Below are 56,835 nucleotides of genomic sequence, written 5' to 3' on the forward strand. Positions count from 1 at the left end.
ATGCTGACCCACGGCAACATGGTGGCGAACATGTTGCAGGCCAGCGCGTGGATCGGCACCGAGCTGGTCACGCCGGGTGAGGAAGTCATCATCACTGCGCTGCCGCTGTACCACATCTTTTCGCTGACGGCGAACGGACTGGTGTTCATGAGCCTGGGCGGGTTGAACTGGCTGATCACCAACCCGCGCGACATGCCCGGCTTCGTCAAGGAGCTGAAAAAATCCCGGCCCACCGCGATCACCGGCGTCAACACACTGTTCAACGGCCTGCTCAACACGCCCGGTTTTGCCGAACTGGATTTCTCGCGCCTGCACCTGACCCTGGGCGGCGGCATGGCGGTGCAGCGGTCGGTGGCGGAGCGCTGGAAAAAAACCACCGGCTGCACCCTGGCCGAAGCCTACGGCCTCACGGAGACCTCGCCGGCGGTGTGCATCAACCCGCTGGACCTGGCCGCTTACAACGGCTCGATCGGCCTGCCGATCCCCTCCACCGACGTGGCGATATGGTCGGAAGACGGCCAGCCCCTGCCCATCGGCGAGATCGGCGAATTGATGGTGCGTGGCCCGCAGGTGATGAAGGGTTACTGGAACCGCCCCAACGAAACCGCCAATGTGCTGGATGCCGAAGGCTGGTTGCACACCGGCGACATCGCACGGATGGACGAAAGCGGCTACGTCTATATCGTCGACCGCAAGAAGGACATGATCCTGGTGTCCGGCTTCAACGTTTATCCAAACGAGGTCGAGGACGCCGTGATGCAGCATCCCGGCGTGGCCGAGGTGGCGGCTGTTGGCCTGCCCGACGAGCATTCCGGCGAGGTGGTGAAACTGTTCGTGGTGCGCAAGGACCCGAACCTGACCATCGAGGCACTGAAGGCCTTCTGCCGCGAAAACCTCACCGGCTACAAGCGGCCCAAGCTGATCGAATTCCGCGATGCGTTGCCCAAGAGCAATGTGGGCAAGATCCTTCGCCGCGAGCTGCGCGACGAGCACAAGCCAACGCCGGCAAGTGCCAGCTGATCGGGTTCAGCGCCTGCGGACACGCAGGCGCGACCTCGTGGGTCGAACGGACCTTCTACTTCCAGTTCTCCAGGATGTCGGCATAGCCGCCCAGCAGATTCCATAGCGGTACCTGCTTGTCTTCGGGAATGTGGGTATAGGAAAAACCGATGTGGTGCTCGGATATACGCGCCACCTCCGCCTGCAGATGGATGTGCAGGTTATGCCCGAAAATCATGTCGAGCACCCAACTCTGCCCCGGTTCGCCGACCCAGCCCAGCGGTCGGCGCAACAACGCCCCCGTCGCGGAGATATCAACCAGTTCGGTGGGGTGGGATTTGTCGCCGCGACACATCAACACGGTGGTCTCGATCTGCATTCGAGCCGGTCGCAATTGTTCGTATGCCGCGCCGGCGTCGTCTCGTTCGTTTTCGTCGATCATCAAAGATTCCTTCCACCCACGATGGCGTCTGGCACCACAAAGCATGTTCATTCGTTGCCACCCCGCATCCTTGACCAGGCAGCGCCAATGACATCCGGGGCTGCCGATATGCACCCCGCAACGGCAGCAGACAACCGTTTGCAGTGGGGCTCATGCGTGGTCAAGCAATCAACATGCCACGCCACGAAGCCACTGCGCCAGTGGTAGCGGTTGCAACGGACGGGTCGCCTGATGATCCATTCCCGCTGGCGTACCCGTCCTGTCGGCAAGTGTGCACCCATTCCCGACCGTGATGCGCCCTGTCCCGTCGATGGATGCGGGGTTACCAGGAGCGTCACAGCGACCAATTGGGTCACATCACGCCCGGCTGCCGACATCCGGTACTGAGCGAATCGCCCTGCCGCCGGAACGCGCCGGCATGAACGAAACCCGGCACGCGTATCCGATATAAGGCTGGACTTGTCCTGTGGCAGCCGTTACGCTTCGACCACGCGTGGTTCCCCGGCAACAGGCTTGCAGCGCATTGCGCTGGCGGGACAGTCAACCGGTGCTCGGGCAGACCGATAACGACCACCGACAAGCAACCAGCGAAACCGGGGCTCCACCATCTCTGGCTGACGTCATTGCCGCTGTGACGGCGGATTGCGACGCATCGCGGAGACGGTCAACCCACATGACCGAACCGCCATCGAGTGGCTTCGTCATGTCGGCAACGGCGCCAGGCAATCTTGCCGTTCGCCATTGACAGCTGAACCAGATGTAGCCGGGAATGACGCATTGAGGCGCGCTCCAAGTACGGACATTGCCGCGGGGCATCCCGGTAAATGGACGGGTTCCAATCACGTTGAACGCACTGCCAGCCGCTGAAGGCGGCCTTTACGACATGCATTGATGAGCACTGAGCCGGTCGAGCCCCAGAGCCTGGTAACCGCACCGCAGGATGCGTTCGCGTCGGTGCCGCAGCAGCAGGAAATGCCGCTGGCGATCGTGCGCGGCGAACCGATGCTGCAGATGCCGCAGGATCTGTACATCCCGCCGGACGCGCTCGAGGTGATCCTGGAGTCATTCGAGGGGCCGCTGGATCTGCTGCTGTACCTGATCCGCCGGCAGAACCTGGATATCCTGGACATCCCGGTGGCCGAGATCACCCGGCAGTACATGAGCTACATCGAGCTGATGCGCGATGTGATGCGACTGGAACTGGCGGCGGAATACCTGCTGATGGCCGCGATCCTGGCCGAGATCAAGTCGCGGCTGCTGCTGCCGCGACCGCCGCTGGAAGAAGGGCTGGAAGAGGATCCGCGCGCCGAACTGGTGCGGCGCCTGCAGGAGTACGAACGGTTCAAGCGGGCCGCGGAAGACATCGAGGCGTTGCCGCGGGTCGAGCGTGACACCGTGGTGGTACATGCCGAAACGGGCGAGCGCAACGTGATCAGGTTGCCGCCGCCGCTGGAGCTGACCGAACTGCTGCTGGCCCTGAAAGACGTGATGCACCGGGCCGAACTGTTCGGGCACCACGCGATCAAGCGCGAGGCGCTCAGCGTAAGGCAGCGCATGGGCGAGTTGCTGAGCCGGCTGGACGACAACAGCTTCCATCGCTTCGAAAGCCTGTTCGACCCCGCCGAGGGGCGCCTGGGCATCGTGGTGACCTTCCTGTCGATGCTGGAGCTGGCCAAGGAAATGCTGGTGGAAATCGTGCAGGAGGCGCCGCTGGCACCGATCTACGTCAAGGCAAAGATCAGCCACGGGGAAGCGGAACGCGACCTGGCGGACGACTCGGCCCAGGCCGACCCATCGGCCCGCAACGACGCGTTCGGCGAATGAAACACATTTATTGAATCGGCATCCGACCCAAGGTTATGCAGATCGAGCAAATCAAACCCATCATCGAGGCCGCGCTGCTGGCCTCCAGCCAGCCGATGACCACCCATCAGCTCGGCGACCTGTTCAGTGAAACCGACGAGGTCGGCCACGAGCAGATCGCCCGCGCGCTGGAAGCACTGGCCGGCGATTGCGAAGGCCGTGGCGTCGAGTTGAAGGAGGTCGCCTCCGGCTTCCGCTACCAGGTGCGCCAGGACGTGCATCCATGGATCTCGCGGATGTGGACCGAACGGCCCAGCCGCTACTCCCGCGCGATGCTGGAGACATTGGCCCTGATCGCCTACCGCCAGCCGATCACCCGCCCCGAGATCGAGCAGATCCGTGGCGTGGTGGTTTCCTCCAACATCATCAAGACGATGGAGGAGCGCGAGTGGATCCGCGTGGTCGGTTACCGCGACGTGCCCGGCAAGCCGGCGCTGTTCGGCACCACCCGCGCGTTCCTCGATTACTTCAACCTGAAATCGCTGGACCAGTTGCCGCCGCTGTCGGAAATCCGCGACATGGAAGACCCGCAGCTGCGCTTCGAACCCGAACCCCTGCCCGCCCGCGTCGAACGCGACCTGCCCATCGATCCGGACGAAGCCGTGCCGGAAGCCGCGGAAACGGAAGGCGACGCAAGCACCACCGACATCCAGGCAGCCGCCGACGACGCGGATGCCGATCACCACGAAACCGACAACGCGACCAGTGCTGACATGCCGGCCGCTTCACCCGAGTCCGACGAGACCGGCTCCGACACGAGCCCCGCCGTCGCCAACCCGATTGCCACTGCCGATGAGGCAGCGAACCCCGCCGCGGACGTCGAACCCGACGCCGCAAGCCAAGATTCCGAGGAGTACCGCGCATGACTGCGCCGCAAAAATCCGTCCTGTCCCTGAAGCGCGAACCGCGCGACGAAGCCGCCGCCCAACTGGAAGAGCGCCTGCACAAGGTGCTGGCCAACGCGGGCCTGGGCTCGCGCCGCACGCTCGAAGTGCGCATCCAGTCTGGCGAAGTCGAGCTCAACGGCACGCGTGCCGAAATCGGCACCAGCGTGCATGCCGGCGATCGCGTCACGCTCGACGGCAAGCAGTTCGTGGTGGCTACCGACAGCCGCGACGACACCGAAGTGCTGATCTACCACAAGCCCGAAGGCGTGCTGACCACGCGCGACGACCCCGAAGGCCGCCCCACCGTGTTCGAACAGCTGCCGCGCCTGAAGGGTGCGCGCTGGGTCGCCGTGGGCCGCCTGGACATCAACACCACCGGCCTGCTGCTGCTGACCACCGATGGCGAACTGGCCAACGCCCTGATGCATCCCAAGAGCGGCCTCGAGCGCGAATACCTGTGCCGCGTGCATGGCGAAGTGCCCGACGAGATCATCGAGCGGTTGAAGGCCGGCGTGGAGCTGGACGATGGCCCCGCCCGTTTCGACGAAATCGCCGTGATCAGCCGTGGCGGCAGCCACAGCTGGTTCCGCGTGGTGATCCGCGAGGGTCGCAACCGCGAAGTGCGCCGCCTGTGGGATTCGCAGGGCTTCCTGGTCAGCCGCCTCAAGCGCATCCGCTACGGCCAGATCGAACTGCCGCGCAACCTGCGCCGCGGCGACTGCGAGCCACTCGATGCCGAAGCGGTAAAAAAATTGCGCCAGACCACTGGCCTGGGCGCGCCGCAACCGGTGCTGACCCTGAGCCCGGTGCTGCACCAGCGCCGCGCCAACCGCAGCGTCACCGAATACCGCCCCGAGCGCGGCGCCGGCACCGCCTGGACCGGCGGCCAGGACGAAGCCCGCGAGATACGCGCGTTTGACCGCATCCGCGAAGAGCCCACCCGTGGCCGCAAGCCGCCGCGGCGCGACGGCAAGGAAGTCAACGGTAACGTGGCCCGCCCCGAGCGTGCCGGCGGCGCACGCAGCGGTGGCGCCGGCCGCGGCCGGCGCGTGGCGCCGGGCCAGGAACTGCCCTCGGTACGCACCTGGTTCGCCGGTGAAAGCCGCGACGGCGCGAACCGCGCTGGCGGCGCACCGCGCGGCAACACCGCCGGTGGTGCTGGCAATCGTCGCCCCGCGGGCGGCAAGCCGTTCGGCGCACGCGCCGGTGGCGAGAACCGCAGCGGCGGCAACCCGTATAGCGGCTTCGGCGGCGAATCGCGCGGCACCGGCGGTGGCAACGGCAATCGCGCCCCGGGCGCACGGCCGCAGGGTCAGGGCAATCGCGCGCACGGCAATCAGGCTGGCGGCGGTCGTCCGCAAGGCCAGGGTGGCAACCGTCCCCAAGGCGCCGGCCGACCGCAGGGTCAGGGTGGCAACCGTTCGCAGGGAGCCGGTCGTCCGCATGGACACGGCGGCGCCGCCGGTGGACGCCCGCCGGGTGGCCGTGGCGGCAATCGCTCGGGCAACCGCTGAGCCGGTCGCAAACTGATCGGAGCCACTAACGATGGTGCGTATCTACCACAACAACCGCTGCACCAAATCCCGCGCCACACTGGCCTTGCTGGAAGCGCGTGGCGACGACATCGAGGTCATCAACTACCTCGACAACCCGCCCACCGCGGCCGAGCTGGCCGTGTTGCTGAAGCAGTTGGGGATGACCGCCCGTGCGCTGTTGCGCACGGGTGAAGCGGAATACCAGACGCTGGGGCTGGCGGACGAATCACTCGACGAACCTGCCCTGATCGCGGCGATGGTGGCGCACCCGAAACTGATCGAGCGCCCGATCGTCGTCGCCAACGGCAAGGCCGCCATCGGCCGCCCGCCGGAGACGGTGCTCGCGATACTCTGAGCGCGCTCCTGTAGGAGCGACTTCAGTCGCGACCCGGGGTAACGGCAAGGCCAGGTCGCGGCTGAAGCCGCTCCTACAGGGGGTTATCCCCGTGCGGGGAACCCGGTATCAGTCGAGGTCCAGCGAAAACGCATCCGCATCCATCCATGCGGGAAAGCGCTCGCGATGCGCCAGCAGCACCGCCGGGTCCAGCGTCACGGTGGCCACCTGTTCCTGCGCACCGAGCTCGATCAACGCCTCACCTACCGGATCAACCGCCACGCTGTCGCCGGCATACGGCAACTCGTTGCCGTCCACGCCGACGCGGTTCACGCCGATCACGTAGCTGAGGTTTTCGATCGCCCTGGCGCGCAGCAGCGTGCGCCACGGATGGCGTCGCGGTGCGGGCCAGTTCGCGACGAACAGCGCCAGGTCGTAATCCATGCCGCCCTCCGCAACGGCCAGCCGGCGATTGCGCAGCCACACCGGAAAACGCAGGTCGTAGCAAACCTGCGGCAGGATGCGCCAGCCTTTCAGCGTCACGATCAGACGCGCATTGCCGCCGCCGTAGCGGGTGTGTTCGCCAGCCATGCGGAACAGGTGGCGTTTGTCGTATTGCTGGAAACTGCCGTCGGGCTGCATCCACAGCAAACGGTTGTAAACCACGCCATCTTCCAGGATCGCCAGGCTGCCGCAGATCACCGCGCCTACCTCGGCCGCCAGCGCACGCAGCCAGGCCAGGCCTTCGCCCTGCATGGTTTCCGCGCTGGCGCGGGTGTCGTTGCTGAAGCCGGACAGGAAGGTTTCCGGCAGCACGATGAGGTCGCTGCCTTTGGCCTGGCGCACCAGCGCGCCGTAGTAGTCGCGATTGGCCGGTGCGTCGTGCCAGCGGGTGGCGCCCTGCACCAGCGAGACCTTCAACGGCTGCATGCTCACAGCCGGCACAGGCGTTCGGCGCCCGCCTCCATGGTGGCGTCGCTCTTGGCGAAACACAGCCGCAACAATCGCGTGCCGGGCGCGGTCTCGTAAAACGGCGTCAACGGAATCCCTGCCACGCCGCCCTGCTCCACCAGCCAGCGGCTGAAGGCCACATCGTCTTCATCGCGGATCGCCGAATAGTCGACCAGCTGGAAATAACCGCCCGGCACATCCAGCAGCTTGAAGCGCGACGGTGCCAGCAAGGCGCGGAACCGATCGCGCTTGGCCTGATAGAACGCCGGCAACTCCAGGTAATGCTCGGGCGTGCTGGCCATGAATTCGGCAAATGCCACCTGCGCCGGATGGAACGTGCAGAACGTGAGGTACTGATGCACCTTGCGGAACTCGGCCGACAACGCCGGCGGCGTGATCGCGTAACCGACCTTCCAGCCCGTGCAGTGGTAGGTCTTGCCGAACGAGGAGATCACGAAGCTGCGCTCGGCCAGCTCCGGATGGCGCAGCACGCTTTGGTGCTGCGCGCCGTCGTACACGATGTGCTCGTAGACCTCGTCGGACAACACCACGATGGACGTGTCGCGCACGATCGCCGCCAGCTCGTCCAGGTCGCCCGCCGACAGCACGGCGCCCGATGGGTTGTGCGGGCTGTTGACCAGGATCATGCGGGTTTTCGGCGTAATCGCGTCGCGCACGCGCTGCCAGTCGATCGAGAACGCCGGCACGGTCAACGGGATGTGCACCGCGCGGGCGCCCTGCAAGTCGATCGCCGGCTCGTAGCTGTCGTAGGCCGGGTCAAACACGATCACCTCGTCGCCCGCGCGAACCACCGCCGCCATCGCCGCGAACAGGGCTTCGGTGGCGCCGGAGGTCACCGTGATCTCGCGGTCGACGTCGACCTTGCGGCCATACAACCGCTCGGTCTTCAGCGCGATCTGCTCGCGCAGGCCGGCGGTGCCGTGCATCGGCGCGTACTGGTTGCGGCCTTCATCCATGGCGCGCGCAAGCGCATCGCGCAGCGGCTGCGGTGGTTCGAAATCCGGAAAGCCCTGCCCCAGGTTCACCGCCTTGTGTTCCAGCGCCAGCTGGCTCATCACGGTAAAGATGGTGGTGCCGACTTTCGGAAGCTTGGTTTCGATCATGATGATTTGGCCGTCTGGATGCCTGAATCGGGAATGGGACATTATATCGACGCTGCCCTGCGCATTGGCGTGATCAGCGGCAGGCAGGCAGATCATCCAGCGGACGTTTCTTGCATTGCTCGTGCCTCAGCGAGGTGGTGGCCGGCAGTCGCTCGGCCAGGAAATCCACCAGTGCGCGCACGCCCGGCAGCATGCCGCGCCGGCTGGGATAGACAAAGTGCATGGTGCCGCCGGGAACGCTCCAGTCCGGCAGCACCACTTCCAGCTCGCCGCTGGCGATGGCCGGCGCGCAGACGGACTCCGGCAACAGCGCCACCCCCATGCCGCGGCGGGCGGCTTCCAGCAGCACGGCGAAATCGCCGGTGATCAGCCGCGCCTGCACTTCAACGACAGACTGCTTGCCGTCGGCATCGATCAGCTCCCACACCTGCGCGCCCTCGTGCTCGCGCATCGACAGCGCCGGCAAGCGGGCCAGCTCATCGGGTTGCGATGGGCGCCCCTGCGCGTCGAGCAGCGTGGGGCTGGCCACCAGCTTGGTCTGCGCCTGGCCGAAACTGCGCATGACCAGGTTGGCGTCGGTATCCAGCTTGGTGCGTACACGGATGGCCAGGTCGTAGCCCTCGCCGATCACGTCGACGCGGCGATCGCTGGACAACAGCCGTACCTGCATTTTCGGATACAGCGCCAGGAAATCCGGCAGCAGATACGCCAGCACCGTCTGCGTCAGCGATATCGGACAGCTCAGCCGCACCACGCCGCGCGGCTCCGCGCGCAACTCGTCCACGGCATCCTGCGCGGCCTGCGCTTCTTCCAGCACGGCGCGGCAATGCGCGTAGAAGCGCTCGCCCACCTCGGTGACCATGAAGCGGCGCGTGGTCCGCTGCAGCAGGCGCACGCCCAGCCGCTCCTCGAGCTGGGCCACGCGCTTGCTGAGGCGGGATTTCGGCACGCCCAGCGCCCGCCCGGCAGCGGAAAAGCCGCCGTGTTCGACCACGGCCGCAAAGAAGTACAGGTCGTTGAGATCCTGCAGCGCACCCGTCAATACCGTCATGACTGTTTCCTTTTCAGAACGATAAGTCCGATAACTGCGGACTTATCGCCACATTGTTTCGAATATATCCTGATTTCGTCGCCGGTCTTCCGGCCCAAACAGGAAACCAGCCATGAAAATCGTCCATATCGATTCCAGCGCCCTCGGCAGCTACTCGGTGTCGCGCCAGCTCACCGCCGACATCGTAGCGGAGCTGAAGCAGGGCACGCCCGACGCCACCGTCAACTATCGCGACCTCGCGGCGCAACCGCTGACGCACTGGTCGCCGGTCGCCGACGCCAATGACCCCGCTGCCGTGGCGGGGAACGCGATGCTGGAAGAGTTTCTCGCCGCCGACGTGGTGGTGATTGGTGCGCCGATGTACAACTTCGGCATCCCCAGCCAGCTCAAGGCATGGCTCGACCGCGTGCTGGTCGCCGGCAAGACCTTCCGCTACACCGCGAACGGCCCCGAGGGCCTGGCCGGTGGCAAGCGGGTGATCGTGGCCTCCAGCCGCGGCGGCTTCTACGGCGAGGGGACCGGACGCACCGCCGTGGATTTCCAGGAACCCTACCTGCGGGCGGTATTCGGCTTCATCGGCATCGGCGAGATCGAAATCGTGCGGGCCGAAGGCGTGGCGGTGGGCGACGAACAGAAATCGGCAGCGCTGAAATCGGCGCAGGACGCGATCCACATGCTGGTGGCCGAAGCCGCCTGACGCGCCACACGACGCCAGCGGCAGCGGTCCGTGCGTCGATAACAACCACCGGTCGCGGCACGTCGCTCCCCACGGCGGCCGCACCGGAACCGCCAAGCAAAGGCCAGCCTCACAAGCTGGCCTTTTGCGTGGCTGAAAGGCCATCCCCAGCGCTCCGGCCACCCCTGCCATCAGTCATATCCCGATTTCAGGCTCCGCCCATTGACGGCTCAAAACATGGTGTTATAGTTCACTACAACACCGGTCAACGAGTTCACTGAGGAGCACGCCATGAAATCGCAAAACCTCATCGCCAGTATCGCCGCCGCCCTGTTCACCTTCGCCACGCTGGGCGCGGTCACCTACAACGTCGATGTCCCGCCGGCACCTGCCGCCGCGACCCATCGGACCGTCACCGACCTGCCCATGATCGTGGTCCACCCCACCGCCGCCGAGCGGCGCGAGGCCGCGCTGATCGACAGCGGCGACTTCATCGGCGCCGCCGCCGGCCATGGCGGCGGGCCGCACCTGAGCCTGGTCAGCTCGCAATTGGCCATGCCCTACTATTCGTTCGCCAATCAATTCGGCGGCATCAGCAAGGAATAAGCATGACCATCACCTGGAACGACAACGCGCCGATCTACCGCCAGCTGCAGCAACGCGTGGTGGCGATGATCCTGGACGGCGCCTTGAACGAGGGCGACCCGTTGCCGTCGGTACGCCAGGTGGCAGCGGATTACCAGATCAACCCGCTGACCGTCTCCAAGGCCTATCAGGAACTGGTCGATCAACAATTGGTGGAAAAACGGAGGGGCTTGGGCATGTTCGTCATCGAAGGCGCTCGCGAGGCGCTGCTGAAATCCGAGCGCGAGCGGTTTCTTCGCGAGGAGTGGCCCGTACTGTTCGCCCGGCTGCAGCGGCTGGGGCTGGATCTGAAGACTTTGCTGCGCGAAGCGAGCACCCACACGGAGCAACAGTCATGAGTGCGGTCATCACGGCCAGCAGGCTGGGCAAGCGGTACAAATCCTCGGTGGCGCTGGATGATGTCAGCTTCCAGATCGAGCCCGGCCGCATCGTCGGCCTGATCGGCCCCAACGGCGCGGGCAAGACCACTGCGTTGAAGGCCATCCTCGGCCTCACCGATTTCACCGGCGAGTTGAACGTGCTGGGCTACGACCCGCGCAAGCAGCGCGACAAGTTGATGGGTGACGTGTGCTTCATCGCCGACGTGGCCGTGTTGCCACGCTGGATCAAGGTCAGCCAGGCGGTGGATTTCGTCGCCAACGTGCACCCGCGTTTCAACCGCAAGAAGTGCGAGGCCTTCCTGGCGCGCACCAAGCTGCAACCGAATCAGCGCGTGCGGCAGATGTCCAAGGGCATGATCGTGCAGTTGCACCTGGCGCTGGTGATGGCGATCGACGCACGCCTGCTGATCCTGGACGAACCCACCCTCGGCCTGGACATCCTCTATCGCAAGCAGTTCTACCAGAACCTGCTGGAGGACTATTTCGACGAGAACAAGACGATTATCGTAACGACCCATCAGGTGGAGGAAGTCGAGCACATCCTCACCGACCTGATGTTCATCCGTGACGGCAGGATCGTGCTGGACGCCGACATGGATGCGGTCGGCGAACGCTTCATCGAGGTGATGGTCAACGCCGACCAGGCCGACGCCGCCCGGGCCCTGAAACCCATCGACGAGCGCCAGGTTTTCGGCAAGAGCATTTTTCTGTTCGACGGCGCGAGCCGCGCGACGCTGGAGCCGCTGGGCGAAACCCGCCGCCCCTCCGTCAGCGACTTGTTCGTGGCCACCATGAAGGGAACCTACGCATGAACAACCAGACGTTGAAAGACCTGTACTGGCTGGTGAAACGCGAATTCTGGGAGCACCGTGGCGGGTTCTTCTGGGCACCGGTCATCACCGGCGGCATCTTTCTGCTGCTCAACATCATGGGCATCATCACCGCCGAAGTCCTGGGCGCCCGCAACGGCATCAACTTCGGCGCCAGCGGCGGCCTGCAGCAGGTCATCGCCGAAATGGATGCCGGCGACCTGAGCAAGGTCGGGTTTGCGCTGGACATCGCGATGTATTCGGCCATGGGCCTGCTGGTGGTAGTGCTGGGTTTCGTGGTGTTTTTCTACTGCCTCGGCGCGCTGTACGACGACCGCCGTGACCGCAGCATCCTGTTCTGGAAATCACTGCCGGTGTCAGACACCAGCACCGTGCTATCCAAGGTCATCAGCGCCACCGTGCTGGCACCGGTCATCGCCGTGGTCGTGGGCATCATCGTGGGCATGCTGCAGCTGCTGATACTTGCGGTCACCCTGTCCTTCCACGGCGTCAACGTGTGGCAGTTGCTGCTGCTGGCCCATCCATTCCGGGTGATGTTCAACCTGATCGGCTACATCCCGCTGTATGCGCTGTGGGCGGCACCGGCCGTCGGCTGGCTGCTGATCTGCTCCGCCTGGTCCCGCAGCAAGCCCTTCCTGTGGGCGGTGGCACTGCCGGTGGGCGTGGGTCTGCTGGTGACCTGGTTCGGCATCATGGGGCTTTTCAACCTGCCCACCGCCTGGTTCTGGAAAAACATCGTGCAGCGCGCCCTGCTGAGCGTGTTCCCCGGCACCGGCAGCATGTTCGGCGACAGCATGATCCATATCTCGGGCAACACGGGAACGGACGTCCTGGACTTGGCGCAGACCTGGCACCTGGCCGCCTCACCCAGCCTGTGGATCGGCGTGGTTGCCGGCGTGGCCCTGCTGGCCGGCGCCATCTGGTTCCGCCGCTGGCGCGACGACGCCTGAGCTCGGTGACGGACGGGTCGCCCGGCCCGTCCGTTACACAAACATTCGCCCGGTCCATTCTCGGACATTGGCCAACAGCACGACTTGCCCTGCCGAATTCGCTTTGCGATTTCGCCGGCCCACTGCGCCCCAAGGATCACCATGAAATCGCTCCAAGCCACCCTGTTCGCGCTCTTCACGCTCGTCGCCATACCGCTCGCATCGTCGGCGCATGGTGTCGGCGCAGCCACGCCGCCGACACGCACCGTATTGCTGGTTGGCGACAGCCTGAGTTCCGCGCATCGCATCCCCGCCGAGGCGGGCTGGGTCAATCTGCTGCAGCAACGCGTCAGCGCCGCCAGCACCACGGCGCCGAAGATCATCAACGCCAGCCGCGGCGGCAAGACACTGACCGATGCCCTGAAGGAACTCCCCGGGTTGATCGCCGCCCACCACCCGCGGCTGGTCATCCTGGAGCTTGGTGCCAACGACGCCATCCTCGGTGCAAGCCGGCAGCAACTGGAAACCGACATGACACGCCTTATCGATATGGCGCAGGCGTCGGGGGCAAAGGTTGCCGTGCTGGGCTTCCGGATTCCGCCCAAGCTGGACAAGGACCATTGCGCGGACATGCTGGCCGGCGTCTATCAGCGGATACAGCACGACAAGCAGATCGTGCTGCTGCCCTCGTTGATGGCCGGCATTTCCGACCAGCCCGCCCTGCTGCTGGACGACGGCGTGCATCCCGGCGTCGACGCGCAGAAACTGCTGCTCGACAACACATGGGCCACGCTGCGCCCGTTGCTGCTCAACTGATCCCGTGATCGACTTCGACCAAGGAGCACATCCATGAAACCGTTCTCTTACCGCGCCCTCGCACTGGTTCTGCTGCTGCCGCTGGCCGCATGCAGTCAGGCCCCTGATTCCCAGCCCGCGTCGACCGGGCAAACAACACCAGCGAGCAAGAACGGTGAAACTGCGCCGCGCTCGTTGCTCGCCAGAGGGATCGACAAGGCCATGCAGGAAGCCAAGAAGGATCTTGTCACCAAGAACATCGAACTGGACCATGTCCACTTCGGCAACGACGACAGCAACGACGACAACGACAAGCGACCAAAAGCCGAGATCACCCCGCAGGGCGATCTGCTGATCGCCGGCAAGAAGGTCGACGCCACACCGGCACAGCGCGCCTTGCTGCTGGACTACCGCCAGCAGATCGTGGGCATCGCCTCCGCCGGCATGGACATCGGTACGCAGGGCGCGGACCTGGGCATGCAGGCCGCCAAGACCGCGATGATGGGCGCCTTCAGCGGCAAGAGCGACAAGCAGATCGAGGCCGCCATCAAGCCGCAGACCGACAAGATCGAGGCCGCCGCCCGCCAGCTTTGCCAGCAGCGCATGCCGGCCCTGCTGGCCAGCCAGCAGAAACTGGCCGCCGCCATGCCGCAGTTCCAGCCTTACGCCACGATGGAACAGAAGGACATCGACGACTGCGCCAAGGACATGACCGACGAGGATGGCAAGCACGGCTTTGCCGTGTTCTCCGACTGACGAGCAACACGACACCCTCATCGGAATCCATGATTTCGGAACAAGGTGATCCAGCCTGCGCAAGCACACTACGACGTAGCCAACTTGGTGGCGCGGCTGGCCCGACAATTCATTAAAAGGCGGATGGCTGCTCCGCCGGTCACCCCATGTGCTGGAGGTGGCAACCGGAGGTAACGTCAATGTCGCGTCGTGGATTGTTTCTATCGATTCTTGCCATACCGGGCCTTGCCATGGCCCAGCAGACACTTCCCTTCCACCTTCACGACAACCTGGTCAGCGTCCAGGCGACGATCAACGGGAAGACTGTCAATGCGGTCCTGGACAGCGGCTCCGGGGCCATGATCGTCAGTAAATCGCTCGCCACCGAGCTCGGGCTGCAACTGGGGCATTCACCGCTGCAGGCATCCGGTGGGGGCACAGGTAACCAAAGCCTTTTTCCCGTGAAGCTGAAGAGCGTCGAATTCGGTTCGCTGGCCCTGCACGACGTACCGGGCTACGCCATCGACCTCGGCTCAATATCGTCTTCATCGGGCCTCAGGATCGACGCCCTTCTGGGATACCCGTTTTTCGAAAATCACGTCGTTCGCGTGAATTACGCTGAGTCAACCGTATCCATCTACCCCAAAAACGATCCCCCGGGCTGCCCCAACCCGATTTCCTTCGAGCTCATACACAACGTCCCTGTTGTGACCGCGACGGTCAAGAGCCAGGCGACGTCAGCACCAGAGACTGTGCATCTCGTCATCGATCTGGGAAGCCGGAATCACAACTACCTTGGAACCGCTTTCCTGCAATCCAACGCCGGCAAGGCGCTTTACACCAATGGCCACAAGCAAGCGGTCGGCGAAGGCACGGGCGGACGCGCCATGGGTGTGGTTTCTGAATTCGCAGAGCTGAGTGTCGGCACACAGCACTTTCACAACGTCAAATTTGCCCTGACCGAACAAGTAAAAGCCTTCAACCTGGAAGAGGTGGATGGGTCTCTGGGAGTCCCTCTGTGGGCGGGTGGGATAATCACGTTCAATTATCCCAAACAGCAGATCTGCATCCAGGCACCGCGCAAGTCATCGTGAGCATTCGCTCAGGGAGCCACCCATGAAAACAACCATCCACCTGCTTCTTGCCGCCACGATGGCGGCCTCACTCACCGCCTGCCACGCGCCCCAGACCGCCATCGCCACGGGAAACGGCGCTATCTTGCTGTACGGGGACACGATTACCCTGCGCGTCATCGATACGCCGAAAGCCACGATCAGTGCCGATGGTGCGTTCGCGATCGACGGCAAGACGGTGACGGTCACGCCTGCCGAACGCAGCCTGCTGGTCAACTACAACCGCAACGTGCGGAACGTGCACGAAACCGGCCTTGCCATGGGCAAGACCGGTTTCAAGATGACGACCAAGGCAATCGAGAACAAACTCTCAGCCACACCGGATCTGGCGGACAAGGCCGCCGAGGCCAGCAACCTGAAGACATTGAGCTTGGGCATCTGCAAAGCAGAGGTCGCGATCAAGGTCGCGCAGGACCAGCTTGCCGCACAAATGGCGGCCTTCAAGCCCTACGCCGCCATCATCAGCACTTCCGATGTGAAGAGCTGCGACAACGGCACCAAGGATTGATGCACCCGCCTTGGCCACACGCTGGATGGCTCATCCCTCGTGGATACCACCACGGGTCAGCGTCATCGGATCGAGCAATTTCTTCAACTCGTCCTTCGACAAACCGGTGGTTTCCAGCGCCACGTCCATGATCGGGCGATGCTGCTTGTACGCCTGCTTCGCCGTGGCGGCCCCTTTCTCATAACCGATCACCGGATTCAGCGCGGTGACCAGGATCGGGTTCATCGCCAGCGCCTGGTTCACCCGCGCCTTGTTGACCTTGAAGCCGGCGATGGATTTGTCCGCCAGCAGCACGCTGACATTGGCCAGGATGCCGATCGACTGCAGCAGGTTGTGCGCGATCAGCGGCAGCATCACGTTGAGCTGGAAGTTGCCGGACTGGCCGGCAATGGTGATCGATGCGTCATTGCCGATCACCTGCGCGGCCACCATCGCCACCGCCTCGGGAATCACCGGATTGACCTTGCCCGGCATGATCGACGAACCCGGCTGCAGCGCCGGCAACTCGATCTCGCCCAGGCCGGCGAGCGGACCGGAATTCATCCAGCGCAGGTCGTTGGCGATCTTCATCAAGCCCACCGCCAACGTCTTCAACTGGCCGGACAATTCGACTGCGGCATCCTGCGCCGCCATGCCCTCGAAATAGTTTTCCGCCGACTCGAACTTCACCCCGGTCAGCTTCTTCAACTGCTGTGCGATCGCCGGGCCAAACTTCGGGTCGGCATTGATGCCGGTGCCCACCGCCGTGCCACCCTGCGGCAACCGGCGCATGCGCTTCAACGCATCCTCGATGCGCTCGATCGCACTGGCGATCTGCGCCGACCAGCCCGACAACTCCTGGCCGAAGGTGATCGGCATCGCGTCCATCAGGTGGGTACGGCCGGTCTTGGGCGTGTTCTTCAATTCGCGGGCGCGCTTGTCGATCACCTTCTTCAGATGCTTCAGCGCGGGCAGCAACTGCTCGCTGGTGGTGAGCGCAGCGCTGACGTGGATCGTGGTGGGGATCACGTCGTTCGAGCTCTGCCCGTAATTGACGTGGTCGTTCGGATGCACCTTGGCACCGGCCGCCACCGCCAGATGCGCGATCACCTCGTTCGCATTCATGTTGGTGCTGGTGCCGGAGCCGGTCTGGAAGATGTCGATCGGGAACTGTGCGTCGTACTGCCCGTCCGCCACCGCCAGCGCCGCCTTGCGGATCGCCGCGGCCTGACCCTTTTTCAGATGACCCAGCGACAGGTTCACGTCGGCCGCGGCGGCCTTGATCAGGCCCAGCGCGCGGATGAACTGGCGGGGCAGATGCAGGCCGGAAATCGGGAAATTGTCGATCGCGCGCTGGGTCTGCGCGCCGTACAGCGCGTCGGCGGGCACCTGCAGTTCGCCCATGCTGTCGTGCTCGATGCGGAAGTTGCTCATTGGGGAGATCCTTTTATTTCTCGGTCGCAACCATTCATGCCGAACGGGGCGCTGAAAGCGCCGCGCCCGGGGGAAACGGGACAAAACACTATAGGCCGCCAAACACCAAGCCGCCGTCAATGTAAAATGGCGGTTTTCCTCCCGCCGGAACCCGCCGATGTCCACTCACACCCTGACCGCCCTGTCCCCGCTGGACGGCCGCTACGCCGGCAAGGTCGAAGCACTGCGCCCGATCTTCAGTGAGTTCGGCCTGATGCACCGGCGCGTACACGTGGAGATCGAATGGCTGCTGGCGCTGGCCGCCGAACCTAAGATCGTCGAACTGCCGCCGTTCAACGCTGCCCAGATCGCCACCCTGAAAGCCATCGCGGACGATTTCAGCGTGGCCGACGGCGAGCGCATCAAGGCGATCGAAGCCACCACGAACCATGACGTGAAGGCGGTCGAGTATTTCATCAAGGAAAAGATCGGCGCCGACGCCAGCCTGGCCCAGGCCAAGGAGTTCGTGCATTTCGCCTGCACCAGTGAAGACATCAACAACCTCTCCTACGCGCTGATGCTGCGCGACGCGCGCGCCCAGGTCTTGCTGCCGCAACTGGACGCCGTCACCGCGCAGTTGCGCGAACTGGCCCACGCCAACGCTGCGCTGCCGCTGCTCTCGCGTACCCACGGCCAGACCGCGTCGCCCAGCACTCTGGGCAAGGAAATCGCCAACGTGGTGGCGCGCATCGAACGCCAGCGCCGGCAATTGGCCGCGGTGGATGTCTCGGGCAAGATCAACGGCGCCGTGGGCAACTACAACGCCCACGCCATCACCTACCCCGACCTGGATTGGCAGTGCTTCTCGCAGACTTTCGTGGAAAGCCTGGAGCTGGACTACAACGCCTACACCACCCAGATCGAGCCACACGACAACGTCGCCGAATACTGCGATGCCGTGCGCCGCGCCAACACCATCCTGATCGACCTGGCCCGCGACATCTGGGGTTACATCTCGCTGGGTTATTTCAAGCAGACGCTGAAGGCCGGCGAAGTCGGCTCGTCGACCATGCCGCACAAGGTCAACCCGATCGACTTCGAAAACGCCGAAGGCAACTTCGGCCTCGCCAACGCCCTGCTCGGCCATTTCGCGGAGAAGCTGCCGATCAGCCGCTGGCAGCGCGACCTCACCGACTCCACCGTGCTGCGCGCACTGGGCACCGCCTTCGGCCATACGCTGGTGGCACTGGAATCGTTGAAGAAAGGCCTGGGCAAGCTCAACGTCAACGCCGACCGCATCGCCGCCGACCTCGACGCCAGTTGGGAAGTGCTGGCCGAAGCGGTGCAGACCGTGATGCGCCGCTACGGCCTGCCGCAACCGTACGAACAGCTGAAGGCGCTGACCCGCGGGCATGGCATCACCAAGGAGTCGATGCGCGAGTTCATCGGCGGGCTTGATCTGCCGGCCGATGCGAAGCAGCGCCTGCTGGAGCTGACGCCGGGCAGCTATATCGGCTTGGCTGAAGGGCTGGCGAAAGACATCTGACCAGTTCGAAACTCGCCGCGACGACAAACCTACAACCCATCACGCCTGGCAGCTTTTCGAATCAATCCGGGAAAAAAGCCGTGGACATTCGACTCGACAACCTCGAAGGCCCGCAGATCCTGGAACTGCTGCGCGAGCATCTGGAATCGATGGCGCCGACGGCCCCGCCGGAAAGCCGCCACGCTCTCGACCTGGCTGGCCTTCGGAGCGACGACGTCACGTTCTGGAGCATCTGGGATGGTGCGGCACTGGCCGGATTTGGTGCCCTCAAGCACCTGACGGCAGCGCACGCCGAAATCAAATCCATGCGTACCGCCGGCTCCCATCTGCGTCGTGGCGTCGCGTCCATGATGTTGCGACATCTGATTCGGGAGGCTGCTGTCAGTGGCTATTCGCGCCTCAGCCTGGAGACGGGTTCCATGGAATTCTTCGAGCCGGCACGTCGCCTTTATGCGTCCTTCGGCTTCGCTCCCTGCGCACCCTTCGCGGACTACCGGCCGGACCCCAACAGCGTGTTCATGACGAGGTCGATCGATACCACCCACGCCTGACCATTCCATGGGACCGGACCCGCCTTGCGGGCCCGGTCAACTCGAACATTGCCGTACGCGCCGCTTTATGCGGCTTTGCTGAGCAACCCTTCAGCCTCAAGCGCCGCCTGCACCGCGGGCCGCGAGGCTACGCGCTGCTGGAACGCGGCCAGCGCGGTGAAGCGGGAGAGATCCAGGCCCACGTGGCCGGCCCAGTTGGTGACGGTGAACAAGTACACATCGGCCACGGTGAATTGCTCGCCCAGTAGCCACGGCTGTTTCGCCAGCGCATTCTCGATGAGCTGGTAGCGCCGCAACAGGTAGCTTTCGCACGCGGCGCGCGCGGCTTCCGGCGTGTCCGGATTGAACAGCGGGCTGTAATTCTTGTGCAGTTCGGAGTTGATGTAACCCAGCATTTCCTGCAAGCGATAGCGCGGCAACGTACCGTTGGCGGGAGCCAGGCCGCTCTCGGGCTTCAGATCGGCCAGGTACTGCACGATCGCGGTGCCTTCGGTCAGTATTTCGCCGTTGTCCAGCACCAGGGTCGGCACGTAGCCTTTCGGGTTGATCTGCCCGAAATCCGCACCGCTCTCGGTGAGTTTGGTCTTGATGTCGGTCTTTTCCAGTTGCAGCGGGATGCCCGCCTCCAGCGCCACGATATGCGGGGACAGGGAACAGGCACCGGGGAAGTAATAGAGTTTCATCGTTGATCCATGAGGGGGTGGAACACGCGCTGCACACGCGGGATCGCCGCGCGAATCGCGGCGACGCAGTGCATGCTAGCCACCGTGGTTACTTATGGATACCAACCGGCGCCGAATCAGGCGAAAATGCGGTATCCCACCAGTAACCGGTTCCCCTGAAGCCATGGGCCTGCCCGTACGCAAAAACAACGCATCGATACCGCCGACCTGCCCGCTGAGCGAGAGCATGGCGCTGCTGCGCGGTGCCTGGGCGCCGAACGTGATCTGGTATCTGAGCGCCGGGCCGCGCCGTTTCGGGGAATTGCGGCACGACATTCCGCGCATCTCCGCGCGGGTATTGAGCGCGCGGTTGCGGGAGCTGGAATCGCGGAGTCTGGTGACACGTCGTGCGCTGGACAGCTCGCCCCCATCGGCCGAGTACGCACTGACCGAGTTGGGCCGTGAACTGCTGCCGGCCATCCAGGCGTTGGCCAACGTGGGCGAGAAGCTGATGGCGAAATGGGGCGGAGCGATACCGGCTGCAGCCGTCAGGCCGACACGCCGGCGGCGCGATTGAATGGATCGACAAGCCGGCCGTACATGACCGGCCTGTCGCAGCGATCAAACCTCGTCGGAACCCTCGTTGACGCCCTCGAACAGGAACGTCGACAGGTAGCGCTCGCCAGTGTCCGGCAGCATCGCCAGCAGCACGGAGCCTTCGGGCGCGGTCTGCGCCACCTGCAGCGCGGCCGCCAGTGTGGCGCCGGAGGAAAGGCCGGTGAAGATGCCTTCCTTCTGCGCCAGCACGCGCGCGGTGTCGCGGGCCACCACGTCGTCCACGGTTACCAGTTGGTCGACCACCTGGCCGTTGAGCACGGCAGGCAGGAAGTCCGGCGTCCAGCCCTGGATCTTGTGCGAGGCCCATTCCTTGCCGCCCAGCAGCGAGGCGGCGGCGGGCTCGGCACCGACGACATTGACCTCCGGGCGCGCCACCCTGAGCACCTCGCCCACGCCGGTAAGCGTACCGCCGGTGCCCCAGCCGCTGACGAAATAGTCGAGGCGGCGACCAGCGAAGTCGCTGATGATTTCAGCGGCCGTGGTCTGGCGGTGGTAGGCCGGATTGGCCGGGTTGTCGAACTGGTTGGCGAGGAACCAGCCGTGCTTGTCGGCCAGCTCCTGCGCCTTCGCCGAGGCACCGCTGCCACGCAGCGCCGCCGGAGTGAGCAGAACCTTGCCACCATAGGCGCGGATCAGCTTGCGCCGTTCGATCGAGAAGGAGTCCGGCAACACCGCCACGAAGGGATAGCCACGGGCCGCACACACGGCCGCCAGCGCCACACCGGTGTTGCCCGAAGTGGACTCCACCACGGTCTGGCCAGGCTTCAGCACGCCGCGCTGCTCGGCGTCGAGGATGATGGCCAGCGCCAGGCGGTCTTTCACCGAACCGGCCGGGTTGAACGCTTCGACCTTCACGTAGATATCCACGTGGGCCGGTGCCAGCCGCTGCAGCTTCACGATGGGCGTGCGGCCGATGGTGTCGAGGATGCTGTTGTAGATCATGGAAACGCTCCGTGGGTAAAGAAAAGCGCGCTGCCGGAATCTCGACAACGCGCAGCATGAAAGAACCGCGGTGACGCAGAGGTTACGCGCGATGGATGGCGCGCAAGGTCTCCACCGTGGCGTGCCGGGCGGGGCGCGGCACGGGCTGGGGCGGTGCCGCGGGCTCGATGGCGACGGGCGCCCCCAGCGGCTCGGCGCCGAACCAGGCCAGCCGATGGCTGAGCGACGCTACCTCGCCCAGGATCAGCAGCGCCGGCGAGCGCACATCGTGGCGACGCGCCTGTGCCGGCAGGTCGGCCAGCGTGCCGGTCACCACGCGCTGGTCAGCACGCGAACCGTTCTCGACCAGCGCAAACGGCGTTTCCGCTGCCCGGCCATGCGCAAGCAACTGCGCCTGCACCGTTTCCAGCCCGGCCACGCCCATGTAGACCGCCAGCGTCTGCCGCTCCTGCGCCAGCGCGGCCCAGTCGAGCGTGTCCATCGATGAGCGGCAATGCGCGGTGACCAGGCGCACCGACTGGGCGTGGTCGCGATGGGTCAGCGGCACACCGGCGTAGGCGGCGCAGGCCAGCGCCGCGGTGATGCCGGGGACCACTTCATAGGCAATGCCGTGGTCGCGCAGGTATTCCAGTTCCTCGCCGCCACGGCCAAAGACAAACGGGTCACCGCCTTTCAGGCGCACCACGCGCTTGCCGGCACGCGCGTGTTCCAGCATCAACGCATGAATCTGATCCTGGGTGGCATGGTGGTTGCCGGCCTGCTTGCCCACCTCGATCCGGTCGGCGTCGCGCCGGGCCAGTTCCAGTATGTCCGGGCTGACCAGTCGGTCGTGCAGGATCACATCCGCCTCGTTCAGCGCGCGCAACGCACGCAGGGTCAGCAGGCCCGGATCGCCCGGCCCCGCGCCCACCAGCACCACCGACCCCACGGCCTCCGCGCGGGGCGCGGCGAGTGCCTGTTCGGCCGCAGCGGTGGCTGCTTCGGGCTGGTTGCGGCGAAGCAGGTCAGCGACCGGACCGGTCAGCAGTTTTTGATAGAACTGGCGACGCAGGGCGAGGTCCGGATAGCGCCGGCGGATGCGCTTGCGCAAGCGTGCGGCCAGCGCGGCGAGCGGCCCGACCGAGTGGTCGATCAACGTTTCCAGCCGCTCGCGCAGCAGCCGGCCCAGCATCGGCGCCTCGCCACTGCTGGAAATGGCCACGATCACCGGCGAGCGGTCGATCACCGCCGGCACGTGGAAACTGGACAACTGCGCGTCATCCACCACATTGACGAAAATGCGCTGCAAGGTGGCCAGTTCGGCCACCTGGGCGTTCAGCGCCTGATCCGAGGTGGCGGCCACCACCAGCCAGGCGTGGTCGATCCAGCTGGCCTCGAACACGCCCGCGCGATGCGCGATGCGGCCCTTCCTGACCAGGCTTTCCAGTTGCGGCGTCAGCAATGGCGCGCCGACCGTCACCTGCGCCTTGGCGGCCAGCAGCGCCGCCACCTTGCGCTCGGCCACGGCACCGCCGCCCACAACCAGCACGGCGCGGCGGGAAAGATCGGCAAACAACGGATACAACTTCATGGGGACATACGGCATCGACGCCACGGCAGCGCGGCACCGTAACGCTATAGGCGCGGCCACTGTTGGGGAAATGACTTGTGATGCCGTTGATATACCTCAAGGTTATGAGCACCACCCTGATGTAGTATGACAACATTGTTTGGGCGTTTAGACGTCTGAATTTGCCAAGTCCGCCTGAAGTCGCCCGTCGTCCAGCCAGGTATCCGGCAAGGCCGGGACGTTATGCCACAGGCGTGTCGAAGCCACCGCAGCTCCTCCGTCTGCCCGTACACTCCTCATCGGTACACTGCGAACCCACGCCATGACCCTGACCCAACTGCGCTACCTCATCGCCATCGCCGATTGCGGACTCAATATCACCGCCGCCGCCGAACGCGTGCACGCCACGCAACCGGGCGTCAGCAAGCAGTTGAAGCAACTGGAGGACGAACTCGGCCTGCAGCTGTTCACGCGCAAGGGCAAGAGCCTCGATGGCGTGACCGATGCGGGCACCCGCGTGCTCGAGCGCGCCCGCGTGATCCTGGCCGAAGCGGTCAACATCCGTTCCATCGCCGCCAACCTGCGCAACGAGGAACACGGCGAACTTCGCATCGCCACCACGCACACCCAGGCCCGCTTTGCCCTGCCGCCGTCGATCGCGGCACTGAGCCGGCGCTATCCGCAGGTCAGCGTGCACCTGCAGCCCAGCGGCGACGCGGAAGTACTGGCGTTGCTGGAAGGTGGCCGCGTCGACCTGGCCGTGGTCAGTACCTCGGGTGCGGCGCCAGCCAGTGGCATTGCCCTGCCCGCGTACCGCTGGAATCGCGTGGTGCTGATGCCGCATACGCACCCGCTGGCCTCGCTCAAGCGCGCGCCGACCCTGGCCGAACTGGCCGATTTGCCGCTGGTCAGTTACGACTCCTCGGTAAAGCCCGAATCCTCACTGCGCCGTGCGTTCGCCGCCGCGGGGCTGGTGCCACAGGTCGCCATGACCGCCGCCGATGCGGACCTGATCAAGACCTACGTGCGCGCCGGCATGGGCATTGGCGTACTGGCGGAAATGGCCATGTTGCCCAGCGATGGCGATGACTTGCGCACGATCACCGCCGATGCGCTGTTCCCGACCTGCACCACCTGGATCCTGCTGCGCCGTGACAGCGTGCTGCGTGACTACACCCTGGACTGGATCGTGCAGTTTGCGCCGCACCTGAACCGCGCCGACGTGCGCAGCACGGTAACCAACGGCACGCCGCATCCGGCGACCGTGGTTCCGCATTGGCGCCAGAACGTGGCGCGGGCCCGGAAAGCCAGCATGGAGTGAGAGGTTTTGACTTTTCGCTTCCCCCGCATCGCGGGGGAAGCTGCCCGGAGGGCTGAAGGGGGCTTTTCGCTCGGCGCGAACCAGGCAAGAGCACCCCCATCCGCCTTCGGCACCTTCCCCCGCAAGCGGGGGAAGGAAGATGTGAGAGTCCGGCTCAAGGCGTGGAGCTACGGCCTTTCGCTTCCCCCGCACCGCGGGGGAAGCTGCCCGGAGGGCTGAAGGGGGGCTTTTCGCTCGGCGCGAACCAGGCAAGAGCCCCCCCCATCCGCCTTCGGCACCTTCCCCTGCAAGCGGAGGAAGGAAGATGTGAGAGTCCGGCTCAAGGCGTGGAGCTACGGCCTTTCGCTTCCTCCGCACCGCGGGGGAAGCTGCCCGAAGGGCTGAAGGGGGCGCTTTTCGCTCGACGCGAGCCAGGCAAGAGCGCCCTCTTCCGCCTTCGGCACCTTCTCCCGCAAGCGGGAGAAGGGAAAAGCTGGGTTACACCAGTTCGTGCAGGCCGCATTCGCGCTTCAGGCCGAAGAAGCGGGTGTCTTCGGCGTCCATGCCCGGCTCCCAGCGGCGGGTGGTGTGGGTGTCGCCGATGGAGACGTAGCCCTGCTCCCACAGCGGGTGGTACGGCAGGCCGTGGCGTTGCAGGTACATGCCCACGTCGCGGTCGGTCCAGTCAGCGATGGGGTGGAACTTCCAGTGGCCCCGCTGCCATTCGACGAACGGGATTTCGTGGCGGCTCTTGGACTGGCTGCGACGCAGGCCGGCGAACCAGCCGTTGATTTCCAACTCGGCCAGCGCGCGCTGCATGGGCTCGACCTTGCGGATGCGGTTGTACTGCTCCAGGCCTTCCAGCCCCTGCTCCCACAGCCGGCCATAGCGGGCCTCGGCCCAGGCGCGGCCGATCGTGGGGCGATAGACCTTCAGGTTCAGCGACAGCTGTTCCGTCAGCGTATCGACGAATTGATAGGTCTCGGGGAACAGGTAGCCGGTGTCGATCAGGATCACCGGAATGTCCGGCTTCTGCTGGCTGACCAGATGCAGCGAGACGGCGGCCTGTGCACCGAAGCTCGACGACAGCGCATGGTTGCCGGCAGTGTTCTTCAGCGCCCATTCCACCCGCTGCTCGGCAGTCAGGCTCGCCATCCAAGCGTTGATATCCGCCAGCGCGCGCGGGCTGTGGTCATTGAAAGGGAGCTGGATCGCGTTCATGCGTTCACCTTCAGCGGAATCTTCCGCGGTTCGCTCAACACACCCACGCGCAACAGGAAATCACCGAAGTATTCGCCCGCGTTGCGCTCGGCGGCGTAACGGCCGAACAAGCCATCCAGCACTTCCAGGATGACCGCCTCGTCGACGTTCTCGCGATACGCCTGGTTGAGCCGTTGCCCCTGGAAATCCGCACCCAGGCGCAGGTCGTAGCGACCCGGTGCGCGACCGACCAGGGCAATTTCCGCCAGGTAGGGACGCGAGCAGCCGTTGGGGCAGCCGGACAGGCGCAGCAGGATCGGCGCGTCGATCAGTCCGTGGCGGTCCAGCAGGGTTTCCAGCTTCAGCAGCAAGCTGGGGAGGTAGCGCTCGCTTTCCGCCATCGCCAGGCCGCAGGTGGGCAAGGCCACGCAGGCGATCGAATGCTGGCGGATGCCGCTGTACCGCTTGTAGCCATCCATGTGATGGCGGGCGACCAGCTCGTCGATGGTGTCGCGATCCTCGGCGGCCACGTTGGCGATGATGAGGTTCTGGTTGCAGGTCAGCCGGATGTCGCCGGTGTGGATGTGCGCCAGCTCGCGCATGCCGCTGAGCCAGGTGTGCGCCTCGGTGTCGAGCAGACGACCCGATTCCACCTGCAAGGTGAGGTGCCAGCGGCCGGCGTGGCCCTTGACCCAGCCGTAGCGGTCGCCGTTGTGATCGAAATGGAACGCGCGCGCGGGCTCCAGCGCGAAACCGAGCCGCTTTTCGATCTCGGCCTTGGTTGCATCCAGGCCATAGGTGTCCACCGTGTATTTCAGGCGCGCGTGCTTGCGCTCCTCACGGTCGCCCCAGTCGCGCTGCACGCCGATCACGGTTTCGGCCAGCACCACCAGGTTTTCCGGCCGCACGAAGCCGATGATGTCGGCCAGCCGCGGATAGGTGGCCGGATCGCCGTGGGTGGCACCCATGCCGCCGCCGATGCCGACGTTGAAACCCACCAGTTCGCCGTTCTCGATGATCGCGATCAGTGCCAGATCCTGCGAGTAGACATCAATGTCGTTGAGCGGCGGGATGGCCACGCCGATCTTGAACTTGCGCGGCAGATAGGTGGGGCCGTACAGCGGCTCCTGCTCGTTGGCGGCTTCCTCGCCCACCAGCTTTTCGCCGTCCAGCCAGAACTCGTGGTACGCGCGGGTTTTCGGCTTCAGATGCTCGGACAGGCGCGCCGCCCAGGCGTAGGCCTTCTCGTGCGCTTCCGACTCGATCGGGTTGGTGTTGCAGATCACGTTGCGGTTGACGTCACCGCAGGCGGCGATGGTGCTGGCTGCCGCGGCGTTGATGGCCGCGATGCTGGCCTTCAGGTTCTTCTTGAGGATGCCGTGCCACTGGAAGGTCTGCCGGGTCGTAATACGCAGGCCGCTGCTGGCGTAGTTGCTGGCCAGTTCATCGAACGCCAGCCACTGCGCGGGCGTCATCACGCCACCGGGCAAGCGCGCGCGTAGCATGAATGCGTAGGCCGGCTCCAGCTTCTGGCGGCGGCGCTCGTCGCGGATGTCGCGATCGTCCTGCATGTAGCTGCCGTGGAATTTCAGCAGCTTGGTGTCCGACTCGGCGATGGCGCCGGTGACGGTGTCAGCCAGCCCTTCGGCAATGGTGCCGCGCAGAAGACGGCTTTCGGATTTGATGTGTTCGAGATGGGAAGGCATGGGAATGTTGTTCTGAAGAGTGCGGCCATGGATGGCCGCTTTTTGACTCTGGCGTTCACGGATGAACGCAGAAATAAAACCTCAATAGACGTCGCGGGCGTAACGGCCCTGTTGCAGCAAGTCGGCCAACCAGGCCTTGGCGTCGTCCGCACTGAGACCGCCGTGGACGGAGGCCACGTCGAGCAGCGCTTCGTGCACGTCCTTGGCCATGTGCGCGGAGTCGCCGCAGACATACAGGTGGGCACCTTCGTTCAGCCACGCGTACAACTCGCGGCCGTTCTCGCGCACCCGCTGCTGCACGTACAGCTTCTCGGCCTGGTCGCGGGAGAACGCCAGGTCCAGCCGGTGCAGCGCGCCGCTGCGCAAGGCTTCCTGCCATTCCACTTGGTAGAGGAAGTCCTGCGAGAAATGGCGGTTGCCGAAGAACAGCCAGTTGCGGCCGCTGGCACCGGCTGCCTGGCGCTCCTGCACGAACGCGCGGAACGGCGCAATGCCGGTGCCAGGGCCGATCATGATCACGTCGCGGCTGCCATCGGCCGGCAGGCGGAAGCGCTCGTTCTCTTCGATGAACACCGGCACCCGGGCGTCATCATCGGTCGTGGCGAGGAAGGTGGAAGCCGCACCGAAGTGCTTGCTGCCATGCCTTTCGTACTCGACCACGGCCACCGTGAGGTGCACTTCGTCCGGACCGACCAGCCTGGGGCTGGAAGCGATCGAGTACAGCCGCGGGGTTATCGGCCGCAACGCGGCGACGAGCTGGTCGGCATCCCACGCGGCGGGGAATTCGCGCAGCAGGTCGATCGGCTGATGGCTTTCCAGCAACGCGGCAAAATCCGCCTTGTGCTCAGGCTCCAGTACGCGCTGCAGGTCGTGGTTGCCACTGAGGGCGGCATGCGCCGCCAGCAACGGGCGGGTCAAACGGGTGATGTCGCGTTCCTGGCTCAACCAGCGGGCCAGCGGCAGGCGCTTGCCTTCGTGGGCCACTTCCCGACTGCCGTCGAGCTTCAGCGCCGACAGCCACTGGTCCACCAGTACCGGCGGATTGCTGGGCCATACACCGAGGGCGTCGCCCGCTTCGTAACGCAGGCCGGAGCCTTCCAGCGACAACTCCAGATGACGCACGTCGCGGTTGCTGTCGCGTGACACGATGCGCTGGTTCTCCAGCACTTCGGCGACGAACGGCTTTTCGCGTGAATGCAGCGGGGCCGCGTTGACGGCATGCAACGGGCTGACCGGGCGCGCAGCCGCCGCGGGTGCACTCAGCGCCTGCTTCACCGTCTCCAGCGCGCCCTGCGACCACGTCGCCGCGGCCGCCTCGAAATCCACGTCAGCCTCGCCCAGCGCCGCGAACCGGGTCGCACCCAGTTCGGCCAGCCGGGCATCGAGGTCGCGGCTTACCGCGCAGTACTTCGCATAGCTGGAATCGCCCAGGCCCATCACCGCGAACTTCAGCTGCGGCAGCTTGGGCGCGCGCTTGCCGGCAATGAACTCCATGAAGCCGATCGCGTCATCCGGCGGATCGCCTTCACCCTGGCTGCTGATCACCACCACCAGGTGACGCTCCTGCGCCAGCTCGCGCAGCGGGTAGGCACCGGCACGCAGCAGCCTGACGCCCAAGCCGGCGGCCTCGGCCTTGCCGGCGAGCTTTTCCGCCACGCGCTTGGAGTTGCCGGTCTGGCTGCCGTAGACCACGGTCAGCCGCTCGGCCGGGCGCTCGGCCGGCGGCGGGGCATCGGCAACCACCGCCAGACCGGCGTGGCCGGGAATGCGCGTGGCCAGCGATGCCAGCGCCGCACTATAGGCGGACACCCAGTAGAGATCCGCCGGCGAGAGGCCGTCGGTCAAACGCGCCAGCAGCGCGAGCCGTTCCTCCCCAAGTGCAGGGGTGGGAAGAATGGGTTTCAACGCAACGTTCACGGCGCTTCCTTTTGGACGTCTTTACTTCTTGGCGTCCAATCCTAGGTACCTGCCGGTATCAGGTAAAAGCATATGTCGGCATGTGCTTATGCCCGCTCTTCATTTCAGCGCAGGCGATGACGGTCTGATACTCTCGCCGGCCTCCATCACCAGATATCCATGCCCAATTTCGCCGAGTTGTTCGTCTTCATCGCCGTCGGTGCTTTCGCCCAACTGGTCGATGGAGCACTGGGCATGGCCTATGGCGTGACCTCGGCCGGGCTGCTGATGGGCCTGGGCGTACCGCCGGTGTCGGCCAGCGCCAGCGTGCATTACGCGGAAACGTTCACCTGCGGCGCCTCCGGGCTCAGCCACCTGCTGGCTGGCAACGTGCGACGGCGGCTGTTCCTGGCGCTGGTGATCCCCGGCGTGATCGGCGCCCTGCTGGGTGCCTACGTGGCGATCAACGTGCCGGCGCACTGGATGCGGGTGGCATTGACGCCGTATCTGCTGGGCATGGGGCTGTTCCTGCTGTTCCGCGGCACGCGCCCGCCCGGTGACCGCACGGACGTGCCGCGCGGCACGTCGGCCCTGGGTTCGGTCGCCGGCTTCGTGGATGCCATCGGCGGCGGTGGCTGGAGCGCATTGACGGTCACCGTCCTGCTGGCGCGCGGCTTGCCGCCGCGCGCCGTGATCGGCAGCGTGCACCTGGCCAAATGCGTGGTCAGCGTGGCGGCCAGCATCAGCTTCCTGCTCAGCATCGGCACCACCCATCTCACCGCCGTTTTCGGGCTGATCATCGGCGGCGTGCTGGCAGCGCCGTTCGGCGCCGTGTTCATCCGCCGCATCCCCGGCCGGCTGGCCACCTATCTCGCCGGTTTCGCCGTGCTGGCGCTGGGCTTGCACAATGCGTTCCGGCTGCTTGTCTGAGCATCCAGCATCTACAATGGCCGGATGACCCCGAACCCAACTTTCCCCATCGAAGTCCGCGGCAGCGCAAGCCAGCCGCTGGGCATGAGCCCGACCCGGTTCCTGCGCGATTACTGGCAGAAACGGCCCCTGCTGATCCGCGGTGCCTTTCCGGATTTCGAACCGCCGCTGCAGCCGGATGACCTGGCCGGCCTGGCCTGCGAGCCGGCCGCGCTGGCACGGCTGATCGTGCATGACCCCAAGCGCGACCGCTGGCATGTCAATTCGGGCCCGCTGAGCGAAGCCGATTTCGCCCGCACTCCGGACAGCCACTGGACCTTGCTGGTGCAGGACGTGGACAAATGGGACGCCGACGTGGCGCGCCTGCTGGAGCCTTTCAGCTTCCTGCCAAGCTGGCGCGTGGACGACGTCATGGTGTCGTACGCCGAGCCCGAGGGTGGCGTCGGTGCCCATGTGGACCAATATGACGTGTTCCTGCTGCAGGGGCTGGGCCAGCGCCATTGGGCGATCAGCGACGATCCACTGGCACCGAAGGCGTTCCGCCCCGACGTGGAACTGAAACAGCTGGCGGTATTCGAGCCGACACACGAATGGCTGCTGCAACCGGGCGACATGCTGTACCTGCCGCCGGGCGTGCCGCACGACGGCATCGCGTTCGGCGGGCCGTGCATGACGTTCTCGGTGGGCATGCGCGCGCCTTCCCAGGCGGAAATGACCGGCGACCTGGCCGACTACATCGCCGACCTGCTGCCGGAAGAGCTGCGCTACGCCGATCCCGACCTGAAACCGGCGCGCGCCACCGGCGAGATCGATCGCGCCGCCCTCGCGCGCATCGGCGACGCCCTGCCGTTCGCCGCCGCGCTGGATGAAACCCTGTTGCGCGACTGGTTCGGGCGCTTCATCACGCGCTACCGCAACGCACAGGTGGTGGCCCCGCTGGAGCGACCGCTGACCGAGGCCGCGCTGAAGAAACAGCTCGCCGCTGGCGCCAGCCTGTTGCGCCACCCGTGGTCGCGGCTGGCCTGGAGCCAGGGCAAGGGCAGCTGCACGCTGTATGTCAGCGGCCAGGCCCATGCCGCTTCGCCGGCGCTGGCGCAGGCCTTGTGCGAACAGCGCGCATGGCGGCCTTCCGGACCGCTCGACGAGCTGGAACTGGACCTGCTGCGCACGCTGGTGAACGAGGGTCATTTGCTGCCGCGCAAGTCGCGCCGTCAATGAAGCTTCAGCATTTCCACGTCGAAGCCGCCGATTGGGCCCGCGAGGCGCAACGCACCGACCTGCTCGCCCTGCGCCACGAAGTATTCGTGCAGGAACAGGGCGTACCCGAGGCACTGGAACGCGACGACCTGGATGCGCACTGCCACCACGTGCTGGCTCGTGACGACGACGGCCAGCCGATCGGATGCGGCCGGCTGACCCCGCAACACAAGATCGGCCGCATGGCCGTGCGCCAGGCCTGGCGCGGCCAGGGCGTGGGCGCCGCGATGCTGCGCGAGCTGGTCGAGAAAGCGCGTGCGCTGGGCTGGCCCGAAGTGAGCCTGGGGGCGCAACTGCCCGCCATCGGGTTCTACGAACGGCAGGGGTTCAGCGCGCACGGCGAGGTATTCGACGACGCCGGTATCGCGCACCGCGCCATGCGGCTTTCGCTGTCCGCCACGAAACGCCCCGACGGGCCGCACAAGGTGACCGAAGCACTGCCGGCAACCACCCGCGTCGAGCTGGCCCTGGCGCGCCTGCAATTGCTGCGGGATGCGCACCACCGCGTGGAGTTGTACGCGCCCCTGCTGCCCGTCGATATCTACGCCAGCGATGACGAGCTGGAGCAATGGCGCCGACTGGCCCTGTCCGGTCGCAATGCCCGGATCCGCATCGTGCTGCATGACCCGGCCGCGGCCTTGCGTGACGACCACCGCCTGATTGCACTGGCCCAACGCCTGCCCAGCGCGATGCACATCCGCACCCCGCTGGAGGATGCCGACCTGACCTACGGTTCGTCCTATCTGCTCAACGACGTCGGCGGCTACCTGCTGCTGCCCGACGCCGCGCGCCCGCCCGGTCGTGGCGCACGCCATGACCGTGTGGCGCAGGCGCCCCTGCGGCAGCATTTCGACCATGCGTGGGACCGCTCCGCGCCCGCCAGCATGCTGCAGATACTCGACATATGAACGCCCACTGGCCAAGGTGATGTGGCAGCGGCATATCGTTTCCTACACGTGCGCCGGCGCAAACTGCGCGGGTATTGCCACGATGGCCGATGACCCGGCGCAGATGCCCGCCGGATGACCGCGTGATGAGACTTTTGCGGTTGTCCTGCCGACGTGACGGAGGGCTATAATTATAGGAATTGCCGCCAGCCATCATCCCCATCGATCAGAACGGTGGCTGCAAGCATCTCTTCCCCAACCGGTGGTGACGTGAGCAAGAACCTGATCCGCGAATTTCTGGAATCATCGCAACTCGCCGGCGGCAACGCCGACTACGTCGAGGCGCTGTACGACGCCTGGCTCGCCGATGCGTCCTCGGTGCCTGAGCAGTGGGCCGGCTATTTCGACACGTTCAAGGGACGCGAGGCGGGCGATGTTTCCCCACGCGCCGCCATTGCCCGCATCGAGGCCGCGCAAAAACAGCGCCACTTCAGTGGAAACGCAGGCCCCTCGACACAGTCCGACGGACACCCGAGCAAGCAGGCCGGCGTCCTGCGCCTGCTTACCGCCTACCGCTCACGCGGCCATCTGGCAGCCGACCTCGACCCGCTGGGGCTTACCGAGCGGATGCCGGCACCGGATCTGGGGCTGGCCTTTCACGGCCTGGCCGAATCCGACCTCGACACTGAATTCGATTGCGGCACCTACGCCGGCGGCGGCCAACGGCTGAAGCTGGGCGAACTGCTGGCGCGCCTGAAAAAGGTCTACGCCGGCACGGTCGGCGCCGAGTTCATGCACATCAGCAACCACGAGCAGCGCAACTGGGTTTACACCCGGCTCGAAAAGGCCAACGGCAGCGCGGGCCTGGATGCCGAAGGCAAGCGCCTGGTGCTGGCCGAACTCACCGCCGCCGACGGGCTCGAGCGCTACCTGCACACGAAATACGTGGGCCAGAAGCGCTTTTCGCTGGAAGGCGGCGACAGCCTGATCCCGCTGCTGAACGACGTGGTGCGCTCCTCCGGCGACAACGGCATCAAGGAGATGGTGGTGGGCATGGCCCATCGCGGCCGCCTCAACGTGCTGGTCAATATCCTGGGCAAGCCGCCGAAGATGTTGTTCAACGAATTCGAGGGCAAGTTCGAGCACGCCGACGACCCCTCCTACTCGGGCGACGTGAAGTACCACATGGGTTTCTCCGCCGACGTCAAGACGCCCAAGGGTGGCTTGCACGTGGCGCTGGCGTTCAACCCGTCGCATCTGGAGATCGTCAACCCGGTAGTCGCCGGCTCGGTGCATGCGCGCCAGATCCGCCGCCGCGACACCATGCACCAGCAGTCCATGGCGGTGCTGATCCACGGCGACGCCGCGTTCGCCGGCCAAGGCGTGAACATGGAGTTGTTCAACATGTCGCAGGCCCGCGGCTTCAAGATCGGCGGCAGCCTGCACGTGGTGATCAACAACCAGGTCGGCTTCACCACCTCCAACCCGCAGGATGCTCGCTCCACCATGTACTGCACCGACCTGGCCAAGATGGTCAATGCGCCGGTGTTCCATGTGAACGGCGACGATCCCGAAGCGGTGATCGAAGTCACCCGCCTGGCCTATGAATTCCGCAAGACCTTCCGCAAGGACGTGGTGATCGACCTGGTCTGCTACCGCCGCCACGGCCACAACGAGGCGGACGAACCCGCCGCCACGCAGCCGGTGATGTACCAGATCATCCGCAAGCGCAAACCCACCCGCGAGCTGTACGCGCAGCAGCTGGTGAAGGAAGGCGTGATCGCCGAAGGCGACGGGCAGAAGATGTTCGACGCCTACCGGGGCCAGTTGGAGGCCGGCGACACCGTCGCCAACCTCGATCCCGACGCCGCGCACAGCAATATCGTGGACTGGTCGCGCTTCATCGGCGGCAAGTTGACCACCCCCGCCGACACCACGGTGCCGAAGAAGAAACTGCAAGAACTGCTGGCGAAGATCCTGGATGTGCCCAAGGACATCACCTTGCAGGGTCGCGTGGCGAAGATCTACGACGATCGACGCAAGATGGCCGCCGGCGAACTTCCCGCCGACTGGGGCTTCGCCGAAAACCTGGCCTACGCCACCCTGATCGACGGCGGCAGTGAGATGCGCCTGGTGGGCCAGGATTCCGGCCGCGGCACCTTCTTCCACCGCCATGCCGTGCTGCACGACCAGAAGGACGGCCACACCTACATGCCGCTGGCCAACGTGCGCGCCGGTGCCGACGTGGAAATCATCGACTCGCTGCTCAGCGAGGAAGCGGTGATGGCGTTCGAATACGGCCACTCCACCACCGACCCGGACACGCTCAGCATCTGGGAGGCGCAGTTCGGCGATTTCGCCAACGGTGCGCAGGTGGTGATCGACCAGTTCATCAGCTCCGGCGAAGCGAAGTGGAACCGCCTCTGTGGCCTGGTGCTGCTGTTGCCGCACGGCTACGAAGGCCAGGGCCCGGAGCACTCCTCCGCTCGCCTGGAGCGCTTCCTGCAGATGTGCGCGATGGAGAACATGCAGGTCTGCGTGCCGACCACGCCGGCGCAGGATTTCCACATGATCCGCCGCCAGATGCTGCGCCCGGTGCGCAAGCCGCTGGTCGTGATGACGCCCAAGTCGCTGCTGCGGCACAAGCTGGCGGTGTCTACGCTGGACGAGCTGGCCAACGGCAGCTTCCAGCTGGTGATCGGCGAACACCGCAAGCTGGCCGCCAAGAAGGTCAAGCGCGTGGTGTTCTGCTCGGGCAAGGTCTATTACGACCTGCTGGAATCGGCGGAAGCGAAGAAGCTGGCCGACGTCGCCATCGTGCGTGTCGAGCAGCTGTATCCGTTCCCGCGGGACGAAGTCAGCGCCGAGCTGGAGAAATACCCGGCCGCCAAGGAAGTGGTGTGGTGCCAGGAAGAGCCGATGAACCAGGGCGCCTGGTTCCAGATTCGCCACCACCTGCAAGCCTGCAGCGGCGCGAACCACAGCCTTTCGTACGCGGGCCGCGCGCGCCTGCCGGCACCGGCGGCCGGCCACCTCAACACCCATGCCGCCGAACAGGCGGCGTTGGTCGAACAGGCGCTGACCGAACCGGTCGGCACCGACCATTCCGCAGAATAGACTTCCTGGATAGTGCGGCCACGGATGGCCGCTTTTGATTTTGCGCCCACGGATGAGCGCACTCACTCAAGAGCCCTTTTCTCATGTCCATCGAACTCAAAGTCCCCGTTCTGCCCGAGTCCGTCTCCGACGCCACCATCGCCGCCTGGCACAAGAAAGCCGGCGACGCGGTGAAACGCGACGAGAACCTGGTCGACCTCGAAACCGACAAGGTGGTGCTGGAAGTCCCTGCGCCGGTCGATGGCGTGCTGAAGGAAATCCGCCACGACGTGGGCGACACGGTGAACAGCGAGCAGGTCATCGCGATCATCGAGGAAGGCGCCGCAGCCGCCGCACCGGCGCCGGCTGCAGCTGCCGCTGCTCCTGCTCCCGCGCCTGCCGCCGCGGCACCCGCCCCGGCGGCGTCGAAGGCCGCCGCCGAGCTTTCGCCTGCCGCGCAGCGCGTTGCCACCGAGAACAAGGTCGACACCTCCGCCATCGCCGGCACCGGCCGCGACGGCCGCATCATCAAGGAAGACGTGGTCAACGCCGGCTCGCGCCCTGCCGCGGCTCCCGCCGCCGCGCCGGCAGCGAAGCCGACCCCGGGTTCGCGCCCGGAAGAGCGCGTGCCGATGACCCGCATGCGCCTGCGCATCGCCGAGCGACTGATGCAGTCGAAGAACTCCATCGCCATGCTCACCTCGTTCAACGAGGTGAACCTCAGCGAAGTGGTGAAGATGCGCAAATCGCTGGGCGAGGCGTTCCAGAAGGAGAACGGCATCAAGCTCGGCTTCATGAGCTTCTTCGTGAAAGCCGCCGCCGAAGCGCTGAAGCGCTACCCGTACGTCAACGCCTCGGTTGACGGCAACGACGTGATCTACCACGGCTACCAGGACATCTCGATCGCCGTGTCCACCGACAAGGGCCTGGTCACGCCGGTACTGCGCGACGTGCAGGACATGAGCTTCGCCGACATCGAGAAAGGCATTGCCGAATACGCCAAGAAGGCGCGCGACAACAAGCTCAGCCTGGACGACCTGCAGGGCGGCACCTTCACCATCACCAACGGCGGCACCTTCGGCTCGTTGCTGTCCACCCCGATCGTCAACCCGCCGCAGAGCGCCATCCTGGGCATGCACACGATCAAGGAACGCGCCATCGTCGAGAACGGCCAGATCATCGCCGCGCCGATGATGTACATCGCGATCAGCTACGACCACCGCATCATCGACGGCAAGGACGCCGTGCTGTTCCTGGTCGACATCAAGAACCAGCTGGAGAATCCGCAGAGGATGTTGCTGGGGCTCTGACGAGCCCGGGAATCGGGAATGGGGAATCGGGAATCGTCAAAGCGAAGCCCGCCCTGCCCCAACGATTCCCTATTCCCTACTCCCGATTCCCTATTCCCGTGAGCGAATGAAATGAGCGAACAATTTGATGTCATCGTCATCGGCGCCGGCCCGGCCGGCTATGTGGCCGCGATTCGCGCCGCGCAGCTGGGGCTGAAGACCGCCTGCATCGACGCCTTCACCGGCAAGGACGGCAAGCCGGCGCTGGGCGGTACCTGCCTCAACGTGGGCTGCATTCCGTCCAAGGCGCTGCTCGATTCCTCGCGCCAGTTCTGGAACATCGCGCACAACCTGCCGGTGCACGGCATCAGCGTGGGCGACGCCAAGGTCGACATGGGCACGTTCATCGGCCGCAAGGACAAGATCGTCAAGCAGTTCACCGGCGGCATCGGCCAGCTGTTCAAGGCGAACAAGGTCACGCCGTTCTTCGGCACCGGCAAGCTGTTGAAGGGCAACAGCGTCGAGATCACTGGCGCCGACGGCAAGAAAGAGACGATCAGCGCCACCAACGTGATCCTGGCCTCCGGCTCCGTCCCGATCGAACTGCCGTTCGCCAAGTTCGACGGCAAGGCGATCGTCGACAACGCCGGCGCGCTGGACTTCGCCGAAGTGCCCAAGCGCCTTGGCGTGATCGGCGCCGGCGTGATCGGCCTGGAGTTGGGCAGCGTGTGGCGCCGCATGGGCGCGGAAGTGACCATCATCGAAGCGCTGCCCGATTTTCTCTCGGTGGCCGACGCCGACATTGCCAAGGTTGCCGCGCGGGAGTTCGCCAAACAGGGCCTGGACATCAAGCTCGACGCCAAGCTCAACAAGGCCGAGGTGAAGAAGGACGGCGTGCATCTGGTCTACACCAACAAGGACGGCGAGCAGAAACTGGTGGTCGACAAGCTGCTGGTCGCCGTGGGCCGCCGCGCCTACACGCAGAACCTGCTGGCCGACGACACCGGCGTGAAGCTGGACGAGCGCGGCCGCATCCTGGTCGACGAGCACTGCCACACCGGCGTGGACGGCGTCTGGGCCATCGGTGACGCCGTGCGCGGCCCGATGCTTGCCCACAAGGGCTCCGAGGAAGGCGTGGCTGTAGCCGAGTGGATCGCCGGCAAGGCCGGCCACGTCAACTACGACACCATCCCGTTCGTGATCTACACCGAGCCGGAAGTGGCCTGGGCCGGCAAGACCGAGAAGGAACTGAAGGACGCCGGCGTGCCATACAAGGTCGGCAGCTTCCCGTTCGCCGCCATCGGCCGCGCCGTGGCGATGAACGAGGCCGTCGGCCAGGTGAAGATGATCGCCCACGCCGAAACCGATCGCATCCTCGGCGTGCACATGGTCGGCCCGGGCGTCTCCGAGCTGATCGCCGAGTGCGTGGTGGCAATGGAGTTCAAGGGCTCGTCCGAGGATCTGGCACGCATCGTCCACGCGCACCCGACCTTGTCCGAAGCCGTGCACGAGGCCGCCTTGTCGGTCGACAAGCGCGCCATCCACAAGGGCAACTGAGCGCTCGCGCAAGTCAACACGGCCCGCTCGTGGCGACATGGGCGGGCCGTCTCGTTTTCAGAAAAAACCGTTCCGGGTTTCAGCCGGACCCAAGCTGATTGAGGTTCCAGAAACATGCCCCAGCCCACCGCCCTCTGCGTCTACTGCGGCTCCAGCTCCGGCAAGCATCCCGATTACGCCGAGCAGGCGCGCGCATTCGGTGCCGAAATGGCCGAGCGCGGTATGGCGCTGGTTTATGGTGGTGGCAAGGTCGGGTTGATGGGCACGGTGGCTGACGCCGTGCTTGCCGGTGGCGGCAAGGTGATTGGCGTGATCCCGCGCCAACTGGTGGATCTGGAAGTGGCGCATCCCGGGCTCAGCGAGCTGGTGGTGGTGGACACCATGCACCAGCGCAAGACCCGCATGTACGAACTGTCCGACGCCTTCGTCGCCCTGCCCGGCGGCTTCGGCACCATGGACGAGATGTTCGAGATGCTGACCTGGGCGCAGTTGGGGCTGCACCGCTATCCCTGCGCCTTCCTGGATGCGCGCGGCTACTACCGCGACCTGCGCGCAATGATGGACCACATGGTCGACGAACGTTTCGTACGCCCCGAACAGCGCGACAGCCTCTGGTTCGGCGATGACATGACCGCGCTGTTCGACTGGATGCAGACCTACGAAGGCACCTACCTGCCCAAGTGGATCGACAACCAGAGCGTCGACGCCTGACGGGAAATCCGCATGACCCGCTTCCAAGCCTTCCGCATCCACCACGACGACGACGGCCACCGGGCCGGGCTCGAAACGATGGACACCGACGCGTTGTCGCCGGGCGAAGTGCTGGTCAAGGCCGCGTACTCGTCGGTCAACTACAAGGACGCGCTGGCCGGCACGGGCAAGGGCCGCATCCTGCGCCGCTACCCGTTGAACGGCGGCATCGACGTGGCCGGGCACGTGGTCGCGTCGAGTGATCCCGCGTTCAAGGAGGGCGACGCCGTGCTGTGCACCGGCAGCGGCCTGTCCGAAACGCGTGATGGCGGGTTCGCGCAGTACGCGCGCCTCGATGCACGCTGGACGATCCCGCTGCCCGCCGGCCTCAGCCTGCGCGAAAGCATGGTCATCGGCACCGCCGGCTTCACCGCGGCACTGGCCCTGCTGCGGATGCAGGACAACCGGCAGACACCGGAGCTGGGGCCCATCGCGATCAGCGGTGCCAGCGGCGGCGTGGGCCAGCTGGCCATCGACATCTTCAGCCGCGCCGGCTACGAAGTTCACGCGATCAGCGGCAAGCCCGACCATTTCGACGCGCTGCGCGCGCTGGGCGCACACGCTTGCATCGACCGGCATCAATGGGACTTCAGTGGCAAGCCGATGGATTCGGCGCGCTTCGGCGGCGCGCTGGATACAGTGGGCGGCGGCATGCTGAGCGGCCTGCTGCCCCTGATCCACCCCTACGGCAATGTGGCGCTGTGCGGCAACGCGGGTGGTATCGCATTCGACAGCACCGTGATGCCGTTCATCATCCGCGGCGTCAGCCTGCTCGGCGTGGCCTCGGCAGGCACCGCGCGGGACATCCGCGACACCATCTGGCAGCACCTGGACAGCGACTGGAAACCTCGTCAGCTGGCGCGCATCGCCACCGATGAAATCGCCCTGGCGCAACTGCCAGCGACCTTTACACGCATGCTCGCGGGCGGCGCTTTCGGGCGCACCGTGGTAAACAATACGCTCGGTTGCTGAGCGCACCGCGCTTGGAACTGCAGCATCAGCAGCATAGAATTAACGCAACTCGCAGGGACAATCACCTTATGGCACGCATCCTGATCGTCGACGATTCCCCGTCGCAATTACTGGGCATCAAACGCATCGTCGAAAAGCTCGGGCATGAAACCCTGACCGCCGAAGATGGAGCCGCCGGCGTCGAAGTGGCCAAGCAGCAGCTGCCTGACCTGATCCTGATGGACGTGGTCATGCCCAATCTCAACGGCTTCCAGGCCACCCGCACCATCAGCAAGAATCCCGGCACCTCGCACATCCCGATCGTGCTGGTAACCACCAAGGACCAGGAAACCGATCGCGTGTGGGGCATGCGCCAGGGCGCCAAGGCCTATGTCACCAAGCCGATCAAGGAAGACGAACTGGCCAAGACGCTGCAGGAATTGCTGCAAGGCTGATCTTCGGCAACACCTCACCAACAAAAACGACACCCGCAGGTGTCGTTTTTTTATGGGCGATGACGCCGCCGGTTACTTGCGCGGATCGTAATCCTTGAACTGCTTGCGCAGATCCTCATACGCCTCCGTTTGCCCTGCCGTCTCCGCCGCCGGCGCCCGGATCGACAACTCCACCAGTTGATCGCCCGCCGGTGTGCCCGGCATGCCGCGCCCTTTCAACCGCAGCTTGCGCCCCGACTGGCTGCCAGCGGGTATGCGCAGATCCACCGTACCGGCCAGCGTCGGCACCGGCACCGTGGCGCCCAGCGCGGCCTCCCACGGGCTGATCGGCAACACATGCACCACGTTGCGGCCATCCAGGCGGAACCGCGGATCATCGCGTATGCCGATTTCCAGCAGCAGATCGCCCTTGGGGCCGCCGGCCACGCCAGCCTGGCCCTGCCCGGCCAACCGGATGACCTGGCCGGGCTGGATACCGGCCGGAATCTTCACTTCCAGCACGCGCTCGCCACCGGCCGGGTCCTGCATGGCCAGCCGCGTGCGGCCGCCATCGAACGCCGTCTGCAACTCGATCTGCACCGACGCCTGCACATCGCGACCACGCCGCGGACGTGCCTGCCCGCGCGCACCGGCGGCACCGCCACGACCGAACAGGCTTTCGAAGAAATCGCTGAAATCGCCGCCCGTGTCGTTAAAACCCTGGCTTTGACCCTGCCAGCCCGGCGGCGGCCGGAACTGTTCACCACCGCGATAGCCACCCGCGCGCAACTGGTCATAGGAGCGGCGCTTCTCCGCATCCATCAGTACTTCCTGCGCCTCGTTGGCGGCCTTGAACTTCTCCTCGGCGCCCGCGTCCTTGTTCTTGTCCGGGTGGTATTTGCGCGCCAGCTTCCGATATGCCGCCTTGATCTCGGCCTCGGTCGCGTCGGGCTTGACGCCCAGAATGTCGTAATAATCTTTGAATTCCACTACCACTCCCCAACGAACGCAAAACCCGCGGCGAATCCATGCCGCCGCGGGTGTTCATGCAACATGGTCCGGCCCGTGGCCGGCCGGCTCAATGGCCGGTGTTGATGGTAATGCGTCGCGGCGTTGCCAGTGCCTTTTTCGGGATCACGATTTCCAGCACGCCGAGCTTGCCGTTGGCGGTGATGCCTTCGGCGTCGGCACTGTCCGGCAGGGCAAAGCGGCGGTGGAATGCCCCGCGCGCCCGCTCGACCCGGGTGAACTTGCCCTTGGTGGCCTCGCTGCCTTCGGCGCCGAGATCGGCTTCGCGCTCACCCTTGATGGTGAGGATGCCCTTGTCCATGCTCACTTCGATCTGCGCTGGATCCACGCCGGGGATATCCGCCAGAATCACGAAGCGCTGCTCGTCCTCGCGAATGTCCACCCGCGGCGCCCACTGGCTGGTGACCACGTTGGATGCATCGCTGTCTGCCGGTTGCAGGAAGCGATCAAACGCCTGGCGGATTTCCTCAGGCAGGGCATTGCTCGCGTTCCAGATGGAATGACGACCCAGGTTCATTGCACGTCTCCTCAAGATGAATGCGGCCCGTCGCCGCCTGCAGTGAAAGTAGGTACTTCCGCGGGCGATTCAAGGCAATGGCACGCTTGCCGCGCGGCCCCTCGCTACCCCGTTCACCTGGCGTATGCCGTAGCATCACACTTCCTGATTACCGGCTTTGCACATGCCCATCCAGCCAGGCGACAAACTTCCCGACGTGGCGATCCGGGTTATCGACGGCGATGTCCAGTCGCGCCACACCGGCGAACTGTTCGCCACCCGCAAGACCGTGCTGGTGGGCGTCCCCGGCGCCTTCACGCCCACCTGCTCGACCTTGCATGTACCCGGCTACATCCACCACGCCGATGATTTCAAGGCTCGCGGGATCGACCTGATGTGCCTGGCGGTCAACGATGCACACGTGATGCGGGCATGGGCGGCATCACTGCAGACACCGCCGGGCCTGTTGATGCTCGCCGATGGCAACGCCGGCTTCACCCGCGCGCTGGGCCTGGAATTCGATGGCTCGGCCTTCGGCATGGGCGTGCGTACGCGGCGTTTTGCGCTGTACGCGGACGACGGCGTGGTGCGACTGCTGCACGTCGAGGCGCCGGGTGAACTGCGCGTATCCACGGCCGAGGCGATGCTGGCGGCGATCGACGCGTCGGGCCTGGCCAGCTGACGAAGCCCCTCATGCAAAAGGCCCCGGCATTACCGGGGCCTTTGCTTCAGAGACGCGGTGGAATCACTCTTCCGTCGGGTCCGTCTCGGTCGGATCAGTCACTTCCGGGTTTCCCTCGGCTGCGTCACTGCCGCCTCCATTCACCGGTGCGTCGCCATCCACGGCAGCACCCTCTTCGGCGGAATCCTCTTCCGCATCGAGCCGCATCACGCTGACCAGCTTTTCGTCGGCGGGCAGGCGGATCAGGGTGACGCCCTGGGTATTGCGACCCAGTTGCGAAACCTCCGCCACGCGGGTGCGTACCAGCGTGCCCTGGTCGGAGATGAGCATCAGCTCGTGTTCCTCGGTGACCTGGGCGGCGGCGACCAGCGCGCCGTTGCGCTCGGAGCACTGGATGCCGATGACGCCCTGCGTGCCACGCCCCTTCTTGGTGAACTCCACCAGCGGGGTGCGCTTGCCATAGCCGCGTTCGGTGGCGGTGAGGATGTCGCCTTCGGCCGCCACGATCAGCGACACCACGTGGGCATCCTTGGCCAGCTTCATGCCCCGCACGCCAGCGGCGGTACGGCCCATCGAGCGCACGGTGTTCTCGTCGAAGCGGTTGACCTTGCCGTTGGAGGCGAACAGCAGGACATCGCTGTTGCCGTCGGTAAGCTCCACGTTGACCAGCGCATCGTCGTCGTTGAGGCGAATCGCCAGCTTGCCCTTTTGCAGCTGGAACGCGAATTCGCCCAGCGGCGTTTTCTTGACCGTGCCCTGGCGGGTGGCGAAGAACACGTAGCGGTCGTCGCTGTAGTCGCGAATCGGCAGCACCGCCTGCACGTGTTCGCCCTCACCCAGCGGCAGCAGGTTCACGATCGGCTTGCCGCGCGCGCCCGGGCTCGCCTCGGGGATCTGGTACACATTGAGCCAGTAGACGCGGCCGGTGCTGGTGAACGTCAGCAAGGTGTCGTGCGTGTTCACCACCCACAATTGCTCGACGACATCCTCTTCCTTCAGGGCCGACGCCGAACGCCCCTTGCCACCGCGCCGCTGCGAGCGATACGTGCTGGCCGGCTGGCGCTTGACGTAGCCGGTGTGGGACAAGGTGACCACCATGTCCTCCGGCGCGATCAGGTCCAGCACGTTGAGATCTTCCTGCGAATGCTGGATCTCGGTGCGGCGGGCGTCGCCGAATTCGGCATTGACGGCCTCCAGCTCCTCGCGGATCACCTCCAGCAGGCGTGCGGGATTTTCCAGGATCTCGATCAGGCCGCGGATGGTGTCCAGGATCTGCCGGTATTCGTCGGAAAGTTTTTCCTGCTCCAGGCCGGTGAGGCGGTGCAGCCGCATCGCCAGGATTTCCAGCGCCTGCGCCTCGGACAACTGGTAGCCATCGTCCTTCAGGCCATCGCGCGGGTCCATTTCCTCCGGCCGCGACGCTTCGGCACCGGTGGCCGAAAGCAGCGCACGTACCAGCCCGGCTTCCCAACGCCGCGCCACCATGCGCTCGCGCGCCTCGGCCGGCGACGACGAGGTCTTGATCAGTTCAATCATCTCGTCGATGTTGGCCAACGCCACCGTGAGGCCTTCGAGGATATGCGCACGCGCACGCGCCTTGCGCAGGTCGAAGATCGTGCGGCGGGTAACCACTTCGCGGCGATGGCGGATGAACGCTTCAAGGATGTCCTTGAGGTTCAGCAGCTTGGGTTGGCCATCCAGCAAGGCCACCATGTTGATGCCGAAGGTGACCTGCAACTGCGTCTGCTGGAACAGGTTGTTGAGCACCACGTCGCCCATCGCGTCCTTGCGGATCTCGATGACCACGCGCATGCCGTCCTTGTCCGACTCGTCGCGCAGCTCGCTGATGCCCTCGAGCTTCTTTTCCTTCACCAGCTCGGCGATCTTCTCGATCAGCCGCGCCTTGTTCACCTGGTACGGCAGCTCGTGGATGAGGATCGTCTCGCGACCATGGGCGTCGGTTTCCACCTCCGCCTTGGCGCGCACCAGGATGCGGCCGCGACCGGTGCGGTACGCCTCGATGATGCCGGACGAACCGTTGATGATGCCGCAGGTCGGAAGATCCGGACCCGGGATGTAGTGCATCAAGTCGTCGATGCCGAGCGACGGCTCGTCGATCAACGCGATGGTTGCCGCGATCACCTCGTTGAGGTTGTGCGGCGGGATGTTGGTGGCCATGCCGACCGCGATACCGGCCGAACCGTTGATCAGCAGGTTCGGCACGCGCGAGGGCAACACCAGCGGCTCGCGCTCGCTCTCGTCGTAGTTGAAGCCGAAATCGACGGTGTCCTTGTCGATGTCCGCCAGCAATTCATGCGTGAGGCGCGACATGCGCACCTCGGTGTATCGCATGGCCGCGGCGTTGTCGCCATCGACCGAGCCGAAGTTGCCCTGGCCATCGACCAGCATGTAGCGCAACGAGAACGGCTGGGCCATGCGCACGATCGCGTCGTAGACCGACTGATCGCCGTGCGGATGGTATTTACCGATGACGTCACCGACCACGCGGGCCGACTTCTTGTACGGCTTGTTCCACACATTGCCCAGTTCGTTCATCGCGAACAACACACGGCGATGCACGGGCTTCAACCCATCACGGACATCCGGTAGAGCGCGCCCCACGATGACGCTCATGGCGTAATCGAGGTAACTCTGGCGCATCTCGTCTTCGATATTGACGCGTATGACTTCTTTGGCGAGTTCTGCCATTAATCGGCTTCCCTGGGTATGAAAAAGGGGCGCTGGCGACGCGCCTGGAGCGGCATGCGCCGATGGCCCGAAATCAACCCACGGAGTGTACCACGCGCAGCCCCAAAAAGACAGTATTTAATGCTTTTCGATCAATAACTTACGACGACACATCCCCGCCACGTGAAAGTGCTCCGCGGGCTGCTGGAAGTGGAAGCGCAAAGGCGCCGGAACAGTGACTTTCAGCGCCGTGAAAATGGCGGCGAAACGATAAAGCGCGCGGGCGTTCTTTTGCCGCTCACGACACTCGCTTGCGCAGCGTCAGCTGCCGAACATCGCCTGCATCGCCAGCACGCTCGGCCGCTCGATCACGCCCCGCTCGGTGACGATCGCGTCGATCAACTCGGCCGGTGTCACGTCGAATACGGGATTCCACGCCTGCGCACCCTCGACCACCGTGCGCCGGCCGGCGATGCCGAGCAGCTCGGTGGCATCGCGCAGCTCGATCTCGATTTCTTCGCCGGTGGCGGTCGCCATGTCGATGGTCGAGGACGGCGCCACCACCATGAACTTCACGCCGTGGTATTTCGCGGCGATCGCCAACTGGTAGGTGCCGATCTTGTTGGCAACATCGCCGTTGGCGGCGATCCGGTCGGCGCCGACGATCACCCATTGCACCGCGCCGGACTTCATCAGGTGCGACGCCGCGGAGTCGGCGATGAGTTGCGCGGGAATACCATCGCGCACCAGTTCCCACATGGTGAGCCGTGCACCTTGCAGCCACGGCCGGGTTTCGCCGGCGTACACGCGCACAATGCGTTCCGCCGCCACACCGGCACGGATCACGCCCAGCGCCGTGCCGAATCCAGCGGTGGCCAATGACCCGGTGTTGCAATGGGTCAACACGCCGGAGCCCGGCGCGATCAGGCCGGCGCCCAGCTCGCCCATCCGGCGGTTGGCGGCCAGGTCCTCATCCTGGATCGCCTGCGCCTCGCGCAGCAACGCCTCCGCATCGGCACCGGCGGCGATGCGCTTCTTCATGCGGTCCAGCGCCCACATCAGGTTGACCGCGGTGGGCCGGGCGGCGCGCAACATCGCCAAGGCATCGTCCAGCGGCGCCTGCTGTTGGGCAGCCATCGCCACGCCCCAGGCGGCCGCGATGCCGATAGCCGGCGCACCGCGCACAGCGAGGTCGCGGATCGCAGTGGTGACCTGCGCGGTGTCCCGACATTCGATCCAGCGTTCTTCCGCAGGAAGCAGGCTCTGATCGAGCAGGTACAGATGATCGCCGCGCCATTGCACGGCGCGAACGCGATCGTAATGGTCGTAATCCATCGGAATAGTCGTTGCGCGAAACGTTGAGATCAAGGTGACTCGGGCATCACCAGCCAGAAGATCAGATAGATCAGGATACCCGAACCACCCAGCAAGGTGAGGACGATCCATGCCACCCGCACCAGAGTGGGATCCCAACCGAGATAGTCAGCGATACCGCCGCAGACGCCCGCCAGCTTGCGGTTCTGACGGGAACGGCAAAGTCGCTTCGGGGTGTTCATCGCTTCTCCGGGTTCCAACGGGAGCGCCGTGGGCATTGGCAGCCTGGCACGGCTCCTCAACAACACCTTGACAGGCGACAGTATGCGCGCTCTCAATATCAGAGGATTCGGTAGGGAGCAGGGATATGCGACGCGTTCGGGAATGGATGGAATGGACGGGGCGACTGGGGCGTGCCGCACTCCTTGGAAGGCTGGCGATAACAGCAGCCGTCTTCCTGGTGTTGTTCCTCTCGCTGGAAAGTCTCGCGGGCTACACCAGCACGCTCGTCCTGTATCCACCGCTCTTCATTGTGTTGTCCTCGCTGGTTGTGCGTCGGCTGCACGACAGCGCCCGCTCGGCATCGCAACTGCTCGCTTTGGTCGTACCCGTTCTCGGCCCCGTGTACGTGATCGGTTTACTGCTGTTCGCGCGAGGAACGCAGGGCGACAACCAATACGGTGACGACCCGCGCTCACGGAATCGCGACTACCTGCAGGTGCGCATCCATGAACCGGTCTGAACGCATGGGCATCGTCGTCAACGACGTAACGCGGTTGAACCCAGTGCCGGTGCTGGCCGTCGCCACACCCACAACGACCGAGGAAATCCGTGAAGCAATTTTGCGCACGGAACTTCCGATCTCGGTCGGCGGCGGTCATTTCAGCATGGGCGGGCAGACCGCGAGCCTCGGTAGCCTGCACCTCGACATGCGACGCTTTAATAGCGTGCTGCACTTCGATCCATCGGCGTGCACAATCCGCGTGCAGAGCGGCATCCGCTGGTGCGACATCCAGCGCTTCATTGACCCGCACGGCCTGGCGCTGCAAATCATGCAGACCTACGCCAACTTCACGGTGGGCGGCTCGCTCAGTGTCAACGTGCACGGCCGCTACATCGGGCTTGGTCCGCTGATCCTGTCGGTGCGCTCGTTGAGGATGATGCTGGCCGACGGCCAGGCGGTGGAGGCTTCACCAGCAAACAACCCGGAAATCTTCCACGCCGTCATAGGCGGCTACGGCGGTCTGGGATTGATCCTTGAGGTCGAACTGGCGCTGACCGAAAACGTGCGCGTGCGCCGCGAGGACGCATGCATGCCCGCATTGGATTACCCCGCATATTTCCGCAGCCGCGTACGCGACAGCGGTGACTCGATCTTCCACAACGCCGATCTTTACCCGCCGGATTTCCGCCATGCGCGTGCGGTGACGTGGCGGCGCACCGAACGAGCGGTCACCACTTCGCAACGGCTGCAGAAGCCGCGCCGGCAATACCCGTTGCAGCGTTATTACATGTGGGTATTCACCGAGACGCGCAGTGGCCGCTGGCGTCGGCGTCGCCTGCTGGATCCGTTGCTGTACCTGGGCCGCCCGGTGCACTGGCGCAACTACGAAGCGGGTTACGACGTCGGCGAACTCGAACCCGGATCGCGCCACGACCGCACCTACGTATTGCAGGAATACTTCGTACCGGTGGAACGGTTCGAGGACTTTCGCGCACGGCTGTCGGAAATCCTGCAGCGCCATCGCGTGAACATGGTGAACGTTTCCGTGCGCCACGCCCATCGAGACCCCGGCTCGTTGCTGGCTTGGGCGCGCGACGAAGTATTCGCCTTCGTGCTTTACCACAAGCAGCGCACGCGCACGAACGCACGCGAGCGCGTGGCGGTGTGGACGCGCGAGCTGATCGACGCCGCGTTGGCGTGCGGCGGCACCTATTACCTGCCCTACCAGCCCCACGCCACCATCGAGCAGTTCCACCAAGCCTATCCGCGTGCGCACGAACTGTTCGCGCTCAAGCGCACGCTCGACCCCGATTACCGTTGGCGCAACGTGTTGTGGGACAAGTACTACGCCCCTGAATTGGAGCCATCCGTGACCACGACTGCCGCATCCGGCTCCGACTTTCATGCGGTCTATGACACTGTCCGCGGCAACGACGACTTCTACCGATTCCTGCAGAACGTCTACCGCCTCTTTCCGGAAGACCGTTTCCACGCACTTATCCAGCATGCCACCGGCGAACATTGCGATGACGAGGCGATCTACCGTGCCGTACAGGCTGGCCTGCCGTCGATCAAATCCTTCCTGTCCGAGCTCGTGTATGCCCTTCCCGCCCTGGCGCGGCAAAAGCAGGAGATGACGCGGCAGACGCTGGCTCTGCTCGGCGAGCGCCGACGCTTCGACGGCTACCTGGAAGTCGGCAGCACCGGTCGCTACCTCAGTCAACTGCGCAAACACCTGCGCCTCAAGGGTGACCGCGTATTGCTGCATGACGTTGCGGCGGGGTTCTCACCCGTCGACATCGTCGAGCGTGGCGGCTTGCGTCGGCATGCCCGTTTCGTGCCGCTCGATGACTACGCACCCATCCCCGCGGATGCCGTGGCGGATGGCAGCATCGAACTGCTGACCTGCCACATTGGCTTGCACCACGCACGCCTCGACCGTCTGGAACCGTTCATCGCCTCGTTACGACGGGTGCTGAAAGCCGACGGCGTACTGATCCTGCGCGACCACGACGTGAGTGATGACTACATGCGCGCGATGGCTTCGCTGGCGCATGCAGTATTCAACGCAGGGCTGAACCTTCCGTGGCAGGACAACGCGCGCGAGCTGCGCCACTTCCGTCCCATCGACGAATGGGTCGCCCTGCTTGGCAGGTACGGACTGGTAGCCACCGGACCACGACTGTTGCAAGCGCAAGATCCCACACTGAACACCTTGCTGCGCTTCGACGCCGCATGAAGCGGCTCGCCTCCCACTTTCTCTTTGCCGCGATGGTCGCGCTTGCCACCATGGCGACCGCCGCCACCGCCCTCCCTGAACAACCGACGCTGCATGTGCCACCCCAGGATCGTCGCGGCGAGGAACAGACCTACCTGACCTTCCCGGAATGGTTCCTGGTATTCAGCCCCGCCGAATACGCCGATTGGCTGCAGCAGCATCCTCCCACGCGCTTCCCCTTCTTCGCGCATATCGGCCAGTTCTGGTCGGCTTATGGCCACGTGATTGCAGCCACACGCGGGCGCTATCCGTTCAACGGCGAATATCACACGATGATCTGCGTCATCGGTGCGAGTACCACCGTGGAATACACGATCAAGGGGGTCTACGACACTCTGATCGGCCGGCTCAGCCAGTTCAACCTGCCGGCCAACGCCACGCCGGAAGACCGCCTGGCAACCCGTGTCGAACGCGACTACGTGGACTTCATTCGCGTCGAGCCCTGGTACAAATTCGATTTCATGGGACCACTGCGCAAGCTGTGGAGCGACACGCCGTGGTGGGGGCCGCATGCCCTGCGCAAGTGGGAAAGACGCTATGCGCTGAGCAGCGAATGGCTGGTGAAAGCAGCTTACGGCTGGATGTTGGGCAAGGCGGCACACGAAACCTACGCCATCCCGAAGGAAAACACGCCGGTCGTGGCGCGCAATGCACCAGCTGATCTGCCCGCTGGCGTGCAGCTATTGGCGCAACAGGGCGACGAGTATCTGCTTGCTCTACCGCGATACCAGGGCTTCAGCGATGCCGCCACAGCGTTGGCGCGCCGGGGCACTACGTTCGAGGAAATCGCCGGCAACCGGGACACGATTCTGGTCAGCGTACTTGGAGCCCGCGGGATTGCGCCGCCAGACTATGCCCCCGTGTTTTTCACGCAGCCGCTGCTGACGAAGCCGGGACAGCAACGCGAAGTGCTGCAAGTTCCTGTAGGCAAACTTGAAACGCTGCTCAACCGCTACGCAAACGTACCTGGCACCATCGAACACATCTTCGATTACTGACACGCAAGCGCGGGTCAGTCGCGGTTGCGCAGCCATGCACTGATCGCCGGCGGCACCTCGCGCTGCGCGCGGCCGGATACGTAGATGCCGATGTGGCCGCCCTTGAATGCCAGCTGCGTGTAGTCGCTGCTGCCGACATGTTCGCCAAGAGCGCGCGAGGCATCCGGCGGCACCAGATGATCCTGTTCGGCGAAGATGTTCAGCACCGGCTGGGTCACCTCGCCCAGATCCACGCGTTGCCCGCCGATCTCCAGCGTGCCCTTGATCAGCTTGTTGCCCTGGTAGAAATCCTTGATGAACTGCCGGAACGCCTCGCCGGCCTGATCCGGCGAATCGAAGATCCAGCGCTCCATGCGCAGGAAGTTTTCCAGCTCCACCGGGTTGTCCAGGATGTCGACCATGCCGATGTATTTCTGCTGGTTCAACCGCACCGGCTTCAGCGTGAGGTACACATAGTTCATCAGCCCCGCGGGAATGTTGCCCATGGTGTCGACGAACAGGTCCACATCGAGGTTGCGGCACCAGTGCGACAGCATGTTGTCCGGGGTCTGGAAATCCACCGGGGTGACCATGGTGATCAGGTTCTTCACCTTGTCCCGATGCAGCGCGGCATAGCACAGCGAGAACGCGCCGCCCTGGCAGATACCGAGCAGGTTGATCGCCTCGAGATCGTGCCGTTGGCGTACCACGTCCACACTACGGTCGAGGTAGCCGTTGATGTAGTCGTCCAGGGTCAGCCAGCGGTCGGCGCCGTCGGGATAACCCCAATCGATCAGATAGACATCCTCGCCCTGCTCCAGCAGGTTGCGCACCATCGAGCGGTCGGCCTGCAGGTCGGTCATCCACACCGTATTGACCAACGCATAGACGATCAGCAACGGTGTCTTCGAGGTGGGCGCGGTGCCCGTGAAGTGCCAGACCTTGAGCTTGTCCTCGCTGTAGACCAGTTCGCGCGGGGTGTTGGCGTAGTCGGGCTCGTGCATGTTGCGCAGATGGCCCATACCGGCGGCCAGCTTGCGCTGGAACGTGTTGATGTCGGCAAGCGCGCGGGTGGGATCGATGCGCAGCGGCGTGTACATGGATACTCCTTATTTGCGCTTGCGTGGCGCGGGGGTGCGCGTCGTGGACGATTTGCGAACTGCTGGCTTGCCTGTGGGCTTTCGCGACGCGGGGGGCGCGGATCTTTTGACGGCGGCCTTTTTTGCTGCCACCGGTTTTGCAGTTGCAGCCTTCCTTACGGCCAAACGCGATGTCTTCGCGGCAGCTTTCGCCGTAGCCTTCTTTGCAGTTGATCGCCCGGCGGGAACAGGCTTCACCCCCGCAGCGGCCCATTGACGGCGCAACTCGGCCACCTCCCGGCGCAGATCGGCGATCTCCTCAGAGCGGTCGACCGCCGTGCCGGCACGGGATGCCCGCGCCTCGCGCCGCACCTGCTGCAGGCGCTCACCCAACGTGTCCATCTCGCGGCGCGTCGGTAGACCCCATTGCTGGCACAGTTGCTCGGTCTGCTGTTGCTGCAAGCTGCGCACCCGCATCTGGCAGTTGGCCATGGCGCCATAGGCTTCGCGAAATTCCTCCGTCAACGCGATCTCGGCATACGCTTCCTCGGCCGCGTCCACCCACAGGTCGTACAAGGCCTTCAGCGACTCGATCTGGCGGCCGGGTTCGGCGTGTTCCGCCAGCTTGTCCTGCAGTTTCTGCATGCCTTGCGTGTTGGCGCGCTGGATCAGCGCCTGGTAGCGCGCGCTGGCCTGCATCGACTCCAGCATCGCCGCCGCCAGCGCCTGACGCTGCATCTGCTGCTCGCGATCCTGCCCGAAAGCAGGAGTGGGGCCGGACGCCATGGCATCGGCAGGCTGCATTCCCTGCAGCCAGGAATGCCACTTGCCGGCAAAACCTTCCATCCCGGCGCCATCGATATGCTGGAAAGCCTGCGCAAACGGTTGCTGCGCGCCGCCAAACAGTTGCTGCACCTGTTGTTGCCAGTCGGCACCGGGGACGCCGGCGGCACCCGCAGTCACGCCCTGCATCCATTCGAAATAGCTCTTCAATCCCGCCAGGGTGCGATCGAGCACCTCGTTGCCGGCGGCGGCGTTGGGGGCGGCACCAAACGATGGATTGCCAGCGCCCGTCGACGCCGATTGCTGGCGCAACCAGGCATCCCACGACTGCTGTGCCAATGTCTGGAAATCGCGCAGGAAATCCGCATCGATCCCCGGCTTGAGAAAATCGGGCATCTGAAAATCCGCCGGAGGGGCCATCTCGATTCCTCGTCCATTGATGGCCACGATCTTAGCGCAGCGGATGGCATGGCGGACCGAAAACGCAGAAGGCCCGGTATCGAAATACCGGGCCTTCTGGTGTTCAACGCGAAACGCTTTAGACGCTGGCGCGTTCCTCGTCGGTCACCGCCTTCATCGACAGGCGGATGCGGCCCTGCTTGTCGACCTCGAGCACCTTGACCTTGACGATGTCGCCTTCCTTCAGCTTGTCGGACACCTTCTCGACGCGCTCATCGGAAATCTGCGACACGTGCACCAGACCATCCTTGCCCGGCATGATCGTGACGAACGCGCCGAAGTCCATCAGCTTGGCGACCTTGCCTTCGTAGATGCGACCCGGCTCCACGTCGGAGGTGATCTGCTCGATGCGCTTCTTCGCCGCTTCGGCCGCCTCGCGATTGACCGAGCCGACGATGATGGTGCCGTCGTCGCTGATGTCGATGGTGGTGCCGGTTTCCTCGGTGATCGAGCGGATCGTGGCGCCACCCTTGCCGATCACTTCGCGGATCTTGTCCGGGTGGATCTTGATGGTCAGCAGGCGCGGTGCGAACTCGCTCATTTCCGTGCGAGCCGTGCTCAGGCACTTGGCCATCTCGCCCAGGATGTGCAGGCGCCCCTGCTTGGCCTGGGCCAGTGCCACCTTCATGATCTCTTCGGTGATGCCGTCGATCTTGATGTCCATCTGCAGCGCGGAGATGCCATCGGCGCTACCGGCCACCTTGAAGTCCATGTCGCCGAGGTGATCTTCATCACCCAGGATGTCGCTGAGAACGACGAAGTCGTTGCCTTCCTTGACCAGGCCCATGGCGATACCGGCCACCGGCGCCTTCAGCGGCACGCCGGCATCCATCATCGCCAGCGAGGAACCGCACACGGAAGCCATCGACGAGGAGCCGTTGGACTCGGTGATTTCCGAGACCACGCGCACCACGTACGGGAATTCCTCGATCGTCGGCTTGACCGCCTGCACACCGCGCTTGGCGAGGCGACCGTGGCCGATCTCGCGACGCTTCGGCGCGCCGAAACGGCCGGCTTCGCCCACCGAGAACGGGGGGAAGTTGTAGTGGAACAGGAACGGGTCCTTCGACTCGCCGCCGGGGGCGTCGATGATCTGCGCGTCGCGCGTGGTGCCCAGCGTGATGACGACCAGCGCCTGGGTTTCGCCACGGGTGAACAGCGCCGAACCATGCGTGCGCGGCAGCACGCCGATGCGGGCCGAGATGGCGCGCACGTCGTCGAGCTGACGGCCGTCGATGCGGACCTTGGTCTTCAGCACGCTGTCGCGCATGGTGTGGTATTCGAGTTCCTCGAATTCCTTGGCGATCGCAGCGGACGCCCAGCCCTTCTCTTCGGCCTGCGCCTTGAGGCCGGCCAGCACGTCGGACTTGATCGCGGAGATCGCGTCGCGACGCTCCAGCTTGTCGCGCACCTGGAACGCTGCAGCCAGCTGATCGCCGACGGCACCCTTGACGGCGGCAACCAGCGACTCGTCGCGGGCCGGCGCCTTCCAGTCCCACGACGGCTTGCCGGCTTCGGTGGCCAGCTCGGCGATGGCGCGGATGGCGGTCTGCATCTGCTGGTGACCGAACATCACGGCACCCAGCATCACGTCCTCGGACAGCAGCTTGGCTTCCGACTCCACCATCAGCACGGCACCGGCGGTACCGGCGACAACCAGGTCGAGATCGGAGGTCTTCAGTTCGGTGGCGGTCGGGTTCAGCAGGTACTGGCCGTTGGCGTAACCGACGCGGGCGGCGCCGATCGGGCCCTTGAACGGGATGCCGGCCAGGCTCAGCGCGGCGGACGCACCCAGCAGGGCCACGATGTCGCCGTCCACTTCCGGGTTCAGCGACACGACCTGCGCGATGACCTGCACTTCGTTCTTGAAGTCATCCGGGAACAGCGGACGCACCGGGCGATCGATCAGACGCGAGGTCAGCGTTTCCTTTTCGGTCGGGCGGCCTTCACGCTTGAAGAAGCCACCGGGGATGCGACCGGCCGAATAGAACTTCTCGACATAGTCGACGGTGAGCGGGAAGAAATCCTGCCCTTCCTTCTGCTTGGTGGCCGCCACGGCGGTGACCAGCACCACGGTGCCGCCCATGCTGACCATGACCGCACCGGATGCCTGGCGGGCAATTTCGCCCGTCTCCAGTGTGACTTCGTGATTACCGTACTGGAATGACTTGGTTACTTTTGCCACGTGTTTGATTCCTGATCTGATTGAAGAAGTGCGCCCTGCGACGGGCGCTTCTTGATCCTTGCGTTCACGCAGGAACGCGCGCGAATCAGCGACGCAGGCCGAGGCGTTCGATCAGGGTCTGGTAACGGGCGAGATCGCGATCCTTCAGATACGCCAGCAGACGCTTGCGCTGGTTGACCAGTTTCAGCAGGCCACGGCGGGAGTGGTGATCCTGCTTGTGATCCTTGAAGTGGCCGGTGAGGTGCTCGATGCGAGCGGACAGCAGGGCCACCTGGACTTCGGTCGAACCGGTATCGTTCGGCACGCGGCCGAAATCAGCGATGATCTTGCCGGTCTGTTCTGCGGTAAGAGACATGGAGTACGTTTCCTTGAAAAGGCGATGCGAAGCTTGCGCTTGCATCATCAGCGATGACACAAGCGCAAGCTTCGCCTAGATGAGTGAAAGCGTTGAAATAACTTGTCTATTCTACTGACCGGAGCGGTGTTACAACAAGAGCAGAGCGGCTTTTTCGCCGCAAATCGTCATCCGGCGGCAGGTTGAAGCCGCGCAGGATGCGGGTTTGCCGTTGTGCATCCAGCTCGAGCACCGCCAGCAACGCGCCATCGCTGGCAAATGCCGCACAGCGACCGGTCGGCAACGATGCGTCCAACTGCACCGGCTGGCCGCGGGCAATCGCCATGCTTTGCGTTTCATCGAGCTGCACGGCGGGGATGTCCGACAGGCCCGCGGACACCGGCAGCATCTGCGACAGCAGCACGTCGTCACCCTGCTCGGCGGCCTGCTGCAAATCCTCCAGTGTCACCATGCGTGGTTCGCGGAAGGGTTCAACCCAGGTGCGGCGCAATGCGGTCAGATGGGCGCCGCAACCCAGATCCTCGCCCAGGGCCGTGGCCAGCGCACGCACGTAGGTACCCGAGCCGCATTCGACCAGCAACTGCAACGTGTCATCCGTACGCGCCTGCAATTCCAGCTGATGCACGTCGACTTCCCGCGGTTCCACCTCAACCGTTTCGCCGCGACGTGCTTTCTCGTACAACCGTTCGCCGTCGCGCTTGAGCGCCGAGTACATCGGCGGCACCTGCAGGATGCGGCCGCGCAGCTTCACCAGAGCCGCCTCGATCGCGGCGGCGTCGAGTGGCGGCACGGGACGTTGCTGCAGGACTTCGCCTTCGCAATCGGCGGTATCGGTGGTGATGCCCAGGCGGCATTCGGCGATATACGCCTTGCGTGAACCCAGCAGGGTACCGGCCAACTTGGTGGCTTCGCCGAAGCATAGTGGCAGCAACCCGGTCGCCAGCGGATCGAGTGCGCCGGCATGGCCGCCCTTGGCCGCGCGAAACAGTCGGCGTGCGGACTGCAACGCCTGGTTGGAGCTCACGCCCATCGGCTTGTCGAGCAACACGATGCCATGCAAGTCACGCCACTGGATACGCGCAGACCGGTTTATCGAAGCACGGGATGCCACTCGACCTTCCGTCAATCCTGCTGGTCGTCGGCCGGCGGCAGCGTACGCGCCTGCTCGCGCAGCAGCGTGTCGATGCGCTCGCCCTTGTCGACCGAGTCGTCGTACTTGAACTTCAGCTCCGGCACGCGACGCATGCGCATGCCGCTGTGCGCCAGCGAATGCCGGATCTCATGGCTGATCTGGTTCAACGCCTTCACCGCGGGCAAGCCCTGGTCGGGCAGCAGCGCGGTCACCCACACCGTGGCCCAATCCAGGTCGCGCGTGATCTCCACGTCCGAGACGCTGACCGACGGCAAGCCGTGATCGCGCACGGCAGCATGCACCAGCAAACCGAGCTCACGGCGC

Annotated in this window: 53 protein-coding genes (2 of these 53 cut by a window edge); 31 read left to right on the top strand and 22 right to left on the bottom strand. The window is 64.9% G+C overall.

Annotation, left to right across the window (positions count from 1 at the left end; translation table 11 throughout):
* Positions 1–1,020, top strand: partial view of an AMP-binding protein gene (locus ASD68_RS06045; RefSeq protein WP_056080045.1) — the 3' portion only. 678 nt of this gene lie to the left of the window's left edge; the window shows 1,020 of its 1,698 coding nt (coding positions 679–1,698); its start codon lies off the left edge, out of view; the stop codon is at positions 1,018–1,020.
* A 55-nt stretch (positions 1,021–1,075) separates the two neighbouring features.
* Here the strand turns inward: ASD68_RS06045 and ASD68_RS06050 are convergent, their stop codons facing one another.
* Positions 1,076–1,441: a PilZ domain-containing protein gene (locus ASD68_RS06050; RefSeq protein ID WP_200945331.1), complete on the bottom strand. Its 366-nt coding sequence runs from the start codon at positions 1,439–1,441 to the stop codon at positions 1,076–1,078.
* A gap of 891 nt (positions 1,442–2,332) precedes the next feature.
* On the opposite strand from ASD68_RS06050, the gene ASD68_RS06055 reads away from it, so the two are divergent.
* From ASD68_RS06055 to arsC, 4 genes are read left to right on the top strand one after another with little or no spacing between them, the layout of a single operon-like run.
* Positions 2,333–3,265, top strand: a complete 933-nt coding sequence (locus tag ASD68_RS06055) for a ScpA family protein (protein WP_056604520.1) — start codon at positions 2,333–2,335, stop codon at positions 3,263–3,265.
* Positions 3,266–3,300: 35 nt separating this feature from the next.
* A complete protein-coding gene (gene scpB / locus ASD68_RS06060; RefSeq protein ID WP_056604521.1) occupies positions 3,301–4,170 on the top strand; it encodes an SMC-Scp complex subunit ScpB in 870 nt (289 codons plus the stop codon).
* Complete coding sequence (locus tag ASD68_RS06065) at positions 4,167–5,705, top strand: pseudouridine synthase (RefSeq protein WP_056080055.1); 1,539 nt, start codon at positions 4,167–4,169, stop codon at positions 5,703–5,705. Before scpB ends, ASD68_RS06065 begins: the two co-directional genes overlap by 4 nt.
* 31 nt (positions 5,706–5,736) lie before the next feature.
* Positions 5,737–6,081, top strand: a complete 345-nt coding sequence (gene arsC / locus ASD68_RS06070; protein ID WP_056080058.1) for an arsenate reductase (glutaredoxin) — start codon at positions 5,737–5,739, stop codon at positions 6,079–6,081.
* Between the two features lie 108 nt (positions 6,082–6,189).
* Here the strand turns inward: arsC and ASD68_RS06075 are convergent, their stop codons facing one another.
* The 3 genes from ASD68_RS06075 to ASD68_RS06085 all read right to left on the bottom strand — a co-directional run bounded on the left by ASD68_RS06075 (position 6,190) and on the right by ASD68_RS06085 (position 9,186).
* Positions 6,190–6,990, bottom strand: coding sequence for an amidohydrolase (locus tag ASD68_RS06075; protein ID WP_056080061.1), 801 nt, complete (start codon positions 6,988–6,990; stop codon positions 6,190–6,192).
* Between the two features lie 2 nt (positions 6,991–6,992).
* On the bottom strand, positions 6,993–8,135 hold the full coding sequence (locus ASD68_RS06080; RefSeq protein WP_056604522.1) for a pyridoxal phosphate-dependent aminotransferase: 1,143 nt from the start codon (positions 8,133–8,135) through the stop codon (positions 6,993–6,995).
* Positions 8,136–8,208: 73 nt separating this feature from the next.
* Positions 8,209–9,186 carry a LysR substrate-binding domain-containing protein gene (locus ASD68_RS06085; RefSeq protein ID WP_056080067.1) on the bottom strand — a complete coding sequence of 326 codons (978 nt, stop codon included), beginning with the start codon at positions 9,184–9,186 and terminating at the stop codon, positions 8,209–8,211.
* Between the two features lie 112 nt (positions 9,187–9,298).
* On the opposite strand from ASD68_RS06085, the gene ASD68_RS06090 reads away from it, so the two are divergent.
* The 9 genes from ASD68_RS06090 to ASD68_RS06130 all read left to right on the top strand — a co-directional run bounded on the left by ASD68_RS06090 (position 9,299) and on the right by ASD68_RS06130 (position 15,817).
* Positions 9,299–9,883 carry an FMN-dependent NADH-azoreductase gene (locus tag ASD68_RS06090; protein ID WP_056080070.1) on the top strand — a complete coding sequence of 195 codons (585 nt, stop codon included), beginning with the start codon at positions 9,299–9,301 and terminating at the stop codon, positions 9,881–9,883.
* 270 nt (positions 9,884–10,153) lie between these two features.
* On the top strand, positions 10,154–10,468 hold the full coding sequence (locus tag ASD68_RS06095) for a hypothetical protein (protein ID WP_056604523.1): 315 nt from the start codon (positions 10,154–10,156) through the stop codon (positions 10,466–10,468).
* 2 nt (positions 10,469–10,470) lie between these two features.
* Positions 10,471–10,845, top strand: coding sequence for a GntR family transcriptional regulator (locus ASD68_RS06100; RefSeq protein ID WP_056080076.1), 375 nt, complete (start codon positions 10,471–10,473; stop codon positions 10,843–10,845).
* Positions 10,842–11,699, top strand: coding sequence for an ABC transporter ATP-binding protein (locus ASD68_RS06105; RefSeq protein WP_056080079.1), 858 nt, complete (start codon positions 10,842–10,844; stop codon positions 11,697–11,699). The genes ASD68_RS06100 and ASD68_RS06105 overlap by 4 nt, the downstream gene beginning before the upstream one ends.
* Entirely contained in the window at positions 11,696–12,667 is a 972-nt protein-coding gene (locus ASD68_RS06110; protein WP_235578647.1) for an ABC-2 transporter permease, read from the top strand. Before ASD68_RS06105 ends, ASD68_RS06110 begins: the two co-directional genes overlap by 4 nt.
* A 141-nt stretch (positions 12,668–12,808) precedes the next feature.
* Complete coding sequence (locus tag ASD68_RS06115) at positions 12,809–13,462, top strand: GDSL-type esterase/lipase family protein (RefSeq protein WP_056604525.1); 654 nt, start codon at positions 12,809–12,811, stop codon at positions 13,460–13,462.
* Between the two features lie 33 nt (positions 13,463–13,495).
* Positions 13,496–14,197: a hypothetical protein gene (locus ASD68_RS06120; protein ID WP_056604528.1), complete on the top strand. Its 702-nt coding sequence runs from the start codon at positions 13,496–13,498 to the stop codon at positions 14,195–14,197.
* 179 nt (positions 14,198–14,376) lie between these two features.
* A complete protein-coding gene (locus ASD68_RS06125; protein ID WP_162247409.1) occupies positions 14,377–15,270 on the top strand; it encodes a retropepsin-like aspartic protease in 894 nt (297 codons plus the stop codon).
* 22 nt (positions 15,271–15,292) lie between these two features.
* A complete protein-coding gene (locus ASD68_RS06130; protein WP_056080093.1) occupies positions 15,293–15,817 on the top strand; it encodes a hypothetical protein in 525 nt (174 codons plus the stop codon).
* A 30-nt stretch (positions 15,818–15,847) separates the two neighbouring features.
* Here the strand turns inward: ASD68_RS06130 and ASD68_RS06135 are convergent, their stop codons facing one another.
* The gene (locus ASD68_RS06135) at positions 15,848–17,230 is read right to left on the bottom strand and encodes a class II fumarate hydratase (protein WP_056080095.1); all 1,383 of its coding nucleotides are present in this window, start codon (positions 17,228–17,230) and stop codon (positions 15,848–15,850) included.
* Between the two features lie 157 nt (positions 17,231–17,387).
* Between ASD68_RS06135 and purB the strand changes: the two genes are divergently transcribed.
* Together purB and ASD68_RS06145 are read left to right on the top strand one after the other, a co-directional pair.
* Positions 17,388–18,755: an adenylosuccinate lyase gene (gene purB, locus ASD68_RS06140; RefSeq protein ID WP_056604533.1), complete on the top strand. Its 1,368-nt coding sequence runs from the start codon at positions 17,388–17,390 to the stop codon at positions 18,753–18,755.
* 80 nt (positions 18,756–18,835) lie between these two features.
* Positions 18,836–19,306 (top strand): GNAT family N-acetyltransferase, encoded by a 471-nt coding sequence (locus ASD68_RS06145; protein ID WP_056604537.1) that lies wholly within the window; start codon positions 18,836–18,838, stop codon positions 19,304–19,306.
* Between the two features lie 65 nt (positions 19,307–19,371).
* Here ASD68_RS06145 and gstA read toward each other — a convergent pair whose 3' ends face one another.
* Positions 19,372–19,989: a glutathione transferase GstA gene (gene gstA, locus ASD68_RS06150; RefSeq protein ID WP_056604539.1), complete on the bottom strand. Its 618-nt coding sequence runs from the start codon at positions 19,987–19,989 to the stop codon at positions 19,372–19,374.
* A gap of 163 nt (positions 19,990–20,152) precedes the next feature.
* Here gstA and ASD68_RS06155 point away from each other — a divergent pair, with 163 nt between their 5' ends.
* On the top strand, positions 20,153–20,545 hold the full coding sequence (locus tag ASD68_RS06155) for a helix-turn-helix domain-containing protein (RefSeq protein ID WP_056604541.1): 393 nt from the start codon (positions 20,153–20,155) through the stop codon (positions 20,543–20,545).
* Between the two features lie 44 nt (positions 20,546–20,589).
* Here the strand turns inward: ASD68_RS06155 and cysK are convergent, their stop codons facing one another.
* Entirely contained in the window at positions 20,590–21,528 is a 939-nt protein-coding gene (gene cysK / locus ASD68_RS06160; RefSeq protein WP_056604544.1) for a cysteine synthase A, read from the bottom strand.
* 82 nt (positions 21,529–21,610) lie between these two features.
* A complete protein-coding gene (gene cysG / locus ASD68_RS06165; protein ID WP_056604549.1) occupies positions 21,611–23,098 on the bottom strand; it encodes a siroheme synthase CysG in 1,488 nt (495 codons plus the stop codon).
* Between the two features lie 301 nt (positions 23,099–23,399).
* Between cysG and ASD68_RS06170 the strand changes: the two genes are divergently transcribed.
* Positions 23,400–24,398, top strand: coding sequence for a LysR substrate-binding domain-containing protein (locus ASD68_RS06170; RefSeq protein ID WP_056604551.1), 999 nt, complete (start codon positions 23,400–23,402; stop codon positions 24,396–24,398).
* Positions 24,399–24,875: 477 nt separating this feature from the next.
* On the opposite strand, the gene ASD68_RS06175 is transcribed toward ASD68_RS06170, so the two are convergent.
* The 3 genes from ASD68_RS06175 to ASD68_RS06185 all read right to left on the bottom strand — a co-directional run bounded on the left by ASD68_RS06175 (position 24,876) and on the right by ASD68_RS06185 (position 29,200).
* Positions 24,876–25,598: a phosphoadenylyl-sulfate reductase gene (locus ASD68_RS06175; protein WP_056604553.1), complete on the bottom strand. Its 723-nt coding sequence runs from the start codon at positions 25,596–25,598 to the stop codon at positions 24,876–24,878.
* Positions 25,595–27,283 (bottom strand): assimilatory sulfite reductase (NADPH) hemoprotein subunit, encoded by a 1,689-nt coding sequence (gene cysI / locus ASD68_RS06180; protein WP_056080132.1) that lies wholly within the window; start codon positions 27,281–27,283, stop codon positions 25,595–25,597. The genes ASD68_RS06175 and cysI overlap by 4 nt, the downstream gene beginning before the upstream one ends.
* Positions 27,284–27,364: 81 nt before the next feature.
* Entirely contained in the window at positions 27,365–29,200 is a 1,836-nt protein-coding gene (locus ASD68_RS06185; RefSeq protein WP_056604555.1) for an assimilatory sulfite reductase (NADPH) flavoprotein subunit, read from the bottom strand.
* Between the two features lie 159 nt (positions 29,201–29,359).
* Between ASD68_RS06185 and ASD68_RS06190 the strand changes: the two genes are divergently transcribed.
* From ASD68_RS06190 to pilH, 9 genes are all read left to right on the top strand, one after another.
* The gene (locus tag ASD68_RS06190) at positions 29,360–30,109 is read left to right on the top strand and encodes a sulfite exporter TauE/SafE family protein (RefSeq protein ID WP_056080137.1); all 750 of its coding nucleotides are present in this window, start codon (positions 29,360–29,362) and stop codon (positions 30,107–30,109) included.
* A 24-nt stretch (positions 30,110–30,133) separates the two neighbouring features.
* Positions 30,134–31,327 carry a cupin domain-containing protein gene (locus tag ASD68_RS06195; RefSeq protein ID WP_056604558.1) on the top strand — a complete coding sequence of 398 codons (1,194 nt, stop codon included), beginning with the start codon at positions 30,134–30,136 and terminating at the stop codon, positions 31,325–31,327.
* A complete protein-coding gene (locus ASD68_RS06200; RefSeq protein ID WP_056604560.1) occupies positions 31,324–32,274 on the top strand; it encodes a GNAT family N-acetyltransferase in 951 nt (316 codons plus the stop codon). The genes ASD68_RS06195 and ASD68_RS06200 overlap by 4 nt, the downstream gene beginning before the upstream one ends.
* Before the next feature lie 213 nt (positions 32,275–32,487).
* Positions 32,488–35,370 (top strand): 2-oxoglutarate dehydrogenase E1 component, encoded by a 2,883-nt coding sequence (locus ASD68_RS06205; protein WP_235578648.1) that lies wholly within the window; start codon positions 32,488–32,490, stop codon positions 35,368–35,370.
* A gap of 83 nt (positions 35,371–35,453) precedes the next feature.
* Complete coding sequence (odhB, locus tag ASD68_RS06210) at positions 35,454–36,659, top strand: 2-oxoglutarate dehydrogenase complex dihydrolipoyllysine-residue succinyltransferase (RefSeq protein WP_056604577.1); 1,206 nt, start codon at positions 35,454–35,456, stop codon at positions 36,657–36,659.
* Between the two features lie 111 nt (positions 36,660–36,770).
* Positions 36,771–38,195 (top strand): dihydrolipoyl dehydrogenase, encoded by a 1,425-nt coding sequence (gene lpdA, locus ASD68_RS06215; RefSeq protein WP_056080151.1) that lies wholly within the window; start codon positions 36,771–36,773, stop codon positions 38,193–38,195.
* Between the two features lie 114 nt (positions 38,196–38,309).
* Positions 38,310–38,906 carry a TIGR00730 family Rossman fold protein gene (locus ASD68_RS06220; RefSeq protein WP_056604579.1) on the top strand — a complete coding sequence of 199 codons (597 nt, stop codon included), beginning with the start codon at positions 38,310–38,312 and terminating at the stop codon, positions 38,904–38,906.
* 12 nt (positions 38,907–38,918) lie between these two features.
* Positions 38,919–39,917, top strand: a complete 999-nt coding sequence (locus ASD68_RS06225) for a YhdH/YhfP family quinone oxidoreductase (protein WP_056604581.1) — start codon at positions 38,919–38,921, stop codon at positions 39,915–39,917.
* Between the two features lie 68 nt (positions 39,918–39,985).
* Complete coding sequence (gene pilH / locus ASD68_RS06230; RefSeq protein ID WP_056080160.1) at positions 39,986–40,351, top strand: twitching motility response regulator PilH; 366 nt, start codon at positions 39,986–39,988, stop codon at positions 40,349–40,351.
* Positions 40,352–40,423: 72 nt separating this feature from the next.
* On the opposite strand, the gene ASD68_RS06235 is transcribed toward pilH, so the two are convergent.
* Together ASD68_RS06235 and ASD68_RS06240 are read right to left on the bottom strand one after the other, a co-directional pair.
* Positions 40,424–41,320, bottom strand: a complete 897-nt coding sequence (locus ASD68_RS06235; protein ID WP_056080163.1) for a DnaJ C-terminal domain-containing protein — start codon at positions 41,318–41,320, stop codon at positions 40,424–40,426.
* Between the two features lie 88 nt (positions 41,321–41,408).
* Positions 41,409–41,876, bottom strand: a complete 468-nt coding sequence (locus tag ASD68_RS06240; RefSeq protein ID WP_056080166.1) for an Hsp20/alpha crystallin family protein — start codon at positions 41,874–41,876, stop codon at positions 41,409–41,411.
* 163 nt (positions 41,877–42,039) lie between these two features.
* Between ASD68_RS06240 and ASD68_RS06245 the strand changes: the two genes are divergently transcribed.
* Positions 42,040–42,537 carry a peroxiredoxin gene (locus ASD68_RS06245; RefSeq protein ID WP_056604584.1) on the top strand — a complete coding sequence of 166 codons (498 nt, stop codon included), beginning with the start codon at positions 42,040–42,042 and terminating at the stop codon, positions 42,535–42,537.
* Positions 42,538–42,600: 63 nt separating this feature from the next.
* Here ASD68_RS06245 and gyrA read toward each other — a convergent pair whose 3' ends face one another.
* The 3 genes from gyrA to ASD68_RS06260 all read right to left on the bottom strand — a co-directional run bounded on the left by gyrA (position 42,601) and on the right by ASD68_RS06260 (position 46,781).
* On the bottom strand, positions 42,601–45,246 hold the full coding sequence (gyrA, locus tag ASD68_RS06250; RefSeq protein WP_056604587.1) for a DNA gyrase subunit A: 2,646 nt from the start codon (positions 45,244–45,246) through the stop codon (positions 42,601–42,603).
* Positions 45,247–45,546: 300 nt separating this feature from the next.
* A complete protein-coding gene (mtnA, locus tag ASD68_RS06255) occupies positions 45,547–46,560 on the bottom strand; it encodes an S-methyl-5-thioribose-1-phosphate isomerase (RefSeq protein WP_056604591.1) in 1,014 nt (337 codons plus the stop codon).
* 29 nt (positions 46,561–46,589) lie between these two features.
* Positions 46,590–46,781, bottom strand: a complete 192-nt coding sequence (locus ASD68_RS06260) for a PspC domain-containing protein (RefSeq protein WP_056604597.1) — start codon at positions 46,779–46,781, stop codon at positions 46,590–46,592.
* Between the two features lie 125 nt (positions 46,782–46,906).
* Between ASD68_RS06260 and ASD68_RS06265 the strand changes: the two genes are divergently transcribed.
* From ASD68_RS06265 to ASD68_RS06275, 3 genes are read left to right on the top strand one after another with little or no spacing between them, the layout of a single operon-like run.
* Positions 46,907–47,281 (top strand): DUF805 domain-containing protein, encoded by a 375-nt coding sequence (locus ASD68_RS06265; RefSeq protein WP_082545970.1) that lies wholly within the window; start codon positions 46,907–46,909, stop codon positions 47,279–47,281.
* Positions 47,268–49,502 carry an FAD-binding protein gene (locus ASD68_RS06270; protein ID WP_056604603.1) on the top strand — a complete coding sequence of 745 codons (2,235 nt, stop codon included), beginning with the start codon at positions 47,268–47,270 and terminating at the stop codon, positions 49,500–49,502. The genes ASD68_RS06265 and ASD68_RS06270 overlap by 14 nt, the downstream gene beginning before the upstream one ends.
* Positions 49,499–50,539 carry a hypothetical protein gene (locus ASD68_RS06275; RefSeq protein ID WP_056604607.1) on the top strand — a complete coding sequence of 347 codons (1,041 nt, stop codon included), beginning with the start codon at positions 49,499–49,501 and terminating at the stop codon, positions 50,537–50,539. The genes ASD68_RS06270 and ASD68_RS06275 overlap by 4 nt, the downstream gene beginning before the upstream one ends.
* A gap of 14 nt (positions 50,540–50,553) precedes the next feature.
* Here ASD68_RS06275 and phaC read toward each other — a convergent pair whose 3' ends face one another.
* The 6 genes from phaC to rbfA form a co-directional block, all read right to left on the bottom strand.
* Positions 50,554–51,618, bottom strand: coding sequence for a class III poly(R)-hydroxyalkanoic acid synthase subunit PhaC (phaC, locus tag ASD68_RS06280; RefSeq protein WP_056604610.1), 1,065 nt, complete (start codon positions 51,616–51,618; stop codon positions 50,554–50,556).
* Between the two features lie 9 nt (positions 51,619–51,627).
* Positions 51,628–52,776: a poly(R)-hydroxyalkanoic acid synthase subunit PhaE gene (locus tag ASD68_RS06285; RefSeq protein ID WP_056604619.1), complete on the bottom strand. Its 1,149-nt coding sequence runs from the start codon at positions 52,774–52,776 to the stop codon at positions 51,628–51,630.
* 142 nt (positions 52,777–52,918) lie between these two features.
* Complete coding sequence (pnp, locus tag ASD68_RS06290; protein WP_056080181.1) at positions 52,919–55,024, bottom strand: polyribonucleotide nucleotidyltransferase; 2,106 nt, start codon at positions 55,022–55,024, stop codon at positions 52,919–52,921.
* A gap of 85 nt (positions 55,025–55,109) precedes the next feature.
* Positions 55,110–55,379 carry a 30S ribosomal protein S15 gene (gene rpsO / locus ASD68_RS06295; protein ID WP_007081817.1) on the bottom strand — a complete coding sequence of 90 codons (270 nt, stop codon included), beginning with the start codon at positions 55,377–55,379 and terminating at the stop codon, positions 55,110–55,112.
* Positions 55,380–55,485: 106 nt separating this feature from the next.
* The gene (gene truB / locus ASD68_RS06300) at positions 55,486–56,472 is read right to left on the bottom strand and encodes a tRNA pseudouridine(55) synthase TruB (protein ID WP_082545994.1); all 987 of its coding nucleotides are present in this window, start codon (positions 56,470–56,472) and stop codon (positions 55,486–55,488) included.
* Between the two features lie 29 nt (positions 56,473–56,501).
* On the bottom strand, positions 56,502–56,835 hold the 3' portion of the coding sequence (rbfA, locus tag ASD68_RS06305) for a 30S ribosome-binding factor RbfA (protein ID WP_056604622.1). It continues 47 nt past the right edge of the window; 334 of the gene's 381 nt are visible here — the last part of the coding sequence; the start codon falls outside the window, past its right edge; it ends in the stop codon at positions 56,502–56,504.

Origin of the sequence: Rhodanobacter sp. Root627, from assembly GCF_001427835.1 — a bacterium.
Classification (GTDB): domain Bacteria; phylum Pseudomonadota; class Gammaproteobacteria; order Xanthomonadales; family Rhodanobacteraceae; genus Rhodanobacter; species Rhodanobacter ginsenosidimutans.

Coding starts and splice junctions, on each gene's coding strand:
- ASD68_RS06075 (WP_056080061.1), bottom strand. CDS start 6,990: ATGCAGCCGTTGAAGGTCTCGCTGGTGCAGGGCGCCACCCGCTGGCAC.
- mtnA (WP_056604591.1), bottom strand. CDS start 46,560: ATGGATTACGACCATTACGATCGCGTTCGCGCCGTGCAATGGCGCGGC.
- ASD68_RS06125 (WP_162247409.1), top strand. CDS start 14,377: ATGTCGCGTCGTGGATTGTTTCTATCGATTCTTGCCATACCGGGCCTT.
- ASD68_RS06090 (WP_056080070.1), top strand. CDS start 9,299: ATGAAAATCGTCCATATCGATTCCAGCGCCCTCGGCAGCTACTCGGTG.
- ASD68_RS06130 (WP_056080093.1), top strand. CDS start 15,293: ATGAAAACAACCATCCACCTGCTTCTTGCCGCCACGATGGCGGCCTCA.
- ASD68_RS06135 (WP_056080095.1), bottom strand. CDS start 17,230: ATGAGCAACTTCCGCATCGAGCACGACAGCATGGGCGAACTGCAGGTG.
- ASD68_RS06050 (WP_200945331.1), bottom strand. CDS start 1,441: ATGATCGACGAAAACGAACGAGACGACGCCGGCGCGGCATACGAACAA.
- gstA (WP_056604539.1), bottom strand. CDS start 19,989: ATGAAACTCTATTACTTCCCCGGTGCCTGTTCCCTGTCCCCGCATATC.
- ASD68_RS06100 (WP_056080076.1), top strand. CDS start 10,471: ATGACCATCACCTGGAACGACAACGCGCCGATCTACCGCCAGCTGCAG.
- ASD68_RS06085 (WP_056080067.1), bottom strand. CDS start 9,186: ATGACGGTATTGACGGGTGCGCTGCAGGATCTCAACGACCTGTACTTC.
- ASD68_RS06260 (WP_056604597.1), bottom strand. CDS start 46,781: ATGAACACCCCGAAGCGACTTTGCCGTTCCCGTCAGAACCGCAAGCTG.
- cysG (WP_056604549.1), bottom strand. CDS start 23,098: ATGAAGTTGTATCCGTTGTTTGCCGATCTTTCCCGCCGCGCCGTGCTG.
- ASD68_RS06195 (WP_056604558.1), top strand. CDS start 30,134: ATGACCCCGAACCCAACTTTCCCCATCGAAGTCCGCGGCAGCGCAAGC.
- ASD68_RS06275 (WP_056604607.1), top strand. CDS start 49,499: ATGAAGCGGCTCGCCTCCCACTTTCTCTTTGCCGCGATGGTCGCGCTT.
- ASD68_RS06175 (WP_056604553.1), bottom strand. CDS start 25,598: ATGAACGCGATCCAGCTCCCTTTCAATGACCACAGCCCGCGCGCGCTG.
- cysK (WP_056604544.1), bottom strand. CDS start 21,528: ATGATCTACAACAGCATCCTCGACACCATCGGCCGCACGCCCATCGTG.
- ASD68_RS06170 (WP_056604551.1), top strand. CDS start 23,400: ATGACCCTGACCCAACTGCGCTACCTCATCGCCATCGCCGATTGCGGA.
- ASD68_RS06190 (WP_056080137.1), top strand. CDS start 29,360: ATGCCCAATTTCGCCGAGTTGTTCGTCTTCATCGCCGTCGGTGCTTTC.
- ASD68_RS06270 (WP_056604603.1), top strand. CDS start 47,268: ATGAACCGGTCTGAACGCATGGGCATCGTCGTCAACGACGTAACGCGG.
- rpsO (WP_007081817.1), bottom strand. CDS start 55,379: ATGTCTCTTACCGCAGAACAGACCGGCAAGATCATCGCTGATTTCGGC.
- pilH (WP_056080160.1), top strand. CDS start 39,986: ATGGCACGCATCCTGATCGTCGACGATTCCCCGTCGCAATTACTGGGC.
- phaC (WP_056604610.1), bottom strand. CDS start 51,618: ATGTACACGCCGCTGCGCATCGATCCCACCCGCGCGCTTGCCGACATC.
- scpB (WP_056604521.1), top strand. CDS start 3,301: ATGCAGATCGAGCAAATCAAACCCATCATCGAGGCCGCGCTGCTGGCC.
- ASD68_RS06065 (WP_056080055.1), top strand. CDS start 4,167: ATGACTGCGCCGCAAAAATCCGTCCTGTCCCTGAAGCGCGAACCGCGC.
- ASD68_RS06120 (WP_056604528.1), top strand. CDS start 13,496: ATGAAACCGTTCTCTTACCGCGCCCTCGCACTGGTTCTGCTGCTGCCG.
- ASD68_RS06285 (WP_056604619.1), bottom strand. CDS start 52,776: ATGCCCGATTTTCTCAAGCCGGGGATCGATGCGGATTTCCTGCGCGAT.
- arsC (WP_056080058.1), top strand. CDS start 5,737: ATGGTGCGTATCTACCACAACAACCGCTGCACCAAATCCCGCGCCACA.
- ASD68_RS06200 (WP_056604560.1), top strand. CDS start 31,324: ATGAAGCTTCAGCATTTCCACGTCGAAGCCGCCGATTGGGCCCGCGAG.
- odhB (WP_056604577.1), top strand. CDS start 35,454: ATGTCCATCGAACTCAAAGTCCCCGTTCTGCCCGAGTCCGTCTCCGAC.
- ASD68_RS06245 (WP_056604584.1), top strand. CDS start 42,040: ATGCCCATCCAGCCAGGCGACAAACTTCCCGACGTGGCGATCCGGGTT.
- cysI (WP_056080132.1), bottom strand. CDS start 27,283: ATGCCTTCCCATCTCGAACACATCAAATCCGAAAGCCGTCTTCTGCGC.
- ASD68_RS06110 (WP_235578647.1), top strand. CDS start 11,696: ATGAACAACCAGACGTTGAAAGACCTGTACTGGCTGGTGAAACGCGAA.
- ASD68_RS06105 (WP_056080079.1), top strand. CDS start 10,842: ATGAGTGCGGTCATCACGGCCAGCAGGCTGGGCAAGCGGTACAAATCC.
- ASD68_RS06220 (WP_056604579.1), top strand. CDS start 38,310: ATGCCCCAGCCCACCGCCCTCTGCGTCTACTGCGGCTCCAGCTCCGGC.
- ASD68_RS06155 (WP_056604541.1), top strand. CDS start 20,153: ATGGGCCTGCCCGTACGCAAAAACAACGCATCGATACCGCCGACCTGC.
- purB (WP_056604533.1), top strand. CDS start 17,388: ATGTCCACTCACACCCTGACCGCCCTGTCCCCGCTGGACGGCCGCTAC.
- lpdA (WP_056080151.1), top strand. CDS start 36,771: ATGAGCGAACAATTTGATGTCATCGTCATCGGCGCCGGCCCGGCCGGC.
- ASD68_RS06225 (WP_056604581.1), top strand. CDS start 38,919: ATGACCCGCTTCCAAGCCTTCCGCATCCACCACGACGACGACGGCCAC.
- ASD68_RS06115 (WP_056604525.1), top strand. CDS start 12,809: ATGAAATCGCTCCAAGCCACCCTGTTCGCGCTCTTCACGCTCGTCGCC.
- ASD68_RS06095 (WP_056604523.1), top strand. CDS start 10,154: ATGAAATCGCAAAACCTCATCGCCAGTATCGCCGCCGCCCTGTTCACC.
- ASD68_RS06080 (WP_056604522.1), bottom strand. CDS start 8,135: ATGATCGAAACCAAGCTTCCGAAAGTCGGCACCACCATCTTTACCGTG.
- ASD68_RS06265 (WP_082545970.1), top strand. CDS start 46,907: ATGCGACGCGTTCGGGAATGGATGGAATGGACGGGGCGACTGGGGCGT.
- ASD68_RS06240 (WP_056080166.1), bottom strand. CDS start 41,876: ATGAACCTGGGTCGTCATTCCATCTGGAACGCGAGCAATGCCCTGCCT.
- ASD68_RS06055 (WP_056604520.1), top strand. CDS start 2,333: ATGAGCACTGAGCCGGTCGAGCCCCAGAGCCTGGTAACCGCACCGCAG.
- gyrA (WP_056604587.1), bottom strand. CDS start 45,246: ATGGCAGAACTCGCCAAAGAAGTCATACGCGTCAATATCGAAGACGAG.